Source organism: Pseudomonas sp. 10S5 (assembly GCF_035019745.1).
GTDB lineage: Bacteria > Pseudomonadota > Gammaproteobacteria > Pseudomonadales > Pseudomonadaceae > Aquipseudomonas.
The window spans coordinates 1-56,878 of record NZ_JASJVL010000024.1 but is presented as its reverse complement, the minus strand read 5'-3'; the positions used below and the strand labels follow the sequence as shown (position 1 = coordinate 56,878).

Here is a 56,878-nt window from a genome sequence, read left to right as displayed (position 1 = left end):
ACAAATGGACTCCAGAACTTGCTCATGCTTTTTCCCCTTGCTCAGTGCTGCCAGCAATGCGGTATTCGGCGCTGCGAGCGTGGGCGGTCAACGACTCGCCTCGCGCCAATACTGAGGCCGTTTTGCCCAATTCAGAGGCGCCCTGCTCCGAGCAGTAAATGATCGACGAACGCTTCTGGAAATCGTATACGCCCAGTGGCGACGAGAACCGTGCAGTACCTGAGGTCGGTAATACGTGATTCGGGCCGGCACAGTAATCGCCCAGCGCTTCGGAGGTGTGACGCCCCATGAAAATCGCGCCGGCGTGGCGAATCTGCGGTAGCCAAGCTTCAGGATCGGCCACTGAGAGTTCAAGGTGTTCCGGGGCAATTCGGTTGGCAACCTCAATGGCCTGCTGCATATCAACCACTTTAATCAGCGCCCCACGGCCATTGATCGAGGTGCGGATGATCTGCGCACGCTCCATGGTGGGCATCAGCTTGGTGATACTTGCGGCCACTTTGTCGAGAAACTCCGCGTCCGGGCTGATCAAAATCGCTTGGGCGTCTTCATCATGTTCCGCTTGGGAGAACAGATCCATCGCGATCCAATCCGGGTCGGTCAGACCGTCACACACCACCAGAATCTCTGACGGACCGGCAATCATGTCGATTCCCACCTGACCAAAAACATGGCGCTTGGCAGTGGCAACATAAATGTTACCGGGGCCAACGACCTTATCGACTTTAGGCACGCTCTCGGTGCCGTACGCCAAGGCTGCAACAGCCTGCGCGCCACCGATGGTGAATACGCGATCAACCCCCGCGATACAGGCTGCCGCGAGCACCAGTTCATTGATTTCGCCACGCGGCGTAGGGACAACCATGACCACTTCGGTCACGCCAGCGACTTTTGCTGGAATCGCGTTCATCAATACTGACGACGGATACGATGCTTTGCCGCCCGGCACATAGAGCCCGGCGCGGTCCAGAGGCGTGACCTTCTGGCCCAACACCGTGCCGTCGGCTTCGGTGTAACTCCAGGAATCCTGTTTCTGCTTTTCGTGGTAAACACGCACGCGTTCGGCGGCTTTTTCCAACGCAGTGCGCTGCTCTGGCGTAATACGGGTCAGGGCCAGCTCTAACCGCTCGCGTGGCAAAATCAACTCTGCCATCGACGCCACTTCAAGACCGTCGAAACGTTGGGTGAACTCCACCAGTGCCGAGTCGCCACGCTCGCGCACAGCTTTGATGATCTCAAGCACGCGCTCGTTGACCGACTCGTCGGACACACTTTCCCAGCTCAGCAGGTGGTCCAGATGGCGCGCAAAATCTGGATCAGCGGCGTCGAGTCGGCGAATTGCAGTGGTCGTGGTCATAGCGGAAGCCTCAATAATTGGCGAATGCTCAGGCGCCGATAGACTACCAAGCCATCCGCGTGGGCACCTGAGAAATTTGGCTATGACACGGATAGATGGGCGCGACTCAAGGTCGCGCAGGTGAGTCAGCGGCGGTGTCGCGACTCGACTGCTTTACGCAGCGTATCGATCAACGCCTGAATACGCGCATGTTGCATCTTCATTGACGCCTTGTTCACCACCAGACGCGAACTGATAGTTGCAATCAGTTCCTGAGGTTCAAGCCCGTTGGCCCGCAGCGTGTTGCCAGTGTCGACGACATCAATGATTTTGTCCGCCAGGCCGATCAAAGGCGCCAGCTCCATCGAGCCATACAGCTTGATGATGTCGACCTGACGACCTTGCTCGGCGTAATAACGCTTGGCAACGTTGACGAATTTGGTAGCAACACGCAGACGGCCTTTTGGCTCAATCGCGCCGACGGCGCCAGCGGTCATCAAGCGGCACTGAGCAATTTGCAGGTCCAACGGCTCGTAAAGGCCCTGGCCGCCGTATTCCATCAGCACATCTTTACCGGCCACGCCCAGGTCGGCGGCACCGTGTTCAACGTAAGTCGGGACATCTGTAGCGCGCACGATCAACAAGCGCACATCAGCTTGGGTCGTGGTGATGATCAGCTTGCGGCTTTTGTCCGGATCTTCGGTCGGCACGATGCCTGCTTCAGCGAGAAGCGGCAGGGTGTCGTCGAGAATACGGCCCTTGGACAGTGCGATGGTTAGCATGGGAAACGTAAGTCCTTGGCAATCGGGCGCTTCCATGCGCCCCACGTATCCTGACTCAACGAGTCAGGACCTTGTGCTAATGATCAAAGCCTAGCCCGGAACGCGACGGATCTTGGCGCCGAGCATCTGCAGTTTTTCTTCGATGCATTCATAACCACGATCGATATGATAAATGCGGTCGATCAAGGTATCGCCCTGAGCAACCAACGCCGAGATGACCAGGCTGGCCGAAGCACGCAGGTCGGTAGCCATTACAGGCGCGCCTTTGAGTTTCTCAACACCGGTAACAACAGCAGTATTACCTTCGACCAGAATCTGCGCGCCCATACGGTGCATTTCATATACGTGCATAAAGCGGTTTTCGAAGATGGTTTCGATAACAGCACCGGTGCCCTCGGCGATTGCGTTGAGCGAGATAAATTGTGCTTGCATATCGGTTGGGAAAGCTGGATACGGAGCGGTCCGCACATTAACGGCTTTTGGCCGCTTGCCGTGCATGTTCAGCTCAATCCAGTCCTTGCCGGTGGTGATTTCAGCACCCGCTTCTTGAAGCTTGAGCAATACAGCTTCGAGAATGGCTGGATCGGTGTCCTTGAGCTTGACGCGACCACCGGTGGCAGCAGCTGCCACCAAGTAAGTGCCCGTCTCGATACGGTCCGGCATCACTTTGTAGGTAGCGCTGTGCAAGCGCTTTACACCTTCAATGGTGATGGTGTCAGTACCGGCACCGGTGATGTTCGCACCCATGGCGATGAGGCAGTTAGCCAGGTCAACCACTTCCGGCTCGCGAGCGGCGTTTTGCAAGACACTGCGCCCGTTGGCCAGGCTTGCGGCCATCATGATGTTCTCTGTTCCGGTAACGCTGACGGTATCAAAGAAGAAATTCGCACCACGCAAGCCGCCTTCTGGCGCCTTGGCCTTGATATAGCCACCTTCAACGTCAATTGTTGCGCCCATGGCCTCAAGACCGCGGATGTGCAGATCGACAGGCCGCGAACCAATGGCGCAACCGCCTGGCAAGGCGACTTCAGCGTAACCGAAACGAGCAACCATCGGACCCAATACCAAAATCGAGGCGCGCATGGTTTTCACCAGTTCATAAGGCGCGATCAAGGTCTTGATGGTGCGGGCGTCGATTTCAACGCTGAGCTTCTCGTCGATTACAGGCTCAATGCCCATGCGACCGAACAGCTCGATCATAGTGGTGATGTCGTGCAGGTGCGGCAGATTGCACACCGTTACCGGCCCATCCGCCAGCAAGGTTGCAGCAAGAATTGGCAGGGCAGAGTTTTTCGCCCCGGAAATGCGGATCTCGCCATCAAGACGAAAACCGCCGGTAATAATCAGTTTATCCATAAGAGTCTCGACGCCAATTGGCTCAGGTGCGCTCGGACCAAGCAGCGCGGCTGAAAAATTTCATGGTGACCGCATGGATGCTGCCATCGGCGATCCAGGGGTTTAAATGGGCATAGATCTGCTGCTGACGCTTGACTGGGCTAAGGCCCGCCAGTTCATCACTGATCACGTTCAGCTGAAAATTGCAGCCTTCGCCTTCAACTTCTACCTGGGTTTCTGGCAGCTTTCCTTCAAGGAAGCTTTTAACTTCTACGGCCTGCATGCTTAACCTCAATCGGCGCCCTACGCGCGCGGGTCGGCCATCATACAAAAAAGCCTGCCTGCTGCGAACCCCGGATTAACAGACTCGGACGGAAAGCTTTTCGGCGGGTCACCTGGAAACGCTTCATTCGACCCGCTGACGGCTATTGATGTTGATCGAACAATTCGGTCAAGCCAGAGACCTGCGCAATGTCGCGCATGTCCTGCGGCAGTGACTGAACGCTGACAACCTTACCCTCGGCGTTGGCGTCGCGCATGAACGCAAGCAGCAAAGACAGACCGACACTGCTGGATTTCTCCACTTCGGAACAATCCAGGATCAAAGCCGTCGCGTCAGTGGCCTTGATCAGCGCTTGACCCTGCTTACGCAAGGCCGGACCGCTGCGGTAGTCAAGTGCGCCACTCAGGTGCAACTCACCTGATGCGCCCAGACGAACAGCTGACTCACTCATTGGGCAGGCTTCTCGGCAGCATCAACCTTGGTTTTGGCTTTCGCAACTTCACCCGCCCATTCGTTGATGGTTTTATCCAGGTTATTGCTGTTCTGCCGCATAGCATCAGCGAATTGATCGCGGAACAGTTTGCCAATGTTGATGCCATTGACGATAACGTTGCGAACTTTCCACTCGCCATTAAGCTTCTCAAGCGTGTAGCTCACAGGGTAAATCGCCCCACCATTGCCTTTAACAGACATGTCGACGCTAGTGCGGTCGCCGCTCTCGTCCTTGGCCGCAGAAACAGTAATACCCTGGTTGTTGTATTCAAGCAGGGCATTGCCATAGAACTGAAACAGGCTGCGCTTGAAGTTTTCCTGGAAACGCTGCATCTGCTCAGGCGAGGCTTTACCTGAGTATTTAACCGTCATGACGCTTTTCGAGATGCCTTCAGCATCAACTACCGGACCCACAATTGTGTTTAACGCGTCGTAAAAAGCGCTTGGGTTGGTTTTGTATTGATCTTTGTGGGCAGCCAAATCGGCCAGCAGTGCTTTAGTCGTGCCGTCGACCAGATCATGGGCTGACTGGCTTGGGGCCGCATTCGCGAACAATGGAAAAGCAGTCAGCAGGATTAGCAGACCGCAGCGCAAGCTTGAGAACAGGGAGGAATTCCTCATTTGGCGTCTTTACCCACAGTGTTGAGCATGAATTTTCCGATCAGGTCTTCGAGAACCAATGCAGACTGAGTGTCATGAATAATACTGCCATCTTTGAGCAGCGCTTGCTCTCCCCCTACGCTGATGCCGACGTACTTCTCACCGAGCAAGCCAGCAGTAAGGATTGATGCAGTAGAGTCTGAAGGCAAGTTATTCACCCGCTTTTCGACTTCCATGGTCACACGACCCATAAAGGTGTCACGGTCCAGATCAATAGCCGTGACCTTGCCGATGGTCACACCGGCCATGGTCACCTTTGCTCTGACAGTCAAACCGGCAATATTGTCGAAGTTTGCGTAAAGTTTATAGCTGTCATGGCTGGCGCTTGCGCTCAGACCACTGACACGCAAGGCCAACAAGATCAAAGCCAGGATCCCGGCCAGCAAAAAAAGGCCAACGCCGGTTTCCACGGTGCGGTTTTGCATCAGAAATCTCCAAACATCAGGGCAGTCAAAATAAAGTCGAGGCCTAATATGGCCAGTGAGGCGTACACCACAGTTTTAGTGGTCGCACGGCTGATCCCTTCCGACGTGGGCTCACAGTCATAACCCTGGAATACGGCAATCCAGGTCACCACAAAAGCAAAAATTATGCTTTTAATTACACCATTGAGCACGTCACTTTGAAAGTTCACGCTATTTTGCATGTTCGCCCAAAACGAGCCCTGGTAGACACCAAGCCAGTCAATCGCGACCCATGAGCCACACCAGATGCCGACCACGCTGAAAATCATCGCCAGTAACGGCAAAGAAATAAACCCCGCCCACAAGCGTGGCGCTACGATGTATTTAAGCGGATCAACACCAATCATTTCCAGGCTTGACAATTGCTCAGTGGACTTCATGTTGCCAATCTCGGCCGTCAACGCAGAACCTGCACGGCCGGCAAACAACAAACCTGCAACGACCGGCCCTAGCTCACGCAGCAGCGTTAAAGCCACCATCTGCCCCACCGCCTGCTCCGATCCATACTTCTGCAGAATGCTGAAGCCTTGAAGCGCCAATACCATGCCGATGAATCCGCCTGAAACGACAATTATCAGCAGCGACATCACACCGACCGAATGCAACTGGCGAACCAGCAGTTGAAAACTGCCGCCGACTCCGCCACGACCGAACAACGCATGAAATAAAAACAGCCCCGAGCGGCCTAGCACCGTCACCATGTCGATTGCAGATTGGCCGAACAAATTAATTCGGCCCATTAAAGACTGTTTGCGCATCAGCGCTTCCCCAAAAGATCTTCGCGGTAATCCGGTGCCGGATAGTGAAATGGAACAGGGCCATCCGGGTCGCCGGTCATGAATTGATGGATGCGCGGATTATCCGAACCCAGCAGCTCTTCTGGAGTTCCCTGACCTAACACCTGACCATCGCCGACTACATATAAGTAGTCAGCGATGCTCGCGGTTTCCGCAAGATCGTGAGAAACCACAATACTGGTGATTCCCAACGCATCATTCAGCAGACGAATCAACCGGACCAATACACCCATGGCGATGGGATCTTGACCAACAAAGGGCTCGTCATACATAAGAATTTGCGGATCGAGCGCAATAGCCCTGGCAAGTGCCACACGCCGCTTCATACCACCAGATAACTCGTCAGGCATCAAATCGACGGCGCCACGAAGGCCGACAGCCTGCAGTTTAAGCAGGACAATGTCGCGAATCATGTCGTCCGGCAAATGGGTGTGAATCCGTAGCGGGAATGCCACGTTTTCGAACACATCGAGATCAGTGAACAAGGCCCCGCTTTGGAACAACACACCCATATGCTTGCGAGCATCGAATAAATCGCTGCGCGACAACTTGGGTAAATTCTGACCGTTGACCCACACCTCTCCGCTGTTGGGACGCAATTGAGCACCCATCAAGCGCAGCAGCGTGGTCTTGCCGCTTCCGGAAGGCCCCATGATTCCGGTGACCTTGCCCCGGGGAACACGTATATCAATATTATTGAAGATGCTGCGCGTGCCGCGCTTGAAGGACACGCCCTTCAGCTCGACCGCGTAGGCGTTATCGGCGCTCATCTAAACTCCTCACGAGGCGGCCTCACTCTCATAAACCGATGTCCATGGCGCTGTGCATGCACCGACTAGGTGGGCCGAACTGGCCGCGAACTATACCACTGCGCGCGCATGTGTCCCACGGAAGAAGCCTCTTTAGTTCAGGCGCAAGACAGATACTTCGAACAATTGCGAACCACTCTCGAAGAGTACGGGTCAACCGCGATGCGAGAACCTTGCACTGACATAAGATCAAAGGTGAGGGAATTGACCATTACCGCTATAATCGGCGCCTTTTCATCAGGCTGACCGTTTCCGACATGAGCCAATCCAGCGACCTGATTCAAACAGCACAACGCACTATCCGCTTAGAAATAGAAGCAGTAGAAGGTTTACTGATGTATATCGACGCTGATTTCGTACGCGCTTGCGAAATGATTCTGGCCGGCAAGGGCCGCGTAGTCGTAGTCGGCATGGGCAAGTCGGGCCACATCGGCAAAAAGATCGCCGCCACGCTGGCAAGTACCGGCACCACAGCATTCTTTGTCCACCCAGCCGAAGCCAGCCATGGCGATATGGGCATGATCACCCGTGACGACATCATCTTGGCCATTTCAAACTCGGGCACTACGACCGAAATCGTTACACTTTTGCCCCTGATAAAACGTCTGGGCATCCAGATGATCAGCCTGACCGGCAACCCAGACTCAACCCTGGCCAGGGCTGCAGAAGTCAATCTGAATGTTCACGTCGAACATGAGGCCTGCCCTCTGAACCTGGCCCCGACATCATCGACCACGGCAGCACTGGTAATGGGTGATGCGCTGGCCGTCGCGCTATTGGAAGCACGAGACTTTACAGCCGAAGATTTTGCTTTTTCGCACCCCGGCGGCGCCTTGGGTCGGCGATTACTGCTCAAAGTCGAGCACGTCATGCACATCGGCGAAGATTTGCCGAAGGTCCGGCGCGGCACTCTGTTGCGGGACTCGCTGATGGAAATGACCCATAAAGGTCTCGGCATGACTGCCGTTTTGGAAGCCGATGGTCGTCTGGCCGGAATATTCACTGACGGTGATTTACGCCGCACCCTTGATCGAGACATCGACATCCGCACGGCGATCATCGACGACGTTATGACGCTCCACGGCAAAACTGCCCGCCCCGAGATGCTCGCGGCCGAGGCACTGAAAATCATGGAAGATCACAAAATTGGCGCACTGATCGTTGTTGACGAAAACGACCACCCAGTCGGCGCCTTTAACCTGCAAGATCTTCTACGCGCGGGAGTGATGTAGTGAGTGGCGCAATAAATAAAGATTTGCTGCATCGCGGCAAAAATATCAAATTAGCGATTTTTGACGTGGATGGCGTATTGACGGACGGCCGCCTGTACTTTCTCGAGGATGGAAGCGAGTTCAAGACATTCAATACTCTTGATGGGCAGGGTATCAAGATGCTGATCGCATCGGGCGTAATCACCGCTATCATCAGCGGACGCAAAACCCCCGTGGTCGAGCGCCGAGCAATGAATCTGGGCATACAGCATCTGTACCAGGGCCGCGAAGATAAGTTGGTCGTACTCGACGAGTTATTGTCCCAACTCAACCTGACCTACGAACAAGTCGCCTATTTAGGCGATGATCTGCCAGACTTGCCAGTCATTCGGCGCGTCGGCTTGGGAATGGCCGTTGCCAATGCCGCAAGCTTTGTAAAGCTGCATGCTCATGGCGTTACCCAGGCTCGCGGGGGCGAAGGCGCAGCACGTGAGTTTTGCGAACTGATCCTGAACGCTTCAGGCAGCCTTGAAGCGGCCCACGCCGCCTACTTATAGAAGTTATTTATGCTGAGAAAAAAAATTCGCAGGTTCTTGATTCTGGGTGTGCTGGCATTATTAGTCGCAGCGGCAGGCTATTGGAACATCAGCCCAGAAACTTTTCTTGAGCAAAAAGCGGCCGTTGTCGATCCAGGCGCTATCGATTTCTATGCCACCAAGGCACACAGCTTGCAATTTTTGCCAGACGGTAAACTTCAGTACGATATGACATCCGACAAAGTTGAGCATCTTCAGGCCTCGGACGTCACGCTGCTGACAAATCCCGACCTGCAGCTGTTTCGCGGTGCGCAGTTTCCATGGCACGTACAAAGCTTGAGAGGTGAAGTTTCGCCTGGCGGCACTCAAGTCGAGCTGATTGACTCAGTACGCGTCGCCCGAACAGACGAAAAGAACCGTACAACCATCATTACCAGCAGTCGAATGACGGTATTCCCACAGAAGCAATATGCGCAGACCGAGCAAGCCGTTAGAATCGACGGCTTCGGCGGTGTTACCACCGGAACGGGCATGAAAGCGTATTTGAACGACGGCAGGATGAACCTGCTATCTAACGTAAGAGGACTGTATGAGGCTCGTTAAAACCCTCCCTTTTTTGCTCGGCCTGGGCACAGTACTGGGAAGCGTGAGCGCTTGGGCTCTGCCGACGGACCGCGATCAGCCTATTCATATCCAGTCTGACGACGCGCAACTCGATGACAAGCAAGGCATTGCCACTTACAAAGGCAACGTCATCATCACCCAAGGCACCATGAAAATCACCGGCAATACTGTGACTATCACCCGTACACCAACAGGTGAAATCAACGTATTTACCTCCGTAGGCAACCTTGCTTACTACGAACAGAAACCTGACGTGAACAAACCGATAGTTCAGGCGTACGGTGTAACTATTCAGTACTTTGCCCTGGATAATAAAATTGTGCTGATCGACAAAGCCAAGGTTATTAACGACGGCAACACCTCTGAAGGTGAAAAAATCATCTACGACACGGTGAGGCAGATCGTTAACGCCGGTCGTGCAAACGGCACTAAATTGACCGCTCCGCGTCCGCGGATCGATATGGTCATTCAGCCAAAAAGCAAACCCGACGCGCAGAAGGCCCCTTAATGGCGACGCTGAAAGCCCAACACCTGGCTAAATCCTACAAGGGTCGGCAGGTCGTACGCGATGTCAGCTTGTCTATCGACAGCGGTCAGATCGTCGGACTGCTTGGCCCTAACGGCGCAGGAAAAACAACCTGCTTTTATATGATTGTAGGGCTGGTACAGGCTGATCAGGGTCGTGTATTGATTGACGATCTGGACGTCAGCCACCAGCCAATGCACGGTCGTGCGCGGGCCGGAATCGGCTACTTACCGCAGGAAGCCTCCATTTTTCGCAAGCTGTCTGTTGCTGATAACATTATGGCGATACTAGAGACCCGCAAAGAACTAGATCGCGCGGCACGTCGCAAAGAGCTTGAAAGCCTGCTGCAAGAATTCCATATCAGCCATATCCGCGACAACTTGGGCATGAGCCTGTCAGGCGGCGAACGCCGTCGTGTGGAAATTGCACGCGCCTTGGCGACTTCACCCAAGTTTATTTTGCTGGATGAGCCTTTTGCAGGCGTCGACCCGATTTCAGTAGGCGATATAAAGCAAATCATCTACCACTTGAAGGCCAAGGGAATTGGCGTTTTGATCACCGACCATAATGTTCGCGATACCTTGGATATTTGTGAGACTGCCTATATCGTCAACGATGGACAACTGATCGCTGAAGGTGATTCAGAAACCATTCTGGCCAACCAATTGGTTAAAGAGGTTTACCTCGGCCATGAATTCCGCCTGTAAGGTCTGCGGTATATCGCTCTTCATAGGCGACAGACGCTAGAATTTCGCGCTGGCAAGCATTTTAATTTCCAGCGGACTCTAGGCAAACACTTAAGTTTCAGGCATATAATTTGCTTAAGTTGGCGCTCCGGCGCCCTGTAGTGGATGGCGCATGAGCGCCGGCGAATAAGGTGTTAAGCCCCTGCCATGAAACCATCGCTAGTCCTGAGAATGGGCCAGCAGCTGACGATGACACCTCAGCTGCAACAGGCTATCCGTCTACTCCAACTGTCGACCCTGGACCTTCAACAAGAGATCCAGGAAGCGTTGGAGTCCAATCCTATGCTGGAACGTCAGGAAGAAGGCGACGACTTCGACAACGCCGATCCAGTGGCCGATAGTGTAGAAAAACCTAACCCCGACATTCAGGAACCGACCTATCAGGAATCTGCCCCCACGGTGGACAACCTGGAAGAAGGTGACTGGAGCGAGCGAACGCCCAACGAGTTGCCCGTTGATACCGCGTGGGACGACGTTTATCAGTCCAGCGCCAGCAGCCTGCCGAGCAACGATGATGACGAATGGGATTTCACCACGCGCACCTCAGTTGGCGAGAGCCTGCAAAGCCATCTGTTGTGGCAGCTCAACCTGGCACCGATGTCCGACACTGATCGACTGATCGCAGTAACGCTGATCGACTGTATTAACAATCAGGGTTATCTGGACGAATCACTTGAGGAAATTCTCGACGCTTTCGATCCTGAGATGGACGTCGAACTGGATGAGATAGAAGCGGTGCTGCACCGCATCCAACAGTTCGAGCCCGCCGGGATCGGGGCTCGCAATCTGAGTGAATGTTTGTCACTTCAGTTGCGCCAGTTAGCCCCGAAAACTCGCTGGCTAGCAGAAGCACAACGCTTGGTATGCGATTACATCGACCTACTGGGGAGCCGAGATTACAGCCAATTAATGCGCCGTATGAAGCTCAAGGAAGATGAGCTGCGCCAGGTGATCGAACTGGTGCAGAGCCTTAACCCACGACCAGGCTCGCAAATCGAATCTGCTGAAGCCGAATACGTCGTGCCCGATGTGATAGTGCGCAAAGATAACGAACGCTGGTTGGTGGAGCTCAATCAAGAGTCAGTTCCACGCCTTCGGGTCAACCCTCAGTACGCTGGCTTCGTGCGCCGGGCCGATACCAGCGCCGACAACACGTTCATGCGCAATCAGCTGCAAGAAGCCCGCTGGTTCATCAAGAGCCTACAAAGCCGTAATGAAACCCTGATGAAAGTTGCAACACAGATCGTCGAACATCAGCGTGGGTTCCTTGAATACGGCGACGAAGCAATGAAGCCATTGGTCCTGCATGACATAGCAGAAGCGGTCGGCATGCATGAGTCGACAATTTCACGGGTGACCACCCAAAAATTCATGCACACCCCCCGCGGCATTTACGAACTGAAATATTTCTTTTCAAGTCACGTAAGCACCTCGGAGGGCGGCGAGTGTTCGTCTACGGCCATTCGCGCGATCATCAAAAAACTAGTTGCGGCGGAAAATCAGAAAAAGCCGTTGAGTGACAGCAAGATCGCTGGTTTACTGGAAGCACAAGGCATTCAGGTAGCCCGTCGCACGGTCGCCAAATACCGTGAATCATTAGGGATCGCGCCTTCGAGCGAGCGCAAGCGATTGATGTGATAAGGACCTGAAGCCATAGCGTTCCAGTGGCAGGTATTTAGCCTGCCTCTTTATGCACTGGCAACGAAGGAGACGCTGTATGCAAGTCAACATCAGTGGACATCAGCTAGAAGTAACAAAGCCCCTGCGTGAATACATTGAGCTGAAACTCAAAAAACTAGAGGGGCATTTTGACAAGATTACAAATGTGCAGGTAACAATGGCGGTCGAGAAACTGAAACAGAAGATCGAAGCCACGCTGCACATCCACGGTGGGGAGGTAGTCGCTAACGCAGAACATGACGACATGTATGCGGCCATCGATCTACTTACTGACAAGCTCGATAGACAATTGCTCAAGCATAAGGAAAAGCAGCAGAACATCCTTAAAGGTGCGACAGCTCGCTAAACACTCCCAACTCATGATCCGACTTGAAAATATCCTGACCCCCGGCCGTTCCATTGTGAACGTGCCGGGCGGCAGCAAAGAAAAAGCGCTCAGGCAAGTTGCCAATCTGATCGGCCATGAACTGCCGGGACTGAATTCGCACGATATCTTCGAGAAGCTCACCGCTCGCGAAAAACTGGGGTCGACAGGTTTTGGCAACGGTATCGCTATCCCTCATTGCCGCTTAAACGGCTGCAGCGAACCTATCAGCGCCTTGATTCATCTGGACGCTCCGATTGATTACGACGCCATTGATGGCGCTCCAGTCGATCTGCTATTTGTTTTGCTTGTTCCCGAAGCTGCCACAGACGCCCACCTCGAACTACTGCGACAAATTGCCAGCATGCTAGACCGCAGGGACGTGCGTGACCGACTGCGTGGGGCGAAAAGCAGCGAGGCTCTCTACCAGGTGGTCCTGGACGTACAGAACGGACATTAATCATGCGAATGATCATCGTCAGTGGCCGATCCGGCTCCGGCAAGAGCACCGCACTCAATGTGCTAGAAGATAACGGCTTTTATTGCATCGACAATCTGCCCGCCGGCTTGCTTCCAGAATTGGCTGATCGTGCTCTTGTTCATACTGAACTGGCCGAACCACTCGTAGCCGTTTCAATTGACGCGCGCAACCTCCCTAGTCATCTATTCCGCTTTCCTCAGCTACTTGAGGAACTGCGCAATCGACATATTCAATGCGATGTGCTGTACCTGGACGCAGACGAAGAGACCCTGCTCAAGCGCTTCTCGGAAACGCGTCGCCGCCATCCGCTAAGCAGCGCCAATCGCTCGCTGGCTGAAGCAATACGCGATGAAAGCTCCCTGCTCGGGCCCATCATAGATTTGGCTGACCTGAAGATTAATACCACGCAGCTCAATCTTTATCAGCTACGCGATACGATCAAGCTGCGCTTATTAAACAAACCAGAGCCCGGTACCGCATTTTTGATAGAGTCGTTTGGTTTCAAGCGCGGCATGCCCGTAGATGCCGATCTGGTGTTCGACGTGCGCTGCCTGCCAAATCCCTATTGGAAAACAGAGCTGCGCGAGCAATCAGGCCTGGATCAACCCGTTGCTGAGTATTTGGCCGCCCAGCCTGATGTCGAAGAGATGTTCCAGGATATTTACACGTATTTGAACAAATGGTTGCCTCGCTTTGCCGCCAGCAGCCGAGCTTACGTCACAATTGCCATTGGCTGCACCGGCGGGCACCACCGTTCCGTCTATCTGACCGAACGTTTGGGTCGGGTGTTGCAGCAATCCCTCAAGAATGTTCAGGTTCGCCACCGCGACCTCAACTGATAGGACTTCTATCGCGATGCCCGTTCATCAAATTACCATTATCAACAAGCTTGGGCTGCATGCACGTGCTGCGGCGAAATTCGTCGGGGTTGCCGGACGTTTTCCCTGTCAGATCAGAGTCGGCCGCACAGCCGAAAGCATGGTCGACGGCAAAAGCATCATGGCCGTCATGATGCTAGCTGCGGGCAAAGGCACTGATATCCATCTGCACACTGAAGGTGACGACGAACAGGCAGCTTTAGACGGTTTGATTGAGCTGATCAATAACCGGTTTGATGAAGGCGAGTGAGCTGAGCCGATAATTCAACGGGATCTGCGTGAGACTGAGCGTGTTCGGGAAACGAGGTTGCGACGTTCAGATAATCATAATCGGACCTTCGCAAATAAGTTCGCACCGCACCGGCCTTTTTGTCTGTAGGAGCTAAAGGGCGGCTCCTACAGATATTCAGCGTCATTCGATGGTTTAGCTACCTGCAACCATCATCCGCTCGATCAATACCGAACCCGTACGAATATTACTGCGCAGTTCAAGATCGCTGCCAATAGCAACGATTTGCTTGAACATGTCTCGCAGGTTGCTGGCAATGGTGACCTCTTGGACAGGGAACTGAATCTCACCGTTCTCAACCCAAAAACCCGCCGCACCACGGGAGTAATCGCCCGTCACCATGTTCAAGCCGCTGCCCATCAACTCGGTGACCAACAAGCCGCGCCCCATGCGACGCAATAATGCAGCCTGATCTTCTACACCATGAGTAACAAACAGGTTGTGCACGCCACCTGAGTTTGCGGTACTCGGCAAGCCCAGCTTGCGCCCGGAATAGGTTCCCAGCACGTAGGACACCAGATCACCATTCTCCACGAACGGCTTTGCGTAAGTCGCAAGGCCATCCCCATCGAACGCAGAACTGCCCATGGCGCGCATTAGATGAGGCCGCTCGTCGAGGGTTAGCCATTCTGGAAATAGCCGTTGGCCCATCGCGCCTTCGAGAAATGACGACTTGCGGTACAAGTTGCCGCCTGAGATGGCCGCCAAAAAGTGTCCGAAAAGGCCACCAGCCAATTCTGCTGAAAACAATACAGGCACTTCGCACGTTGGGACCGGACGTGCGCCCAAACGGCTAGCGGCACGCTGCGCGGCACGTCGGCCAATGCTCTGGGCATCTGCCAACAATTCACCCTGGCGACTCACGTCATACCAATAATCACGCTGCATCTGGCCGTCACCTTCGGCAATCATGACGCAGCTCAGGCTATGACGGGTCGAAGCGGAACTACCGATAAAGCCATGACTGTTGCCATAAACACGGCAGCCTTGATGAGTGTTGAGCGTTGTACCGTCGGCGTTCTTGATGCGGCTGTCGGCGTCGAAGGCTGCGGCTTCACAGATCAAAGCACGCTCAATCGCCTGTTCCGGGGTTATGTCCCAAGCGTGGAACAGGTCGAAATCCTGCAGATCTTTAGCCATCAACGCGGCGTCGGCAAGGCCCGAGCTTTCGTCTTCGGACGTATGCTTGGCGATGGCTAGCGCCGCAGCCACTGTTTCGCGAATGGCATCAGCGCCGCTGGCCGAAGTGCTCGCAGAGCCTTTGCGTTGCCCTACGTACAAAGTAATACCAAACCCTTGGTCGCGATTAAATTCGACAGTTTCAACTTCACGTTGCCGAACCGACGTCGACAAACCTTGCTCCAGTGACACCGCCACTTCACAGGCGCTAGCGCCTTGACGCTTGGCTTCAGCAAGAATTTGCTCGACTTGGTCTTGCAGTGCCGGCAAGGCTTGTGGGCCGACGCTTTGAGATTCACTCATGACTTTCTCCATCAAATTCTGCTTTCGGTATAGACCGAATACCGAGCGGGCCGGACAAGCGGCCCCCGACTGGTTATCATGGCGGCGATTATTAGCGGACTGCCCCCATGGTTGATTCTTACGACGACTCCCTCGACGAGGGTAAAAGCAAAACTCAGGTCAAACGCGAGCTACATGCTCTGGTTGACATGGGCGAGCGCCTGACCACACTCAAGCCTGACCTGCTGGCTAAGCTGCCCCTGACCGACGCCCTGCGCCGGGCTCTGGCTGAAGCGCCCAAGCACACGGCAAACATTGCGCGCAAACGGCATATCCTGTTCATCGGCAAATTGATGCGCGATCAAGACCTTGACGCCATCCTGGTATTGCTCGATCAGCTGGATGCCTCCACTCGCCAATACAACGAACGCTTTCACGGCCTGGAACGCTGGCGTGATCGCTTGCTTGTTGGCACCGACGAGGTGATAGAAAAATTTGTCGGTGACTATCCGCAAGCAGATCGTCAGCAACTGCGCTCCTTCATTCGTCAGGCTCAACATGAGCTCGCGCAAAACAAGCCGCCGGCTGCCAGCCGCAAATTGTTCAAGTACATCCGTGAGCTCGACGAGACCCATCGCGGTCTGCGCTAGTCCCTGATCCGGGGTTGGGTGGTTCTCCACCCAACCCCGGATCGCGTTCAACCGCCTGTCCCCCCTACCGTGATCGCGTCGATCTTCAAGGTTGGCTGACCCACGCCCACCGGTAAGGACTGACCGTCTTTACCGCAGGTGCCTACACCGCTATCCAGCGACAAATCGTTACCGACCATCGACACTCGACTCATAGCTTCCGGCCCGTTCCCGATCAAGGTCGCGCCTTTGACCGGTGCTGTGATCTTGCCGTCTTCAATCAAATACGCTTCGCTGGTGGAAAAAACGAATTTACCGCTAGTGATATCCACCTGTCCGCCGCCCAAGTTGGCGCAGTAGATGCCGCGTTTTACCGAGGCGATGATTTCGGCAGGGTCACTCTGTCCGGCCAGCATGTAGGTATTGGTCATGCGCGGCATCGGCAAGTGCGCATAGGACTCACGACGACCATTGCCGGTCCGGGCCACGCCCATCAGCCGTGCATTGAGCTTGTCCTGCATGTAGCCCTTGAGCACACCGTTTTCAATCAGCGTTGTGCATTGCGTCGGTGTGCCTTCATCGTCCACCGACAGCGAACCTCGACGGCCGGCCAACGTACCATCATCGACGATCGTGCACAGATTGGACGCAACCATTTCACCCATACGCCCACTGTAAGCGGAGCTGCCCTTGCGGTTGAAATCGCCTTCCAGACCATGACCGACCGCTTCGTGTAGCAGTACGCCCGACCATCCTGGCCCTAACACTACTGGCAAGGTGCCCGCAGGTGCTGGAATTGCTTCCAGATTGACCAATGCCTGGCGCAGCGCTTCGCGGGCATAACCCATGGCACGGTCATCGCTCAGGAAATAACGGTAATCGGTACGCCCGCCACCGCCATGACCGCCGCGTTCACGTCGACCGTTCTGCTCGACAATAACGCTGACGTTAAACCGGACAAGCGGGCGTACATCCGCTGCCAGGCTGCCGTCGGTGGAAGCCACCAAAATGCGCTCCCAGACGCCGGCCATGCTGACTGTGACTTGCTGAATGCGTGAATCCAATGCGCGCGTAGCGACATCGACACGCTTGAGCAGTTCGACCTTCTCTGCCCTGCTCATGACTTCAAGCGGGTTATCCGGCGCGTAGAGCTGGGCTACGTCTTGCGTAGTAAACGCCTGAACCGTGCCTTCTTGCCCAGCCCGCGAAATCGAACGCGCGGCGCGCGCCGCCAGACTCAAGGCTTCATGGGTAATGGTGTTGCTGTAGGCGAAACCGGTTTTCTCGCCCGATTGCGCCCGCACACCGACGCCTTGATCGAGATTGAAACTGCCTTCCTTGACGATGCCGTCTTCCAATGCCCAGGATTCGGAAATCTGTCCCTGAAAATACAGGTCAGCCGCATCGATCCCAGGTCCGGCCAGCTCGCCAAGCACTGACTGCAAGCTGTCGAGGCTCAAACCGCCAGGCGCTAAAAGGTGTTCGCTGACAGAGGACAAATCGCTCATATTCACTCCGAGGTATACACAGGCCGCACGGCGTCCTGCGAAAAAAATCGCCGATGATTAGACACCGGCATCCGCGCCCGTATGGACGCCTGTTCATCGCTGTTGCGCTCGGCCAGCAGCACCGCTTCGCCTTGAGCCTGTTCGGCCAATACTCGCCCCCAGGGGTCGATGATTGCTGCATGCCCGTAAGTTTCTCGTGGCCCCGGATGGGTTCCACCTTGCGCTGCTGCCAGCACATAACACTGGGTTTCTATCGCACGCGCCCGGATCAGGATGTCCCAGTGTGCGGCACCGGTCACCGCGGTGAATGCCGACGGCGCGGTAATCAGTTCCGCCCCGGCCTCACGTAGCGCACTGTACAATTCCGGGAAGCGTAGGTCGTAACACACGCTCAATCCCACGCGCCCTACCGGTGTATCCGCCACCACCACATTGTTCCCGTGGGCATAGTCATCGGACTCGCGGTATCGACCTCGGCTGTCGGCAACGTCCACATCAAACAGGTGCAATTTGTCATACCGCGCAATTTGCTCGCCGCGCTCATCGATCAACAACGAGCACGCGGTCACTTTGCCTTGTTGCCGATCACTCGGCGGGAGCGGAATCGTGCCGGCAACTATCCATAACTTGAGGTCGCGGGCGGCCAGTTTCAACCATGGCATGATAGGGCCTTCGCCTAGCGCCTCGGCGCGACCAATATCGGCGACGTCTCGACGACCCATTGCAGCGAAGTTTTCCGGCAATACGACGAGACGTGCGCCGACCGCTGCCGCCTGTTCCAGAAGACGACGGGCTTGAGCGAGATTGGCCAGGACATCACTGTTGCTGACCATTTGAATCACGGCAAAAGACATCACGCGCTCCGGACAAGACATACAGCCACTGTACTCCACCGCGCGCTATTGAGGTTTTTCAAAAGGTTTGTAGAAAGTGATTTTGGGGTCTTTGACCGGTCCTTGGACGCTGTACTGCACACTGGCAAAACGAGCTACCCGGTCACCCAATAATTTATCGACCAGGAATAAAGCACCGCCAATCGCCGGTGCGCCTATGATCAACGCGGCAATTGGCAAGTTATTGGTGACCGGCAGCGTCACAAGTAGTTTCGCGTCGACCCGGTCCTTGACCATGTCCAACGTGCCATCGAGCTCTAGATTACTCGATGGACCCGCCAGGGTAATTGGGCTGCGCGTCACGTAAACACCGTCGCTGGCAACCAGCAGACCCTTGACTTGGTCGTAGCTTAAGCCTTTACCGAGCAAATCTGAAAAATCCAGGCGCAGTCGGCGACCAATTGAGTTGAAGTTCAGCAGTCCGAAAACCCTGAGCGCTTGAGCGCTGCCTTCCACTTCTACGAACTGGCCTCTGTGCAACATAGCATCAAGGCTGCCAGAGTAGCGCTTAAGCGCAATCCAAGCGGGCGAGCCCGGCCAGCGGCCATCGGCGTTGAGCTCAAAAGACTCACTGGTGACCGAGGGCGCAAAGCTCCATGCTTTCAACACATCCGCCAGATTTTTGCCGGTGATTTGCCCCTTGTACCAACTGCTGGTCGATCCTGGCGCCCCTTCCCAACCTCCTTCGCCCTGCAGCAACATGCCTTTGAGACCAAGGCTTAACTCCGACAGCCGAGTTCCGGTCGGGGTCGGTCGTGCTTTGAGCGACCAGCCGCCAATCAATTGATCGCCCTGATATAGCTGGGTAACTTTGATATCCATCGACGGAAGCGATCGCGGGTCAACGTCCGCCAGTGGGTCGGGTGCATTTTCCACCACGGCGGCACCGGGGTCGGCGGGTGGCAATTTCAAATACAACAGATCGATCGCAATCGGCGCCGTTTTCGCGTCGGGCAAGTTTGCAGTGCCTTTGAGTAATGCACTGTCCATCGTCACGGCCCATGCTGCGTCTTTACGATCCAGCTGCAAGCTGACGTTTTCTAGGGTTGAGCCCATAACACTAAGCTTGCCGATTTGCAGGTCTGCGTTGCTCAGCAATTGCTTGGCACTGCCGCCGGGATCGTTACCCGCGTAGTGCTCGACTACGCTTTTCCAGGGTGCAACATCCAACTCAGACAATTCACCACGCACTCTAAGCCCTTTAGCGTCTGGAACGACCGCACCGCCTTTACCGAGGAACAGCTCACCCCGTCCTTGCGCCATCTTGCCGCTGGGCGAAGCGTAAGCGAGGTTGGCAAGGTCACCGTAAGTCACCCATAATCGCCGCTCCGGGCCTTGTAGGGTCATTCGGAACTGACTGTCACGCACTTCGTCCGGCCCTTTGCCAAACGGTGCAGGCAAGTCGACAGCCAACCCCTTAAGGTTGGAATCAATCTGTAGTTGGCTGTCGGCACCACCAAGGGTCACTTGCAGTTGATAAGGCATTTCGCCGGAAACCGGCATCGGCTGAGTATCACCCAACCATTGGGCAAGCCTTTTCTGTCCAATCTGGCCGCTGGCTGCGATCCGTGTCGTGATTGCTCCCGGCTTGCCTTCAGCAAAAATTTGCGCAGTGACCGGGTGCTCAAACGCTTGAGCGCGAATGTTATTGCCACTCAAACCTTTGGTATTGTCAAAGCGAAATGAGCCTTTAAGCTGGGTCAAGTCCAGCGACGGATTAGCCAATCTCAGACGCGCAGAGTCGGTATCGAAATCCACTAGAACCTTAGGCTCTTCGCCTTTACCCAAGGAAATGTCCAGCTTAAGTTTGCCTCGCAATGGGCCGTCACCCTGCCAACCGGCGAACGTATCGGCTGTACCGATGGGCGCTTCCTGTAAAATTTTCACGCCATCAGCCAGATCGCCCGCGAAGTCACTGTCGATCAATAAATGACTATTTTTTCCCGCAGCTGCATGGGGAATATTGACCGTGACATTGCTGATCTGAGTGTTTAGCAAACTACCTTTACTGGCGTTGATCCTGACACCCGCTCCATCGACAAATACCTTGGCGCTCACACCCGTCAATGTTGGCCAACCTGGTTGAAACGCCAGCGAGGCGTCGTGAACCTTAAAAAACAAACTGATGTTGCGCGCCGCATCCACAGCATCGTGCTGTAGCGAGCCTTGATACTGGAAGTAACCCTGATCCACGGCCCCACCCAGAATCGAAGTACGTAGCCACTCATCCAGGGCAGGGCTGAGCACCGCCGGTAAATACTTACCGGTGTAACGGCCATCGCCATCGACCAGGCCAACCCGCAGATCCATATAATCTTCCAGCGGGGAATTGAAGTGCAGCCTAATGAGAAAATCGCTGGCAATTTTGCCTTCATCACCGAGCACCTTGATGTACGGCGCAATCAAGGTAAAACTTTCCTTATCCAGCTTCCAAGTCAGTCGGGCATTGGCTTTTTGATACTGCCACGGCTTGGCAAAGATCGGGGACAAGTAAAGCATGAAGTCGTCAGTATCCAGGCGCAGCTCACCTTGGCCTAGATCGCCACTTATGCTGCCGCTGACATTTCCGGCTGCCGGTGCACCGTGATAAGCGTTGAAGCCGACCTTATCGAGATTGGCAGCGAAGCTGAAACGCTTGTCATCAATGGCTTGAGGCCGGTAGTCAAGCAGGACGTTGCGCAATCCGCCGGTCACTTTCAAGTGGTTTAGCACGACCATGAGTTGATCTGGCAGCGGCACCAGCGAATCGAGGATCGGCGTAATCGGCGTCAGGTCCAAACGATCGGCCTGCAGGTGCCAGAGTTCGTCATTGTCGCCAGTAGCAACCTGTTGTTTGAGCTGAATACGGCTTTCCCAGCGTTTGTCGCCAATGTTCATGGCTAACGATTCGAGCGACAGCGTGAAACCTGTTTCGATGCGCTGAAACCATGCACTTACGGCCAAATTGCTAATCTTGGTCGGCTTACGATCAGCATAAGCTCCAATAAATTGTGGGGCATTCACCCGAGCCACCGCACTTTGGAGCATGCCCTTGCTCCACGTTAGCCAAAATTCTCCACCCGCTTTAAGCGAGGATAGCTTCCACTGTTGTGTAAGGCTGGCCGGCAGCCAATGCGCCCAATCACTTTGAGGCAGGCTCAGGTAAACCTCAGCTTCGCCATCGCGCCATTTTTGCGGCTGAACTCGTGAACGCAAGTTAAGCGCTATGGGCTGGCCGTCGGGCAAGGTCAAGCGAGCGTCAAGTTGCTGATCATCCCCGGCAGTTTCAAGGGTAAAACCGAGGTAAGTAAAGGTCAGTGGTGACTGCCCGTAGGGTTGCAACGTAACTTGACTATCAAGCAATGACAGCCGGGTCACAGCTTTAATCTGGATCAACATTTGTTCGGGGTCGAACGGTTTATCGTCTTTAACCGGCAGTCCCTGAAGCGCCCAATGTCCGTCCTGATCCTCCCTAAGGCTCAGTTGTAAACCGTCGAGTTCAAGGTGAGCGATGCGTACTTCGTGGGCCATCAAGCTGGCCCAGAGATCGGGCACTGCTCTGACATGGTCGAGGCGCAAGGCGTTGGCACCCTCCCCCACGATCACATCATTGGCTATCAGCACGGGCACAAAGCCACTCCAGCGGCCTTCCAAGCTGCCGATGCTGAGGGGCATGGCAAGCGCGGCACGGGCTTTGGTTTGGATTTCGAACCGATACTCGGCAACCAACGGAACCAGTTGTCGGCCGACGCTGACATAGAGCGCCGTCAACACCAAAAACAGCGCGCAAGCGCCCAGGCCCAAACGAATCAAGACGCCAAGAACCCGTGTTAGCCGGCCCATATCAGCGGGCCATCCGGGCTAAAGTCTGAACATGCGATCGGCATTGCCGCGCAGTCATTGGGAAGATCCGGGATTGCTCATTCGCCACGCATAATTCTCATTAGATTTGAATCCGACGGATCACTGATCAGAGCAGCACTACGTCATATTGTTCCTGGGAATACATTGTCTCGACTTGAAAACGAATGGTGCGGCCGATAAAACCTTCCAATTCAGCGACATTACCCGACTCTTCATCCAGTAGGCGATCCACAACTTTCTGATTAGCCAGTACACGATAGCCTTCTGCTTGATAAGCCCGGGCTTCGCGGAGAATTTCGCGAAAAATTTCATAACAGACTGTTTCTGGAGTCTTTAATTTACCCCGACCCTGACAACTACTGCAGGGCTCGCACAGCACTTGCTCTATACTTTCACGAGTGCGCTTGCGGGTCATTTGCACCAGTCCCAACTCGGTAATGCCGATGATGTTGGTCTTGGCGTGGTCGCGTTCCAGCTGTTTTTCCAGCGTACGCAGTACTTGGCGCTGGTGTTCACCATCCTCCATGTCGATGAAGTCAATGATGATGATTCCGCCCAAATTACGCAGGCGCAATTGGCGTGCAATCGCCGTTGCCGCTTCAAGATTGGTTTTGAAAATGGTTTCTTCCAGGTTGCGATGCCCGACAAACGCACCAGTGTTGACGTCGATGGTGCTCATCGCTTCAGCCGGATCAATCACCAGATAACCACCGGACTTGAGAGGAACCTTACGTTCAAGGGCTTTTTGGATTTCGTCTTCAACCCCATAAAGGTCAAAGATCGGCCGCTCGCCTGGGTAATGCTCGAGGCGATCGGCGATTTCCGGCATCAGTTCGGAAACGAATTGAGTGGTCCGCTGAAACGTTTCCCGTGAATCGATACGGATTTTTTCGATCCGTGGGCTGACTAGATCACGCAGCGTGCGCAGGGCTAGACCAAGGTCTTCGTAAATCACACTGGGAGCGCTGACCGTCTGGATTTGCACGCCAATCTGATCCCATAAACGGCGCAGGTAGCGGATGTCCATTAGGATTTCATCGGCGCCAGCGCCTTCCGCTGCAGTCCGTAGAATAAAACCGCCAGCTTCAGTTATGCCTTCTTGCGCAACGCAGTCAGTCACTACTTTTTTCAGTCGCTCACGCTCAGCTTCATCTTCGATTCTGAGCGAAATTCCCACGTGCGCAGTCCGGGGCATATACACCAAGTAGCGGGACGGGATCGATAACTGAGTGGTCAGGCGCGCGCCTTTGCTGCCAATAGGGTCTTTGGTGACCTGCACTACCAAGCCCTGGCCCTCGTGAACCAGTGCGCTGATACTTTCAACCGACGGGCCTTCGCGCATGGAAATTTCCGAAGCGTGAATGAACGCTGCGCGGTCCAGGCCGATGTCGATAAATGCCGCCTGCATACCGGGCAAAACCCGCACGACTTTGCCTTTGTAAATATTGCCAACGATACCGCGCCGCTGGGTACGCTCAACGTGAACTTCCTGAAGTACGCCGTTCTCAACTACGGCCACGCGCGATTCCATCGGCGTGATGTTGATTAGAATCTCTTCACTCATGGCTTTTTACCTTCAAGGCGTTGCCAACAGGGTATGCCGAAACGGCTAAGCATTTCTGCGGTTTCGCACAATGGCAAACCGACGACTGCAGAATAACTACCCTGCAGGCTTTCGACGAAAATAGCTGCCAGGCCTTGAATTGCATAACCACCCGCCTTGTCTTGTGGTTCGCCGCTGTGCCAATAGGCCTGAGCTTCTGCGCTGTGGATTGGCCTAAATCGTACAAGAGTACGGACGATGAGGACTTCACACTTTTCGTGATCGAGGAGCGCGACCGCAGTCAGTACTTCATGCTCTCGGCCAGACAGCGCACTGAGCATGGCCAAGGCATCCGCTCGATCCACCGGTTTGCCAAGGATTCGGCCGTCTAGAACGACAGCGGTGTCGGCACCCAACACGCATGTTGGCGACCCCTTCGCGTCGAGCACAAGCAACGTCATACCCGCCTGGGCCTTCGCGCGCGCCAGCCGCTCTACGTAGGCAACAGGAGACTCTTCGGGGAAGGGGGTTTCGTCAATGTCAGCGCTGAGCGCCGCAAAGGACACGCCTATTTGCGTTAACAACTCACGACGACGCGGTGAACCAGAAGCCAGGTATAACAGGGGCATACGGACATCTCCTTGTCGGTGATCAGGCCATCGCCACCGTGTTCGTGACTATGCAAAAAATGCCACCGCGGAAAACGTAAGCCGTGACCGGTACAATAACTCTATCGATTAATAGATCGCCAAGCGTTTGCTCAAGCCTCTCAATCCATAACTGACCCATGGCCAGAGCAACGCACTGACTAGCGCTGGCAATACCAGCGCCAGCGTCGGCTGACGATTACCAGTCAACGCACTCAACCAGAGTTGCGCCAACTGGGCCAAACCAAAAATAACCAAAATGACCATACTTTGCTGCCACATCGGGAAGGTGCGCAGACGTTGCTGCAAAGACATCACCAAGAATGTGATCAGGGTCAAAATCATCGCGTTCTGCCCAAGCAATGTACCGTACAACACGTCTTCGGCCAGCCCGAGCATCCACGCAGTGGCCATGCCAATTCTATGCGGCAGCGCTAACGCCCAAAACGCCAACAGGAGCGCGAGCCAAAGCGGGCGAAATATTTCCATGAACTGCGGCAACGGGGAAACACTCAGCAGTAAACCAACAGCAAAGCTGAACCACACTACCCAACCATTTTTTGCGTGCGCGAGACGGACCATTATTCTTCCCTCGTCCCAGGTGCTACAGGTGCGGCAACCGGCGGTTTGATCGCAACTGGCTTGACCGGCGGTTTGCCGGCAGGGATTGTTTGCGTATGGGATGGCGTTGGCGAACCATGTGCCGGGGCCGGGTTGGGGACGGCGGATGTCGCCGGAGCATGAACTGCACCAGGGCCAGGTTTAGCGTGTGCCCCGGCAGGTATAGCAACGCCAGGTGCAGAAGGAGTGGCAGGCGTAGCAGCCTCCGCGCCAGGATGATCAATCACTTCCTGAGCTTGCGCAGCATCGGCCGCCCGCTGCTCGGCCGACCGGCCATCGCTGAAGACCAGCAACAGGTAACGGCTGCGATTCAATGCGGCAGTAGGAACGGCGCGCACGATGGCGAACGGTTGGCCGGGGTCGTGAATCACTTCCCTGACGGTCGCCACCGGGTAACCCGCCGGAAAGCGCTGACCGAGTCCAGAGCTCACCAACAGGTCGCCTTCTTTGATGTCCGCCGTGTCTGGCACATGCCGAAGTTCCAAGCGTTCCGGGTTACCAGTGCCACTGGCAATGGCACGCAAGCCATTGCGATTGACCTGAACCGGGATGCTGTGGGTGATATCGGTTAGCAGCAGAACTCTTGAGGTGTACGGCATTAACTCGACCACCTGGCCCATCAAGCCACGGGCATCGAGGACAGGCTGACCCAGCACCACGCCGTCGCGCTCACCCTTATTGATAATGATGCGATGCGTAAAGGGATTGGGGTCCATGCCAATCAACTCGGCCACTTCGACCTTTTCGTTGACCAGCGCGGAAGAGTTGAGCAACTCGCGCAGACGCACGTTCTGCTCAGTCAAAGCCGCCAGTTTTTGCAGGCGCCCTTGCAGCAGCAAAGCTTCAGTCTTGAGTTTTTCGTTCTCGGCGATCAGCTCGGTACGGCTGCCAAACTGGCTGGCGACACCTTGATAAAGGCGTTGCGGCAAATCGGCAATCCAGTACGACTGCATCAATACCAGCGACATCTGGCTGCGCAGAGGCTTTAGCACCGTAAAACGGGCATCCACTACCATCAGCGCAACGGATAAGACGACCAGCACCAGCAGGCGCACGCCCAGTGAGGGGCCTTTTGCGAAGAGCGGTTTAATAGGCCGCTCCTTGCGGGCATGCGTTCGATGGATTGAGCTTCAACTGGTTGTACTTATTCTTCATACGGCATGCAACCGGCCTAGACACAGATGGACAGAAGATAACGCCTTATTTTGGCGCCAGCCTAACGAATACAGGCAGCATCGCTGCTACCTGTAGACCACGACTGCTGGACTTTGCGCTCAACGAACTCACTCGGTAGAGAGCAGGTCCATGGTGTGCTTGTCCATCATTTCCAGCGCACGACCACCGCCGCGAGCCACGCAGGTCAGTGGGTCTTCGGCGACGATTACCGGCAAACCCGTTTCTTGGGCCAGCAACTTGTCCAGGTCACGCAACAACGCGCCACCACCGGTCAGCACCAGACCGCGCTCGGCGATGTCCGAAGCCAGCTCCGGAGGCGACTGCTCCAGCGCGCTTTTAACCGCCTGAACGATAGTCGCCAGCGACTCCTGCAGCGCTTCTAGGACTTCGTTGGAGTTGAGTGTGAAAGCACGTGGAACGCCTTCAGCAAGGTTACGACCACGTACGTCAACTTCACGCACTTCTCCGCCAGGGTAAGCGGTGCCGATTTCCTGCTTGATGCGCTCTGCGGTTGATTCACCAATCAGGCTGCCATAGTTACGACGTACGTAGGTGATGATCGCTTCGTCGAAACGATCGCCACCCACTCGCACGGATTCGGCATACACAACACCATTGAGCGAGATCAGAGCGATTTCAGTGGTACCACCACCGATATCGACAACCATTGAGCCGCGCGCCTCTTCCACTGGCAGGCCAGCGCCGATCGCGGCAGCCATTGGCTCCTCGATCAGGAACACTTCACGAGCACCGGCACCAAGGGCCGACTCTCGAATGGCTCGACGTTCCACCTGAGTGGATTTACACGGCACACAGATCAACACCCGAGGGCTTGGCTGCAGAAAGCTATTCTCATGAACCTTGTTGATAAAGTACTGCAGCATCTTTTCGCACACGCTGAAGTCGGCAATAACACCGTCTTTCATCGGGCGAATGGCCGCAATATTGCCCGGAGTACGGCCAAGCATACGCTTGGCTTCCATTCCGACGGCAACAACGCTTTTCTGATTCCCGTGGGTGCGAATGGCCACCACCGAAGGTTCATTCAGTACAATACCGCGCTCACGCACGTAAATAAGGGTGTTGGCAGTGCCCAGATCGATCGAAAGATCGCTTGAGAACATGCCACGCAGTTTCTTGAACATGGGAAAAGGACCCTAGGCAACGCGTGGGTAAAAAAGTGCGGCAAACTCTAACAACGACAGGGATTTTGGGCAAGGAGCCAATATGTTAAATTGGCTGTTTTTCCAAGCACGAGCCAAGACGTTCGCGGCCATACGACCGCAGAAATGCGGTAGTGTTCGCACAATCTAACACACGGAACCCATCCGTCTGCTTTCCACTGGAGATTCCCATGGCGCTTGATCGCTCCGACGTGGAAAAAATCGCTCATTTGGCCCGACTAGGCCTGAATGACGCCGATATTCCGCGTACTACCGATGCACTTAATAATATTCTCGGGCTGGTAGATCAGATGCAAGCCGTTGATACCGGCGGTATCGAACCACTGGCGCACCCGCTCGAAGCCTCTCAACGCCTGCGTGCTGACGTCGTGACCGAGCGAAATCAGCGCGATACTTACCAAGCCATCGCACCAGCGGTCGAAAACGGCCTTTATCTGGTTCCGAAAGTCATCGAGTAAGGGAAAGAGCCTTCAATGCACCATTTGACCCTAGCCGAGATCGCCCGCGGACTCGCCGAAAAAAAGTTTTCTTCTGAAGAATTGACCCGGGTTCTACTGGCGCGTATCGCCCAGCTTGACCCGAAAATCAACAGCTTCATCACGCTCACCGAGGACTTGGCAATTGGCCAGGCACGCTCGGCCGATGCCCGCCGCGCGGGGGGTGAGAGTGGCGACTTGCTGGGCGTCCCACTGGCCCACAAAGATCTGTTTTGTACCTTGGGCATTCGCACCAGTTGCGGTTCGAAGATGCTCGACAACTTCAAAGCACCGTACAACGCAACGATTGTCGCTAAATTGGCCGCCGCCGGTACGGTAACGCTAGGCAAGACCAACATGGACGAATTCGCCATGGGTTCTGCCAATGAGTCCAGCTATTACGGTCCTGTGAAAAACCCGTGGAACCTTGAACACGTTCCCGGCGGCTCGTCGGGTGGTTCGGCGGCGGCCGTTGCCGCTCGCCTGTTGCCTGCCGCTACCGGCACCGACACTGGCGGCTCTATTCGCCAGCCGGCGGCGTTGACCAACCTCACGGGTCTAAAGCCGACATACGGTCGTGTGTCACGCTGGGGGATGATTGCTTACGCTTCAAGCCTTGATCAAGCCGGCCCGATGGCGCGCACGGCTGAAGACTGCGCTCTGCTGCTGCAAGGCATGGCCGGCTTCGATCCGCAGGACTCCACCAGCATCGATGAGCCCGTGCCGGATTATTCCGCCAGCCTCAACGGCTCGTTGCAAGGACTGCGAGTCGGTATTCCAAAAGAATACTTCGGCGCCGGTCTCGACCCACGTATTGCTGAATTAGTTCTTGAAAGCGTCAAGGAGCTGGAAAAACTCGGTGCCGTCGTCAAGGAAGTCAGCCTGCCGAACCTGCAACATGCCATCCCGGCTTACTACGTCATTGCACCCGCTGAAGCCTCCTCGAACCTGTCGCGTTTTGATGGCGTGCGTTTTGGCCATCGTTGCGAGGACCCGAAAAACCTTGAAGACCTGTACAAGCGTTCTCGCGCAGAAGGCTTCGGCCCAGAAGTGCAGCGGCGAATCCTGGTCGGGGCCTATGCGCTATCTGCCGGTTATTACGACGCCTACTACCTTCAAGCACAGAAAATCCGGCGCCTGATCAAGAATGACTTCATGAGTGCCTTCGCTGAAGTCGACGTAATTCTGGGGCCAACCACGCCGAACCCAGCCTGGAAAATCGGCGCCAAGAACGACGACCCGATTTCTGCCTATCTGGAAGATTTCTACACCATCACCGCCAACCTTGCGGGCCTGCCAGGCTTGTCGATGCCGGCCGGTTTCGTCGCCGGCCTGCCGGTCGGCGTGCAACTGCTTGCGCCCTACTTCCAAGAAGGCCGCTTGCTCAATGTCGCTCACCAGTATCAACAAGTGACCGACTGGCATACGCGCAGCCCATCAGGCTTCTAAGGAGAAAACACATGCAATGGGAAGTTGTGATCGGGCTGGAGATTCATACCCAGCTGTCGACCCAATCGAAGATTTTCTCCGGCAGCAGTACTACGTTCGGCTCTGAGCCAAACACGCAAGCAAGTCTTGTGGACCTCGGCATGCCTGGCGTATTGCCGGTGCTGAACCAGGAAGCGGTGCGGATGGCGGTCAAACTGGGCTTGGCGATTGACGCCGAGATCGGCCAGCACAATGTGTTCGCACGGAAAAACTATTTTTACCCGGACCTGCCGAAGGGTTATCAGATCAGCCAAATGGAATTGCCGATTGTTGGCAAAGGCCATCTGGACATTACGCTCGAGGACGGCACGGTCAAGCGTATCGGCGTCACCCGTGCGCACTTGGAAGAAGATGCAGGCAAGAGTTTGCATGAAGATTTCAACGGGATGACCGGGATTGACCTGAACCGCGCTGGCACGCCGCTGCTGGAAATCGTTTCAGAACCAGACATGCGGTCCGCCAAAGAAGCCGTAGCCTACGTCAAAGCCATGCACGCACTGGTTCGTTACCTGGGCATTTGCGACGGCAACATGGCCGAGGGCTCTTTGCGTTGCGACTGTAACGTATCGATCCGTCCGTTTGGGCAAGTCGAATTCGGCACCCGTTGCGAGATCAAGAACGTCAACTCGTTCCGCTTCATTGAGAAAGCCATCAACACCGAAGTTCGACGCCAGATCGAGCTGATCGAAGACGGTGGCCGGGTGATCCAGCAAACCCGTCTGTACGACCCAGGCAAAGACGAAACCCGCGCCATGCGCAGCAAAGAGGAAGCCAACGACTATCGTTACTTTCCGGACCCCGACCTGCTGCCGGTGGTGATCGAGAGTTCGTTTCTTGATGAAGTCCGCGCCACGCTGCCGGAATTGCCACCGCAAAAACGCGAACGCTTTCAGGCACAGTTCGGCTTGTCGGCCTATGACGCTAGTGTCCTGGCTTCAAGCCGCGAACAAGCGGATTACTTTGAAAAAGTTGTTGGTATCAGTGGCGACGCCAAATTGGCCGCCAACTGGGTCATGGTCGAGCTGGGCAGCTTGCTGAACAAACTGGCCGTGGAAATTGATCAGTCACCGGTCAGCGCCGAGCAATTGGGCGGAATGTTGCTGCGCATTACCGACAACACTATCTCAGGCAAAATCGCGAAGATGGTGTTCGAAGGCATGGCCAATGGCGAAGGTAGCGCTGACGAAGTAATCGAGCAACGTGGCCTGAAACAGGTAACCGACAGCGGCGCTATAGAATCGATGCTTGACGAAATGCTTGCGGCCAACGCTCACCAAGTGGAGGACTATCGCGCAGCAGACGAAGCCAAGCGCGGCAAGATGTTCGGTTTCTTCGTCGGTCAGGCCATGAAAGCGTCAAAAGGCAAAGCCAACCCGCAACAAGTGAATGAATTGCTGAAAAGCAAACTTGAGGGGTAAACATAACCCCCCCTGTAGGAACCAAGCTTTTTAAGTTCTGAGGGGCTGTGGGGCGAATTCATTCGCGATTGGGATGACGCGGTGACCATATTTACCGCGGTCCCGAAAGAGTTCGGTCCCATAGCGTTGTGCGAATCCAAGCCGAAAACCATTGAAGGACCAGACCATGTGGCGGCTCTTCAGCACGTGCGCTTTACTTACTTTGCTTACTTTACTGGCCGGTTGTGCCGGCCAGAACATAGATCCTCGGGGTTACAACGAAACCGGCAGCGCTTCTTTTTACGGCGCCAAACATCAAGGCAAACGCACCGCCAGCGGTGAGCGCTTTGACCAAAACTTACTAACTGCCGCACACCGCGACTTACCCTTCGGCACGCGGCTGTTGATCACAAATCTGGGTAACGACAAAACCGTCGAAGTTCGGGTTAACGATCGCGGTCCTCACTCCCATGGACGCCTGATCGATTTGTCACGCAAAGCCGCGGAGCAACTCGGTATGCTGAGCGCCGGTGTAGCGCGGGTACGCGTGCAAACGTTAGGCGACTGATAGGTGACTTGAATTCTAGGGCTATCCACGCTTGCTCTGCCGAACCTGCTTCAGCTGTTTGGCGGCTTATTTCTTTTGGTGGTGGGCGCTGAGTTATCAGTACGCGCAGCCGTGCGCTTGGCCGCCAGCCTAAAAGTCAGGCCATTGATTCTCGGGCTGACGGTGGTCGCCATGAGTAGCAGCGCTCCGCAAATGGCGGTTAGCCTGCAAGCTGCTTTTTCTTCCAGTCCTGACATCTCGGTGGCCAGCGTGGTGGGCAGTAACATTTTCAATGTGCTGATCACCTTGGGCCTGTGCGCACTCATCATCCCATTGCGAGTCGCACGGCAATTGGTTCGCGTCGACACGCCATTGATGATCGGTGCCAGTGCGCTGGTATTTGCTTTGTCTTATAAAGGCGAACTCGGCGCGGTAGACGGCGCTATCCTGTTATTTGCATTGCTGGCATATCTACTGACGTTGGCACGACGTTCGCGCCGGTACGTGCCGAAAAGTACGCCGAAACACACACATACGTCCCTAGCACGGCAAGTCGTCAGTGTTGTAACAATAGCTTTTGGTCTGATGTTGCTGGTGATGGGGGCGCACTTGTTGGTAGAAGCCGCTGTGGCGATTGCCCAAGATCTGGGGTTATCGGAACGGGTGATCGGCCTGACTGTGATCGCGGGCAGTACTTCGTTACCGGCGCTAACCACCTCGTTAATCGCCGCTATGCGGGGCGAGCGGGACATTGCGGTTGGCAATGTGATCGGTAGCAATCTGTTTAACCTGCTTGGCGTGCTGGGTATGACCGCGATGGTCGCACCGAGCCCGTTATCCATATCACCGAACGCGCTGGGCTTCGATTTGCCGGTGATGCTGGCGGTTTCTGCCGTATGTTTGCCGGTGTTCTATTCAGGCTATCGCGTCACGCGCACCGAAGGTTTGCTTCTGCTCGGGCTGTACTTGGCCTATGGACTGCACATTATCTCGTTTACCACGGGGATGCCGCTGGCCCATACGCTGGAAAAACTGATGAGCTACTTGATTCTGCCCCTGCTGGCTGTGCTCATCCTGTTTACTTCCGTGAAGGCATGGCGACGGCAGCATCAGAGAAGCAGCTAAATCCAACCGCCCCACTGCAGGATAAAAATTCCGATGTTGGTGGTGATCGCCGCTGCCAGCGTGGTGATCACAATAATCGCCGCGGCTAATTCATGATTGCCATTGGCCGCCCGCGCCATGACGAAGCTAACGGAAGCGGTTGGGCTGCCAAAATACAGAAACAAAATTCCCAATTCCGCCCCGCGAAAACCCCATAACCATGCACCCAATGTACTGAGCACCGGCAGCCAGATCATTTTTACCGTACTGGCACTGATCGCCAGATCGCCACTTTTGCGCAACGCCACCAGCGACAAGGTGCCCCCAATGCAGATCAACGCCAGCGGCAAGGTCATCTGTGCCAAGTATTCGCCGGAAGTTTGCAGCCAGCTCGGCAGACCAATCTTGAAGTAAGCGAACGGTGCAGCCACCAACACGCTGATAATCAGCGGATTGCATAAAACACTTTTTAATACGCTCCACGGATCAGACTTAATTACCGGGCTGTAGACCGCCAACACAATGGTCGACAACGTGTTGTAGAGCAAAATGACTAGCGCCGCGAGGATCGCGCCTAACGAAATCCCGTAGTCGCCATACAAACTGCCCGCCAGCGCGAGGCCAATAACACCATTGTTTCCGCGAAACGCGCCTTGAGTGAAAATCCCTCGGTCTTCGTAAGGGCAACGCCAAATCGCCCATCCCCATGCAAAGCCAAAGCTGACCAGTGTTGCAATGAAAAAATACCCCAGCAACGCCGGTTTCAACGCTGCGCTCAGGTCCGCATGAATAATGCCGAGGAATAACAACGCGGGCATGGTGACGTTGAACACCAAGGCTGATGCTGTATGGATAAAGCTGTCGTTGATCCAGCCCACCCGCTTGAGCGCCACACCGAGAAACAACATGGCGAAAACCGGCGCGGTGATGTTCAGGGTCTCTAAAAATATACCCAGCATGTGTTCAAAACCCTGGCCCGTCGTTAGGCGGGTAATGATATGTCAGCGGGCGTACAGATTCACTGTGCAGATCACCATGATTGGGGTCCACGGTCATTTGTTACACCACTGTAACCCCTTCCATCTCAACCACTTCCGGGCGCTTCAGCAGCGCATACGACACGCCGGTTAGCACACTGCCAGCCACAATGGCGAGCAGGTACAGCAAGGCATGATTGATCGCATTGGGGATCAACATTACGAACAATCCGCCGTGGGGTGCCATCAGCTTGCAGCCGAAGAGCATCGACAATGCTCCCGTCAGTGCGCCACCCGCGACGCTGGCCGGGATTACACGCAACGGGTCTTTCGCTGCAAATGGAATCGCCCCTTCAGAAATAAAACATAGGCCCAGCACCAGTGCAGCCTTGCCCGCCTCGCGCTCGCTCTGCGCAAATTTGTGACTCGCAATGACGCTGGCGATGGCCATGCCGATGGGCGGCACCATACCCGCAGCCATGGCAGCGGCCATGGGTGCATAGCTCTGCGACGCCAGCAGCCCGACTGAAAATGCGTAAGACGCTTTGTTGATCGGGCCGCCCAAGTCGACACACATCATCGCGCCGAGCAACACGCCCAACAGCACCGCATTGGTGGTACCCATGCTGTCGAGGAAATGCGTCAAGCCTTGCAGCATCGCCGCCACGGGGGTGCCGACCACATAGATCATTACCAAACCAGTGAACAAACTCGCCAACAACGGAATGATCAAAATCGGCTTAAGCGCTTCCAGGCTAGCTGGCAAGCGCGCATATCGGTTAACCGCCCAGGCGCTGTAACCCGCCAGAAAACCGGCAATGATCCCGCCAATAAACCCCGCACCCAAGGTGCTGGCTAGCAAACCCCCGATCATTCCCGGGGCGAGGCCCGGACGGTCCGCAATTGAATAAGCGATGTAACCCGCCAGCAAGGGCACCATTAACTTGAACGCTGTATCGCCGCCGATTTTCATCAACGCTGCGGCTAACGTGCCTTGATCTTCATACGCGTGGATCCCGAATACGAACGACAATGCGATCAACAGACCGCCCGCCACCACCATCGGCAACATGAACGACACACCCGTCAGCAGGTGTTTATAGACGCCGGTTCTCTCTTTTTTACGCGGCGCCGCGTGTGCACCCACCGCAGACTCCACCGCGCCTTCAGCCAAGGCAGCTTTTAACGTAGCCTCCGCTTGCTTAAGGGCAATGCCGGTGCCGCAGCGATAAATTCGCTTCCCGACAAACCGCTCGGTATTGACCTCGATATCCGCAGCCAGCAACACCACATCCGCTTCAGAAATGGCTTGAACGCCCAGCGGGTTGCGCGCACCCACCGAGCCCTGTGTTTCTACCTGCAGTTCATAACCCAGCCGCTTGGCCGCCTGCTGAATAGCTTCTGCCGCCATAAATGTGTGAGCAACCCCAGTGGGGCAGGCGGTGACTGCGACCAAACGTGGAGGTCTGACGCTGGCGGTTATTGAAGGCGAAGCATCAACGGCCTGGTGGACGTGCACGATGGCGCGCTCAGCGGCCGTACGCAGGAAGCCTTCAGCGTCCGCTAATGCGTGAGCCGGCGTGGTTTGAAAAAGACGTTTACCCACAAACCGACTCAAATCCAAAGCACCGGTACTGACCACCAACACCCAATCAGCAGCGACGATCACTTCGGGCGAGAGTTGATTATCAGGCAGATCAGGCTTGTGGATTTCGACGCTGGTTTGCCAACCCAGGCGCTGCGCGGCAGCCTCCATTAACCGGGCGCTGAGGACGCTGCTGATTTTGCCATTGGGACAGGCCGTAATAATCGCTAACTTCATGGGTCACAATCCTTCTTATTGTTCTGTCAAAGCGCACACGTTGACGCCTTTTTCTAGCAACTTCAGTTGCGCCAAATCACCAATGCCAAAACCGATCTGAGTTACCGCCATTGCCGCAATTGCCGTGGCTGTACGCAAAGTCTGCTGGGGCGAATGGCCGCTTAGCAGCCCATGAACCATGCCCGCCAGCAATGAATCCCCTGCCCCGACAGTGCTGGCAACCACCACCTTGGGTGGCAATGCTTGCAGCGCCACGCCAGAACTGAACCAGTGCACCCCTTCCGAGCCTTGGGAAATCACCACATGCTTGATGCCTTGCGTATGCAAACGGGCAGCAACCTCGGCTTGGGCCTCAATTGAGATAATCGGAGAATCCAGAGCTTCAGCGAGCTCTTCGGTATTGGGTTTGATCAGCCAAGGGCTCGCCGACAATGCAGCGCGCAACGCCAACCCGCTGGTATCGACGGCAACCTTCAGGCCCAGACCGTTAAGACGCAGCAGTAGCGCTCGCAGCCATTCTGGGCTGACACCGCGCGGCAAGCTGCCGGCTAGGACGACGGCGTCAAAACCCCCAGCAATTTGCTCCAGACGCGTCATCAACTCATGTTGCGCATCTTCACCAACCTGTGGCCCCGGCCCGTTCAAATCAGTAATGCGCCCGCTGGTCTCTGCCAATTTGATGTTGCTGCGGGTTTCACCAGGCACCCGCACGAATTCATCGACAAACCGCCGCTTGGCAAACAACGTCTCAAACGGCTGCTGATTGTCGATGCCGAGAAATCCACCCACCGTCAACTGGTGTCCTAAATCGGCTAGCACTTGCGCGACGTTGAGACCTTTGCCCGCAGCATGACTGAACATGGCGTGGCTACGATTGACCTGCCCCGCCTGCAACGGCCCCATTTGCACAGTGAGGTCCAGCGCAGGATTTAGTGTCAGGGTTAGAATTTTCGCCATTATAAAGTCTCCAAAAGCCGAGCATCCGCCGACAGCGTTTCAACGAGCGCGCGCACTTCGCTGGCTGTCCCGAGGGTCAACGCACGGCGCGCCAGGTGCTGCACGTCGCCCAGGCTCAACTCACGAACGCAGGCTTTGACTTCGCCAATGCTGCGCGCCGCAACACTTAACTCATCGACGCCCAATCCCACTAGCAGTACCACTGCCCTGGGATCAGCGGCCAACTCACCGCAGACGCCGACCCATTTACCATGGGCATGCGCAGCGCGCACGGTGATGTCGATCAGTTGCAGCACCGCAGGGTGCAAGCCATCCGCTTGCCCCGACAATGTCGGATGGCCGCGGTCGATGGCGAGGGTGTACTGAGTCAGGTCGTTGGTGCCAACACTGAAAAAATCCACTTCACGGGCTAGCACTGGCGCCAATAATGCGGCCGACGGCACTTCGATCATGATCCCTAGTTGCAGGTCCGCCACGGGGATTTCTTCACGCAAACGCAGGGCCATATCTCGGGCCTGGCGCCACTCTTCAACAGTGCCCACCATGGGAAACATGATCCGCAACGGGCGATTGTCGGCAGCACGTAATAGGGCGCGGAGCTGGCTTTCCATGATTTCCGGCCGCTGCAAGGTCAGACGAATACCTCTTACGCCCAAGAATGGATTCTCTTCCTTGTCCATCGGCCAGTACGGCAAGGGTTTATCGCCACCCACGTCTAGCGTTCGCACCACCAGCGGCCTGCCTTGGAGTGCATCAAATACGCGTCGATATTCAATTTCTTGGGTGGCTTCGTTTGGCGCCTGAGTATGGGCCATGAAAATAAGCTCGGTGCGCAAAAGGCCAATGCCCTCCGCGCCTTGCTCAACAGCCACTGCGGTACTGGCGCTATCGCCGATATTGGCGAACACCTCCACGGCGTGTCCGTCACGGGTGAGTGCAGGCTCAAGGCGTAATGCTGCCGCAGCGTTTAAGCGTTTGATACGGGTATCACGCTCAAGGATGGCGCGCTGCAAACTAGCGGTGTCTGGCGCGACGCTGAGTCGCCCGCGTAACCCGTCGAGCAGCAGCGGGGTGCCGGGCTTGATCAGTAACACTGCATTGCCCGCACCCACCACCGCCGGAATGCCTAGGGCTCGGGCAACAATGGCGCTGTGCGCGGTAGCGCCGCCACGGGCTGTCAGAATGCCTGCCACCCGTGCGGGATTGAGGCGTGCGACATCGGACGGACCGACTTCATCCATGACCAGGATGTAAGGTTGCTCGGGCTCGACGACAGTTTCGACGCCGCATAACTGTGCCAGCAACCGGCGCCCGATGTCTCGCAGGTCTGCGGCACGTTCCGCCAGCAGTGCATCATGCAATTGCTCCTGCCGCAGGGCGGCTGCTTCCACGACGCCGACCCAGGCCGCAGGTGCACTTTCGCCTTGCTCTAAGCGTGCGCAGACTTCATCGGTAAGGCCGGGATCGTCGAGCATTTCTTGGTGAGTGATAAAAATCTCACGAATCGCCTTGGCATTAGCGCGCTGGATTAGCCCCTCAAGGTCCTGACGAACCGCAAACAATGCCAATTGCAGGCGTTGATGCTCAGCCGCGCTAGATTCACCCCTCAAGGGATAGTCAAACTGATGCGCCACTGGAACGTGCGCCGGTCCCACCGCAATACCAGGAGCCGCAGCAATGGCCTGGATTACGCTGCCATCAGCGGGGGCAATCACGCTTGGCGCGATCGTCTTTGGCTCCGTCTCCACGGGTGACTCGACGGCAGCCATGTCGGTCTTCGAGAGCGGGCGGGAAAGCGCCTCACTTTCCTCGCCCAATCCCTCTTGAACCGCTGCAATCAAGGCCGGCAAAGCATCGGCGGCGACCATGGGGTCAACCGTGAACTCCAGCGTTTGCCCATGGCGTGCGCCTAGACTGAGCAACCTGGTCAGGCTTTTGACCGACACAGCACTTTCACCACTTTCCACAACGCGTACGCGAATCTCGCCTTCGAAGCTTTTTGCCAGTTGCGCCAGAGTCTTCGCCGGTCGAGCATGAAGGCCGTGAGCATTGGCAAGTGTCACCCGCTGGCTGGGCCAATCTTCTGGTAATTGGCAGCCCAACACCGCCAAGACCGCGTGACTGCTGGTGGCCAGCCCTAGTTCGCGGCCTCGGCCTTCGACCAGCACCGAACACAAGCGCTCAAGGAGTGCTTGATGAGCCTCACCCATGCTGGCGAGGCAAAATAAACCGGTGAGCGGCTTACCCAAAAAACGAATCGGTTTGTCTGGGGTGACAAAGGCCAAGCCGGGACGCTTGACGGTTTGCTCGCTGTGCAGCCACCAAAGGCCGTCACCCAGTGGCAACGCTTCAACCTGTTGCAGTACGGCCGCGAAGCCGTTGCTCACACAGTCGGCTTTGCGCAAAAGACGCGCACCACGCCACACCAGCTCTTCGAAGTCATCTGCCGAGACACCGAGGCCGATCAACTGCGCATCAAGTGCCAACGCTTGCGGAGCGCCCTGCAATAACTCAATCAACGCTTCGGGGGATGCTGCCTGACGCAACGCTTCACCCAAGTCCGCGTCTCCTAGCGCCCGAGTGAGCAGTTGCAACAAGCGTAAGTGTTCATCGGTTTTAGCCGCGATACCGATGGCCAGATACACGATCTGCCCCTCACCCCAGTCCACGCCGTTGGGGAACTGCAACAGGCGCACGCCAGTGGCATAGACTTGATCGCGTGTTTGCGGAGTGCCGTGGGGAATGGCGATGCCTTGGCCTAGAAACGTTGATCCCTGAGCTTCTCGGCTTTGCAGTCCTAGAAGATAACCCTCTGCCACCAAGCCATCGGCGACCAGCTTGCTGGCCAACAATTGCAATGCAGCAGACTTGTCCATAGCCGTTTGGCCCATGGATATCTGCTCTACGGTGAGTTCGAGCATACTTTTCTCCTTTTTGTTTAGGGACTGCATTCACACATCTGCGCATCCACGACTACTAGCAGGCGCGGAATAACTATCTGACCGCCTCGAAGCGAGTAGTGCAGAAGAATTATTTCTATAGCTGAATCGATTAATCTATCAAGTCCGGCACGTTACTCGATAATCTGCGGCCGTTGAAGCCCAACCGTCATATGGGCAGGACGGTTTTCAAAGGGATGCGCGAAATAACTGAGAGATTTGTGTTTTGCCAAGGTCTCTTCTGAATAAGTGCCTGAGAGTAGGCGTCAGCAGGGGTGACCCGCAGCAGCGGTATTTCAGACACCAGGCAATCCAACAACAAAAAGGATATTTGGGTTGAAACTCAGTGATATAGCTCGTCTGGCCGGTGTTTCCGTTACCACCGCCAGCTACGTCATCAACGGCAAAGCCGAACAACAACGCATCAGCAGCGCGACGGTCGAACGCGTGCGCAAGGTGGTTGATCAGCACGACTTTCGCCCCAACCCACAAGCCGCCGGTTTGCGCAGCCGTCATACCCGCACACTAGGATTTATCCTGCCGGACCTGGAAAATCCCAGCTACGCACGGATCGCCAAACTGCTAGAACAAGGCGCCCGCGCTCAAGGTTATCAACTGCTGATTGCTAGTTCCGACGACTCGCCAGCCAGTGAATTGCAGCTGTTGCAGCTCTTCCGCGCTCGGCGTTGCGACGCGCTCTTTGTCGCCAGTTGCCTGCCGTACGATGACGACAGCTACCGTGAGCTGCAAAAAGCAGGCCTTCCGATTATCGCGCTGGACCGCCAGATGGACCCTGCGCACTTCTGTTCAGTGGTCAGCGACGACCGAGCGGCCAGCCTGCAATTGACCCAAAGCCTGCTAAAACTAGCGCCACGGAACATAGCGCTGATTAGCGCACACCCGGAACTGATCGTCAGTCAGATCCGTACTGCCGGTTTCGAGCAAGCGCTTGAAGGCTTTAGTGGCGAAATCATTGTTCAACAAGGCGAGGTCTTCAGCCGTAAGTGCGGTCAGCGTCTGGCGAGCGAACTGTTAGCGCGCCGAGGCCAGTTACCCGACGCGCTTATCACGACGTCCTACGTACTGTTGCAAGGCATTTTTGATGTTCTGCACAGCCAGTCGCTGAACCCGGAGCATCTGCATTTGGCCACCTTCGGCGATACTCAGTTACTGGATTTCCTGCCGCTGCCGGTCAATGCCATGGCGCAACAACACCAACTGATCGCTGACAAAGCATTGTCGTTGGCCTTGGCAGCGGTGGAAAAGGACGACTATCAACCCGGCGTGCATGCCATTGCGCGGACTTTCAAACAACGAATCCACGAGGCATGAGCGTGACGATGATCGACACTCACACTCATCTGGACTTTCCGGATTTCGACGCTGACCGCCCGACACTGCTGGAAAACTGTCGAGCGCTGGGTGTCGAACGGATGGTGGTGCTGGGTGTATGTCAGCGTAATTGGCAGCGAGTTTGGGATTTGACGCAAAATGACGCCGCCTTGTTCGCAGCATTCGGTCTGCATCCGCTTTACATTGATCAGCACCTGCCCGCGCACGTGGTGGAGTTGGGCGATTGGCTGACTCGCTTAAAGGGTCATCCACAGGTGTGCGCGGTGGGTGAAATCGGACTGGATTACTTTGTTGAAACATTAGACCGGCATCAGCAGCAAAGACTATTCGAGGCGCAACTGCAACTGGCCGTCGACTTCAAGTTACCGGCTCTTATACATGTGCGCCGCAGCCACGCCAGCGTGATAGACACGCTTAAACGCTTTAAGCTCAAGCGCGGCGGAATCATTCATGCTTTTGCGGGAAGTCGGGAAGAGGCGCGTGAATACATCAAGCTGGGTTTCAAACTCGGCTTGGGCGGCGCAGCGACCTGGCCACAAGCGCTGCGCATGCACCGGGTTATCGCCGAACTGCCGCTGGAGAGCGTCGTACTGGAAACCGACGCCCCAGACATGGCGCCCGCCATGTACCCCAACCAGCGCAACAGCCCTGAGCATCTGCCAGATATCTGCCTGGCGCTGGCCCGATTGATGGGCCTGCCCGCCGAGGATTTGGCCAACGCCAGCACTCGCAACGCTTACGAGCTGTTCAACTGGAAATAGGCAGCGTCATACCCGAAACGCACTGATCAGCTGTTTCAGCTCCACAACTTGCGCCGATAACTGGCGGCTGGCGTGTTCCGTTTGATTCGCACCTTCTGCGGTGCGTTCACCTGCTCGATTAATCTCGACAATGTTTCGATCAATGTCATGGGCAACAGCCGTTTGTTGTTCTACGGCCGCTGCAATCTGCTGATTTTGATTGACGATCATACTCACGGCGCCAAGTATGTTTTCCAGCGCTTGTTGGACCTTCTCCGATTGGCCTACGGTGCCGTTAGCCATTTCATGGCTGACACCCATGGCTTTGACCGCCGCCCCTACGCCGTTCTGCAATTTGGCGATCATCTGCTCGATTTCCTCGGTAGATTGCTGCGTACGCTTTGCCAGGGTGCGAACCTCATCCGCCACCACCGCAAAACCCCGGCCTTGCTCCCCCGCTCGCGCGGCTTCGATCGCGGCGTTAAGCGCCAGCAAATTGGTTTGCTCGGCAATACTTTTGATCACATCCAGAACCCGGCTGATAGACGAGCTGTCGGTAGCCAATTGATTGATCACTAGCACCGATTGATCAATCTCGCTAGCGAGCCGGGAAATGCTGCTCTGCTGGGACTCAACCAAGCCACGACCGCTGACTGTTTCCTGATTGACGCTGTGCGCACTGTTGACTGCTGCAGTCGCACTGCGCGCTACCTCTTGCGCCGTGGCCGACATCTGATTCATCGCCGTCGCCACTAATTCGATCTGGCTGCGCTGCCCCGCCACTGCCTGATTACTCACCGCGGACACGGATTCGACCTGACCGGCTTGCCGTTCAACCTCGCTGACGGTCCTGCTTACTAACTCGATCAGGTCATGGATTTTTTTCACCGTACCGTTGAACACTCGACCGAGTTCACCCAACTCATCATGGCTGCGCGCAGTGAAGCTGGCGGTCATATCACCCGCAGCGACCTTTTCCATAACATCGCCCAGCTGCTTTAGCGTGGTGCGGGTAGAGGCATAGAACCCGCTATACAGATAAACAATCAGTAAGAACGCCCCCGCCAGCGCCAGCACCAAATAAATCGTGTGTTGGCGATTTTCCACTAGCCGACCTTGCAGTTCCTGGCTCAGGAAGGTCAGGGTCGCATCGTCCAATTGGTACGTTTTGGCGATCAGCCCGCTAGCCTGCTCATAAAACTTCTCCCACGGCGCATTCAAGCTCTCAGCCGACACCACCTGCTGCTCGAATAACTCACTGCTTTGTTTAAGTGTCGCCAAGCTGGCCTGCGCTTGGGCCTGTAGTGCGTTGCGTGCAGCGACGCTATTGCCGATGGCGTCTTGCAGCTTTAACGCGTAATCACCCTGGATGCGTTCAAGTTGCTGCAATAGCTCATCGAAGCGGTTACTGGCCGATGAGTTGATCATGCCCTGCCCCAATGAATACGAACCCATCGTCCGACCGTCGCCGATGGCCTGAGTGATCAAGGGGGTAACGCTGGTGATCAAATCGACCAGTTGCCGCACGTCGCTGCTGCTGTCCTGACTAAGACCCGCTTGGCTAACGACTACTTTGCTGAAGGTCTGCGCCTTGCTTAGCAATCGCGACACCATGCCGCTTTTGCTTTGCAGCGAAGACTCGGCCTGTTGCGCCTTGAAGTCGGACAGCAGTTCATCACGCTTGGTGTTAAAGGCAACGACCTGGGCCGCATCTTCCGTGGGCGCTTTCAGGCTCTTTAGCGTGCTCATCACAGTAATTTCCAAAGCGGAAATTCGCAAATTCAAGGCTTCGAATTGACTGGCCTGGCCAAGCACTACATTCATCCCGACCAGCCCGTCGAGGGTTTCCAAATCCCGCCTCAGGTTTAGACTAGCGCCTACCCGTTCGATACTTTGCAGCTCGGTCCGAGTGCCCACGAACTCCCGATAGGAATCCCTGACCAAATAGAAGTTAGTCACTAACATAGGCAGGAAAAACAGAATACTGATGAGAGTGAACTTCATTGCGAAGCTCAGGCGGTTCATCAACGCAATCGCCGGGTACAAAAGACTCTTCACAAGAACGCTCCCTTTTTCTTATTTTTTAGGGGTGCAGCGATTCGTCGAAATAGCGCAAAGCCACTATTCGCGATGTTATCTGTATACCTGATATCCAGCGCAAGTTTTGTAAGTAAAGGTAAACGAACGAGATGCATCAGGTAAAACGCTGCCCGAATGAAATCGGTCCCGCAGGCAATCAGAAATCCCCTGCGGGAGCCTATTCATTCACTAGTGGCCTGATGCGGCCGGACCAAAAAACCGCTTAAATCAACAATGTCCACAACGCAAACCCTGCGTACCAAACCACCGCCGAGCGCAACAGCAATTCCCATAGCGCATCAAGGTTAGCCACACCCTCTGCCCCTACAACAGGGGTCGAAATCTCACTGGCTACTTGGCCGGTTTTTGTCACCAGTTCTGCGGCGCTGATATTCCAGTTGAGCAACTCATGCAGCATTAACCGACTGACCGCGACGAAGTTTCCGACCAAGGCAAAACTGGCGGCCAACAGTCGAACTGGAATCCAATCAAACGCGTGGTGCAGTTGAGCCGCACGCTCGACCAACGCGGGATTTTTACCGTGAGTAACGGCAAGGGCAAGCAACCGGTAACTCAGGGCAGCAACTGGCCCCAACAGGAAATACCAGAAAATCACGGCAAAAAAGCTCTGATAAGCCTGCCACATCAAATAACGCTGAACACCGTCGAGCAACTGTTCGCCATCTTCAGCAATGACACCCATGTCACGTTCGGCAACAAGGCTGGCAGCTTGCTCGTCGCCTCTGCGCCAGGCATCTCGAAACGGTCCCAAAGCGGCCAATAAATCGCCGCGACCCAAACTGTAAATCAAGACCAGTAAGTGCACAGGCAAACCCAGCCAGCCATATGCCACTGACTGCAACACCACCAACAGCAAGGCTAATAGTATGACTGGCAGCAAAATCAGCAGCGCCAAGACCAACCACGGCCGGGTATTCAGACGCGGGCTGATTTCAAGTTTCTCCAGCTCTCGCAGCCATGGGCCATCCCGCTGAACACGTCGGCGCAAGGCTGAGAACTTCTCTATCCAGACTGCCAACAGCAACACCAAAAAACTCATTCTTCGTCCCTCAGTTCAATCCTGCAATGCAGCTCGAAAACGCGCCCAATCAAAGCATGGACCCGGATCTGTCTTACGTCCCGGAGCGATATCGCTGTGGCCGCAAATTCGCTGCGTGGTAATGGCTGAAAACGTCGATTGCAACTGGCGGGTCAATTCAATCAAGGCATCGTATTGAGCGTCAGTGAAGGCCAGTTCATCGGTACCTTCCAGTTCTATCCCAATGGAATAGTCGTTACAGGTCTCACGCCCTTCGAAACAGGAAATTCCCGCGTGCCAGGCACGATCCAGACAAGACACGAACTGCGTGAGCATACCGTCACGCTCAATCAAAAAATGCGCCGACACACGCAAATCAGCGATGCTTTCAAAATAAGGGTGTTGTGTGACATCCAATTGGTTCTGAAAGAACGCTTGCACATAGCCGGTCTTGAACTGAGCGGGGGGCAAACTGATGTTATGGATCACCAACAGCGAAATCTCTGCCTCCGGCCGCGCATTGAAGTTGGGCGACGGGCAGGACTTCGCGCCATGGCACCACCCGCTGACAGGGTCCAGTTGCATGAGGGGTTCCTTGAACGGCGGATCAATAACGCAAGTATGCCCGCGACGGAGAAATACGGGGCAGCACTATTTTCCGTTAACGACCAAACAGGTGTTTTCGCAGTGTCGAGCGCTTGGTCGAATAGCGGCGATCAGGCCCCGCCTTTGAGTCGCCGCAGGTTGCCGATCACTGCTTCCAGCGCACGATCAAACAGCAGGGCATCGTCAAGCAGGCGGACCGCGCCGCGCCGAAACTCAACCGCCAGGCCCATGCGGGTTTTTTCCAATACCTTCATGCCCGTGCGGTTAACGAATACGTAACGACCGGCCGGCTCGATGATGGCCGCCAGTTTACAGCGCAGTTTGTGCTCCTCGTCCTCCTGTATTTCGACCCAGCAGCCGATACGCAGTTTGTCGACCTCAAGCACCGCGTCGTCATCGTCTTCCAAACGCACGCCTTGGTCGCTGTGCGGCTTTTCGCCCGGCGCGATCAGAATAATCTCTTCGACAACTGCAACCATTTCCGAGATTGACGCTGACTTTATCTGACTCTCGCCAAGGTCGTCCTGCTGGTGGGCGAAATACTGGAACGCCTGGACATGCAGGCTTTCTAGCTGACTAAAAAAGTCTCCGGTGGCGAACGGATCAAACGCCGCGCTGGTCAGGCCATCGCGCAACGATTTGAGCAAGCCGGGCACCAGGTCGAGCAATCGCTGCCGGGCTTCAGGTTCCGCATGTGGCTCGACGCTCCAGATCAGATCGTCCATAGCGCCCAAACCCGCACGCCACTCTGGCGACTGATCACCGTGTTTCAAACACGTCAGCAGCAGCACCTTGCTCCATGCTTCTTGAAGCAGTCGTACTACAACTTCAGGCAAGATTTTGCCCAACAAGCGGTGGTTCAACTCATGTTGCACAAGCTCCCGTGCTAACTCAGCTCGGGCTCGGCCCTCTTCCGCATCGCGGGTACGCTGCTCAAGTAGCTCACTGCGACGACGCTCGTCGGCCGTAAAAGCGAGAAAGTCCACCAGCAGCTCGGAAAAAATCGCTGGGTCGTCGACAAAATCGTTGAGCAACCGTTGCACAATCTGTTCGATTCGTAAGTAAAGCGTGTCGCGCTGATAGTCGTCGCGGCTACCCCATCCTAAAGCGGCGGAGGCGATTTCGTTAAGCAGGCGTCGCGCTGGATGGCTTCCACGACTGAAAAAGCTCTTGTCGATCACTGCCACCTTCAGCATCGGTATTTGCAGACGCCCGATCAACGCTTTAAGCGAATCTGGCAAGTTGCGGTCGTCGAGGATGAACTCGAACAGCATGGCAATAAGGTTGATTACGTCCTCGTCAACGACACCCACAACACGAAACTTCCCACTCTTCATGCTGACGCGGGCAAGCAATTCTTCGAGTTGATTACGCAGGTTGAACTCATCGTGCGCTTCAGGCTCAGGTACATATTGTTGCAGGTGCGACAAAAGACGTAGCAAGTCGTGGCTGGAAATCGGTTTAGCTTCGGCGTTGGGTTCAGGCAATGGTGCGACGCTGCGTACGTATAAAAGCAACTCCTGAAGCGCGGCGAACACCTCGTGGACATCTTGGTCGAGTTGCCGACTAACGCTAGCTGCGCCTGCTGTATCGCCCGTTTCGGCAGTTTGCGGTGCACGCGCGCTGGCACTTGCGCGGTCAGAGACCCGTCGAGCCGGCGCTGCCTTCAAGTCTGGAAGGATACCGCTGGCAATCAATAGCTGATTGGCTTCGTCGTATAGCTGGTCAGCATCGGTCAGCACGTACTTTTCAAACAACTTGAAAATAATCAGTTTTACCTTGATTTCAACTATGAGGGTCCGACAGGCCTGCAAGAAAAAATCGCACAGCGCTGTCGGACCCATTGGGTTCGTGAGGTCTGTCAGGTGCTGGGGAATCAGGGTATTCAAGCGGGTAGTCAGCTGAGTAAGTGCGAAACCGTCGCGGCTCAAGACTTTAGAGACCATCGCATCGACAGCAACGGTTTTTTCAAGATCGTCGTTGTGTACCAACGCCAGCTTGTCAAAGGTCATCGGAGAAGCGATTTCAGGCTCACTGACTTCGTATTGCCCAAGACGCAAAAAGGCCTCATAAAACTTATCGAGGACCCCTCGCTCAATGCTTTTACGCTTGAGGCGAAGGTCGCGCATCGCCTCAAAAAAGCTGTTTTGCTCAACGTTATTGTGGGCACGATCAGCCATTTCAAACAGCGTGTCATCGGCGTTATCGAACAGCGTCTGCAATGCATCTTTGACCTGCTGTGCAGCCTTGTCTCGAACTTGTAGCAAAACGACGGGAATCCGAACCAGCGAAGAGGCCGGTACCTGCTCTGGGGCACTCTTGTTGAGCGGAACCACTTTGCCGTCGTTTTGCATCAACGTCTCCCATTGAGAACAATCGCGAACTCTCTACAGCCAAGACGTACAAGGCTCATCTGTAAAGTCAGCTTCTTTGAACATTTTTGCGCCAAAGACATGACGTCAAATGCTCGACACAGTATCTTGCAAAAGATGTCAGTTAAGCCAGCTGTGTTTTCTACTATTTTTGGCCGCTGACAGGGCATAGACCGCCAATCTCACTGTCTATCTCGTCGGCCCCAGCAAAACCGACGAACCGCAGGCTTGGCCGCTGGCTGGCCTCTATTCGCGGGGTGGGTTGCTGCCATGGGGTGCCTTATACTTCACTCACTTAGAAGTGGAGTCTTAAATGCCGAACCTACGCCTCGCCCCCCTAACGACTGAAATCGAAGCCAACGTGCGCCGCGCGCTACTAGAGGATGTAGGCAGTGGCGACATTACTGCCCAGCTGATACCGGCAGAACGTATGGCCAAGGCCGCCATCATTACCCGTGACGCTGCCGTGATCAGCGGCACCGCCTGGGTGGATACGGTTTTTCGGCAGCTGGACCCACGTGTTGCTGTGCACTGGCAAGTCGTCGATGGTGAGCGGGTCAAACCCAACCAACCGCTGTTTCACCTCGAAGGCCCGGCACGCTCGCTGTTGACCGGCGAACGCAGTGCGCTGAACTTCCTGCAACTGCTCTCGGGCGTTGCCACACGTGCACAGCACTACGCCGACAAAGTGGCCAGCACCCAAGTCAAACTGCTCGACACGCGCAAAACCCTGCCCGGCCTGCGCATGGCCCAGAAATATGCCGTCACCTGCGGCGGCTGCCATAACCACCGCATCGGCCTGTTCGACGCGTTCCTGATCAAGGAAAACCACATCGCTGCCTGCGGTGGCATCGCCCAGGCAATCGCCACCGCTCGCAAAATCGCCCCTGGAAAACCTGTGGAGATCGAAGTTGAGAGCCTTGATGAACTCAACCAAGCGCTGCTGGCGGGCGCCGACATTGTCATGCTTGACGAACTGAGCCTGGATGACATGCGTGAAGCGGTGCGCATAACCGCCGGGCGAGCGAAACTGGAAGCCAGTGGCGGGATCAATGACACGACGCTGGTGCCGATTGCCGAGACCGGGGTGGATTACATTTCGATTGGTGCGCTGACCAAGGATATAAAGGCAGTGGATTTGTCGATGCGCTTGAGTTTGTGAGGACCAGCATTCGCCAGATGTGAAAAAGCCCCGATTCGTGAGAATCGGGGCTTTTTTTGGTGCCGAAAATAGGAATCGAACCTACGACCTTCGCGTTACGAGTGCGCTGCTCTACCGGACTGAGCTATTTCGGCGGTTGAAAGAGGCTATCACCCAAGCAGTGAGTGGCCAAATTACTCTGGCAAAGACAACGCCCGATGTGATGCATCGGGATTTGGCTTAAAAAATGTAACCCCAACAACATCGCGTAATATTAGTTAGACAACTTACACAAAATCGGTGCTGAGGATAAGCAAGCACCTGACTGAGTCCATGTCATGGCAGCTGAACCTGCAACCAATGTAGGTATCAATATAAAAGTAGCTGTAGCGACGGTTGTATTTGTCGGCGTAATGGTAATCTTCCCATTAGTAACCGAAACGCTGGCAACGTTTGGGGTAACCTGTGTAGCAGGAATGTTATTCGTAGCGTCGTTGCAGCCAGCCAATGTATTCGTTTCCTGAGCGCACAAAGCCACGGCAGTTTGATACGCAGCTGCCATTGAAACCACCTCAGCGTATCGAGCTTTAATCGTGTAGTTCTGGTAAGCAGGAAGTGCAACTGCGGCCAAAATGCCAATGATCGCAACAACGATCATCAATTCGATAAGTGTAAAACCTTTTTGCAAAGTCATCGGTGTCTCTCCAGTTCAATTTGCTGTCGCTTACGTCGAATAAAGCACGCAGCGTGCCAACCACAAGATCGATGAAAAACCGGGCCATTTCTGACCCAGTTAATTTTTCTGAGTTCTCAACAGAGCACAAAGTGACGAATTTTGTCAGATTTCCATCCGCTATTTGGCAGCACCCTCCGACTGCGATATAAAGCTTCCACTGTCTGTGTCCGGTGGTTTTATGACTGATGTCGCTCTTACAGGTTTGGCCAAGCAATTAGTGAGCGCCGAACTGCTCAATGAAAAAGTCGCGCAAGACGCTTACCAAAAAGCTCAGCGCAGCAAAATATCGCTGGTTAGCTACCTGGTGCAGAATAAACTGGTTAAAAGCATTGCTTTGGCGGAGATCGCTTCAGAACAATTTGGGGTGCCTTTCCTAGACTTGAGCACTCTGGAAAAAGAGACACAGCCTAAAGGGTTGGTCAGCGAAAAATTGATTCGCCAACACCATGTATTGCCGTTGTGGAGACGGGGCAATAAGCTCTTTGTCGGGATTTCCGACCCAACCAACCACCAAGCGGTTACCGATATTCAGTTCAGCACTGGGCTTAATACTGAAGCAATCCTGGTGGAAGATGACAAGTTAACTGATGCAATCGAAAAGTTTTTCGAGGGTTCCAACGCCGGCCTGGGCGACATGGCGGATGTTGACCTCGAAAATCTCGATATCGAATCATTGGATGATAAAAAACAGGACATCATCGCCGGGCAAGATGCTGAAGATGCACCTGTTGTTCGTTTCGTTAATAAGATGCTATTGGACGCCATTAAGCTGGGCTCATCCGACCTGCATTTTGAACCTTATGAAAAAACCTACCGGGTGCGCTTACGAACAGACGGCATTCTTCACGAGGTCGCCAAGCCGCCCGTTCAGTTGGCCAGCAGAATCGCTGCACGATTAAAGGTTATGGCCAGTCTTGATATTTCCGAACGCCGCCGCCCACAAGATGGCCGCATTAAACTTCGGATCTCGAAAACCAAGGCCATCGACTTTCGAGTCAACACCTTGCCCACGCTGTGGGGCGAAAAGATCGTGATGCGGATTCTCGACCCGTCCAGTGCGCAGATGGGGATTGATGCGCTCGGCTATGAGCCCGATCAAAAAGAACTGTATTTGAATGCGCTTAAGCAGCCGCAGGGCATGATTCTGGTTACCGGGCCTACCGGTTCAGGCAAAACCGTTTCGCTTTACACCGGCCTGAATATTCTCAACACCGTGGACATCAACATTTCCACCGCCGAAGACCCGGTGGAGATCAACCTGGAAGGTATCAATCAGGTTAACGTTAACCCGCGCCAAGGCATGGATTTTTCACAGGCACTGCGCGCGTTCCTGCGCCAAGACCCGGACGTGATAATGGTCGGGGAGATTCGTGATTTGGAAACGGCAGAAATTGCCATTAAAGCCTCGCAAACCGGACATATGGTGCTGTCCACGTTGCACACCAACAGCGCAGCGGAAACCTTGACTCGCCTCCAGCACATGGGCGTAGCCGCATTCAACATCGCAACGGCTATCAACCTGATCATTGCTCAACGTCTGGCACGAAAATTGTGTCCACTGTGCAAGAAAGAAGCGGATATCCCCCGTGAAACGCTGATTAAAGAAGGCTTCCCCGAAGACAAAATCGGCACGTTCAAGATTTACTCGCCGGTCGGCTGTGACCATTGCAACAACGGCTACAAAGGCCGTGTCGGGATTTATGAGGTGGTGAAGAGTACCCCCGAGTTGCAACGGCTCATCATGGAAGAGGGCAACTCAATGGATATTGCTGTTCAGATGCGTAAAGACGGCTTTAACGACCTGCGTACGTCGGGACTAATGAAGGCTATGCAGGGCGTCACAAGCCTTGAAGAAATCAACCGTGTGACCAAGGATTAAGCATGGCGACCAAAGCAGTTAAAGTCAGTGTTTATACTTGGGAAGGCACGGATAAAAAAGGTGCAAAGCTGACGGGCGAACTGAACGGGCACAACCCTGCCCTGATCAAAGCCCAACTGCGCAAGCAAGGCATAACACCTGTCAAAGTGCGCAAGAAAACCGTCTCGATTTTTGGTGAAGGCAAAAAGATAAAGCCGATCGATATTGCGTTTTTCACGCGACAGATGTCGACAATGATGAAAGCCGGAGTCCCGCTGCTGCAATCTTTCGACATTATTGGAGAGAGCTCTGACAATCCTAAAATGCGCGCGCTAGTGAATGAGCTTAAGCAAGAAGTGGCCGCCGGCAACAGCTTCGCTTCGGCGCTCAAGAAAAAACCGGAATATTTCGACGATTTATACTGCAATCTGGTGGACGCTGGCGAACAAGCCGGTGCACTTGAAACATTGCTGGAACGAGTTGCAACTTATAAAGAAAAAACAGAGGCTCTTAAAGCCAAAATAAAAAAGGCGATGACGTATCCTATCGCGGTGGTGATAGTAGCGTTGGTGGTTTCAGCGATTTTGTTAATAAAAGTTGTGCCTCAATTTCAAGCAGTTTTTTCCAGTTTCGGCGCGAAATTACCCGCTTTCACCTTGATGGTCATTGGTCTTTCGGAGATTCTGCAGCAGTGGTGGTACATAGTCCTCGCGGGGATTGTAATTACAATATTTGGATTTAAACGAGCCTACAAAACCTCTCAGAAGTTCCGTGACGCTTTAGACCGCGCATTACTCAAAGTCCCCATTGTGGGCCCCCTGATTTATAAGTCGTCAGTCGCCCGCTACGCCCGCACCTTGTCCACCACATTTGCGGCAGGTGTGCCGCTGGTCGAAGCACTGGAATCTGTCGCGGGCGCCACAGGCAATGTGGTGTTCAAAAATGCCGTCAACCGAATCAAACTCGACGTTTCCACCGGCATGCAGCTGAATTTTTCGATGCGCACCACGGGGGTATTTCCCACGCTGGCAATTCAAATGACCGCCATCGGTGAAGAGTCAGGCGCTTTAGACTCAATGCTCGATAAAGTCGCGACCTTTTATGAAGATGAAGTAGACGGTATGGTCGACAACATGACGGCACTGATGGAGCCGTTCATCATGGCCGTCCTCGGCGTCGTAGTCGGCGGTCTCGTCATCGCTATGTACCTTCCCATCTTCCAGCTCGGAAACGTCGTTTAACATGCCGCTCATTAATCTGCTGGCCAGTTCTGCGCTGGCCTTTGTTATTTGCGCTCTAGTCTTAGGCCTGCTGGTCGGCAGCTTCCTGAATGTGGTCATCTATCGCCTGCCCATCATGCTGGACCGTGACTGGAAGTCCCAAGCCAGGGAGATGCTTGCCCTCCCTGCTGAGCCGGAACCTGACACCTTTAATCTGATGCTCCCCCACTCCCGCTGCCCGCATTGCGCACACAAGATTCGTGCGTGGGAGAACTTGCCGGTGATCAGTTATTTGTTCCTCGGCGGTAAGTGCTCTGGCTGTAAAGCGCCGATCAGTAAACGTTACCCAATCGTTGAACTTGCCTGCGGGTTGCTTTCGGCGTTTATTGCCTGGCATTTCGGGTTCGGTTGGCAGGCGATAGCAATGTTGGTACTGGCCTGGGGCCTGTTGGCGATGAGTTTGATTGATGCGGACCATCAACTGCTGCCCGACGCATTGGTGCTGCCCTTGTTGTGGCTGGGGTTGATTGTGAACACTTTTGGTCTGTTCACTAACTTGCACGATGCCTTGTGGGGGGCGGTGGCCGGTTACATGAGCCTGTGGCTGGTGTTTTGGATATTTAAGTTGGTGACCGGCAAGGAAGGCATGGGCTATGGCGACTTTAAGTTGCTGGCGATGCTCGGCGCATGGGGCGGTTGGCAGATTCTGCCGCTGACGATTCTGCTGGCGTCGCTGGTGGGCGCGGTGTTGGGCTTGATCATGTTGCGTTTGCGCAACGCCAGTACCAGCACACCAATTCCCTTCGGTCCTTATTTGGCGATTGCAGGCTGGATCGCGCTGCTCTGGGGTGGTCAAATAACCGCCTCTTACATGCAGTTTGCCGGTTTCAGATGACCAAAAACCCTTTCAAACCCTGGATTCTCGGCCTCACTGGCGGCATCGGTAGCGGCAAAAGCGCAGCGGCACAGTGCTTTACAGACCTAGGCGTGCACTTGGTGGATGCGGACCACGCCGCACGCTGGGTGGTCGAACCCGGTCGGCCGGCACTGGCGCAAATCGTCGAGCACTTCGGGGCTGGTGTGTTGCAGCCGGATGGGCAACTGGACCGCTCCGCATTGCGCGGTCTGGTCTTTCAGAACCCTGAACAGCGGCGCTGGCTTGAGGCTTTGCTGCATCCGCTGATCGGCCAAGAGATTATGAGTGACCTGGCTCGGGCAGAATCGCCTTATGCGATTCTGGTTTCGCCGCTTCTCGTGGAGTCAGGCCAATACAAACTGACCCAGCGCGTGTTGGTGATTGATGCTCCTGAGGATCTTCAAATCCAGCGCACCATGCTTCGCGATAGCACCAGCGAGGAGCAGGTCAAAGCCATTCTCAACGCCCAGGCCAACCGCGAATTACGCCTGAGTCATGCCGATGATGTGCTGGTCAACGACCGCGATCCTGCCTGGCTTAAAAGCGAAGTTGAGCGCTTGCATCATTTTTATTTAACTTTACATGGAGGCCAGCCATGAGCCAGCCCTTGACCGTCGAATGCCCTACCTGTGGCGCCCCTGTGGAATGGAGCGCCGCCAGCCTGTTTCGACCGTTCTGCTCTGATCGCTGCAAACTGATAGATTTGGGCGCATGGGCTTCCGAAGAGCATGCGATCCCGGTGGGCCCGGACGCAGAAGACGAGTCGTTCTCGGGCGATTTTCCGTCCCGCGACCATTGATCAAGCCTGACCGCTGATTGCAATGATCAGCGGTCGCTGTTTGAAGGCTTTTCCTCGTTCCAAGGCGCAGACAGGTATCGGGTACGATTGAATGTCTCAAGCCACTCAGGACAAAACACCACGAACGCACTGACCACCATGCCGTTGATGAACGCCTCGGGAAAGATGATCAACCACAGGTAGCCCACGAAGTCTTCTAGCCACTCTGGCATCGCAAACAACCCGTCGAACCACAGCAGGACCAATCCCAGCAACAGGCACAACAAGGCGGATATCGCTGCAGCTAGAAAGCCTGAACAATAGATGTATACAAAGGGATTTTTGGGTCGTGCGCGCTCTACCAGCAGGGCGCAAGCCTCTGTCACCATCACCGGCAAGGCGATCAACAACAGGCCGTTCACGCCCAATGCAGCAAAGTCCTGTCGACCCAGTAGTAGCAACCCCAATTGCGCCAATAGCCCACCCATAATCGCCAACGGCCAATCGAGCAGCAGGGTCACGGCGGTCATGCCAATAAAGTGATAAGAAACACCCGTATCGAAATCCCGCCGCACCAGCCATAGCAGGAACAGCGCAAACACCGTGCCGTAAAACAAATGCTGGCGACGGTTGTCAGTAAACAACTCGACCCAAGGTGAACGCCATAGCGCCCACAGCACTAAAGGTACATACAGCAACCAACCAACGACCATGGTTTCCGGGGAGAGCACATGGGCGCTGATCATAGTGCGGCGCCGAGCAGGAAAACGATGTCAATGTTCAATTAAATCTCCTTATCGTCGCTTTCGTTATACAGAGGAGAAATTCGTCACCACCCGCGAACATCAAAATCGCGGCTTGCCGGTTTGGGCTAAATAATGCTCCAAAGTCTACACCTCCTCATTCTTGCTTTCAGTTATCACACGTTGGACGCTAAGCTTGGCCTATGGATGACTCTGACTACTTACGCCTGCTCACGATTCAGGCCGAACAAGCCAACGCATTTCTTTCCAATGCGCGTAAGTGGGAGCGCGAGCGCTGGGTTTGTCAGCGGTTATTACAAGGGTTGAACATTGCACATCGCAACGAAGACTTCACCCCGGCCGGACAGGAGCCGCCCGACGTGCTGTTTCGCGAGGCCAGCTTTGAGGTGTTTTTTGTGCTGGATGAAGGTCGGCGCTTAAACGACGAATGGCGTGAAGAGTTGCAACGGCGGCGCAGTGCTTTTTCGTTGAGCCAATTGGTACGCCGTGAAGCCAAGCCAAAACGGATCTCTGCGCCAGAACTGCTTCAGCGCTTGGCGCCGACCCTACGTAAAAAAGCGCACAACTACCGCGAACGCGGACTAGACCTCGGGGAGTTGGACATCATTGCGTTTGCCAGCCTCAAGCGGGAAGTCCTCGACCTGAACAGCCATTTTCCACCGCCGACTGAATATTTGCGCCAAGGCTGGCGCTCATTGTCATTGGTCGGTCCAACCTTTGCCCGGGTATTGTTTGCGCACCCCGATGCACCGGATTTTTTACGCACTAACCTTGGCCGTAGCGTGGTTTTTGACGTAGGTATCAGCCTATGAGTCCGTTGCAGGAACTCCTCGCCGACGTACCTCAGCGGGGTCGTGTGCGCTGGATTGGCGTGCGGCCAGAGTCGCGCATCGACATGATCGAGCTGGACGCCGTGGAGGCGCGCCGCGAAGCTGGGCTGACCGGTGATCATTCACGGCCCGGCCCGCGTAACGCCAGGCAAGTGACGTTGATCCAATGGGAACATCTAGCCGTAGTCAGCTCGTTGTTAAGTCGCGCCGACGATAACCCCATCGTGCCGCAAGACCTGCGGCGAAACCTGGTGATCAGCGGCATCAATTTATTCAGTCTAAAGGGCCGACGCTTCAAGATCGGCCAGGCGATTCTGGAAACCACAGGATGGTGCCAGCCTTGTGCCCGCCTTGAACATCGACTTGGCCACGGGACGTTTCAAGCCTTACGCGGCCATGGCGGAATTACGGCACGGGTGCTACAAAGCGGAATCATCCGACTGGATGACGCCCTCTGCGTCGAACTACTGGAATTCATCCAGACCTGACTTTTATCCGCGTGTTTCATTATCCAATGAGGCTCACATGACTAGCCGCCTAAACCCCGATGACCAGCAACGTGTCGAAGAGTATCTGCACACATCTCAGCATCAGATCGAGCGCAAGCCTTTTCGGCCGTGGCTGCTTCTCGTGGTGGTGGTGGCCGTTACAATAGGCTTGGGCTTGCTAAGCCGCTTGTTGAGTTACATGGCGCTCTAAAGGCTGGCACGGCTTAGCTAATTTTCGTCCAATTTTTTGGGGTCAGATCAGACGCGTTTATTTCAGGCATAAAAAAAGCGCCCCGAAGGGCGCCTTTTTCATTTGGCTTCGATGCGCGAAGCATCTGGCCTGTATCTTCAAACCCATAACAACATGAGTAGAAAATGGTCGGGGTAAGGGGATTCGAACTCCTGACATCCTGCTCCCAAAGCAGGCGCGCTACCGGACTGCGCTATACCCCG

The 56,878-nt window shown here is 55.1% G+C and carries 56 protein-coding genes, 2 tRNA genes and 1 pseudogene (1 of these 59 cut by a window edge); 27 read left to right on the top strand and 32 right to left on the bottom strand.

The window, feature by feature from the left end; translation table 11 throughout:
- From hisC to QN378_RS21180, 10 genes are all read right to left on the bottom strand, one after another.
- Positions 1-26, bottom strand: the start of a protein-coding gene (hisC, locus tag QN378_RS21225) for a histidinol-phosphate transaminase (protein ID WP_323546720.1). It extends 1,027 nt beyond the left edge of the window; only the first 26 of its 1,053 coding nucleotides appear in the window; it begins with the start codon at positions 24-26; its stop codon lies off the left edge, out of view.
- Positions 23-1,357: a histidinol dehydrogenase gene (gene hisD / locus QN378_RS21220; protein WP_322205369.1), complete on the bottom strand. Its 1,335-nt coding sequence runs from the start codon at positions 1,355-1,357 to the stop codon at positions 23-25. The genes hisC and hisD overlap by 4 nt, the downstream gene beginning before the upstream one ends.
- A gap of 125 nt (positions 1,358-1,482) precedes the next feature.
- Positions 1,483-2,118: an ATP phosphoribosyltransferase gene (gene hisG / locus QN378_RS21215; RefSeq protein ID WP_322206935.1), complete on the bottom strand. Its 636-nt coding sequence runs from the start codon at positions 2,116-2,118 to the stop codon at positions 1,483-1,485.
- Positions 2,119-2,208: 90 nt separating this feature from the next.
- A complete protein-coding gene (gene murA / locus QN378_RS21210) occupies positions 2,209-3,474 on the bottom strand; it encodes a UDP-N-acetylglucosamine 1-carboxyvinyltransferase (protein ID WP_322205370.1) in 1,266 nt (421 codons plus the stop codon).
- 22 nt (positions 3,475-3,496) lie between these two features.
- On the bottom strand, positions 3,497-3,736 hold the full coding sequence (locus tag QN378_RS21205) for a BolA family protein (RefSeq protein ID WP_322205371.1): 240 nt from the start codon (positions 3,734-3,736) through the stop codon (positions 3,497-3,499).
- Positions 3,737-3,878: 142 nt separating this feature from the next.
- The gene (locus QN378_RS21200; protein ID WP_322205372.1) at positions 3,879-4,187 is read right to left on the bottom strand and encodes an STAS domain-containing protein; all 309 of its coding nucleotides are present in this window, start codon (positions 4,185-4,187) and stop codon (positions 3,879-3,881) included.
- The gene (locus QN378_RS21195; RefSeq protein WP_322206936.1) at positions 4,184-4,834 is read right to left on the bottom strand and encodes an ABC transporter substrate-binding protein; all 651 of its coding nucleotides are present in this window, start codon (positions 4,832-4,834) and stop codon (positions 4,184-4,186) included. The genes QN378_RS21200 and QN378_RS21195 overlap by 4 nt, the downstream gene beginning before the upstream one ends.
- A gap of 11 nt (positions 4,835-4,845) precedes the next feature.
- Complete coding sequence (gene mlaD, locus QN378_RS21190) at positions 4,846-5,313, bottom strand: outer membrane lipid asymmetry maintenance protein MlaD (protein WP_322205373.1); 468 nt, start codon at positions 5,311-5,313, stop codon at positions 4,846-4,848.
- The gene (gene mlaE, locus QN378_RS21185; protein WP_322205374.1) at positions 5,313-6,110 is read right to left on the bottom strand and encodes a lipid asymmetry maintenance ABC transporter permease subunit MlaE; all 798 of its coding nucleotides are present in this window, start codon (positions 6,108-6,110) and stop codon (positions 5,313-5,315) included. Before mlaE ends, mlaD begins: the two co-directional genes overlap by 1 nt.
- Positions 6,110-6,919, bottom strand: coding sequence for an ATP-binding cassette domain-containing protein (locus tag QN378_RS21180; protein WP_322205375.1), 810 nt, complete (start codon positions 6,917-6,919; stop codon positions 6,110-6,112). The genes mlaE and QN378_RS21180 overlap by 1 nt, the downstream gene beginning before the upstream one ends.
- Before the next feature lie 296 nt (positions 6,920-7,215).
- Between QN378_RS21180 and QN378_RS21175 the strand changes: the two genes are divergently transcribed.
- From QN378_RS21175 to QN378_RS21130, 10 genes are all read left to right on the top strand, one after another.
- Positions 7,216-8,190: a KpsF/GutQ family sugar-phosphate isomerase gene (locus QN378_RS21175; RefSeq protein WP_322205376.1), complete on the top strand. Its 975-nt coding sequence runs from the start codon at positions 7,216-7,218 to the stop codon at positions 8,188-8,190.
- A complete protein-coding gene (locus QN378_RS21170; RefSeq protein ID WP_407074066.1) occupies positions 8,190-8,726 on the top strand; it encodes a KdsC family phosphatase in 537 nt (178 codons plus the stop codon). Before QN378_RS21175 ends, QN378_RS21170 begins: the two co-directional genes overlap by 1 nt.
- 9 nt (positions 8,727-8,735) lie before the next feature.
- Complete coding sequence (lptC, locus tag QN378_RS21165) at positions 8,736-9,308, top strand: LPS export ABC transporter periplasmic protein LptC (RefSeq protein ID WP_322205377.1); 573 nt, start codon at positions 8,736-8,738, stop codon at positions 9,306-9,308.
- On the top strand, positions 9,295-9,837 hold the full coding sequence (gene lptA / locus QN378_RS21160; protein ID WP_322205378.1) for a lipopolysaccharide transport periplasmic protein LptA: 543 nt from the start codon (positions 9,295-9,297) through the stop codon (positions 9,835-9,837). Before lptC ends, lptA begins: the two co-directional genes overlap by 14 nt.
- Positions 9,837-10,562: an LPS export ABC transporter ATP-binding protein gene (gene lptB / locus QN378_RS21155; protein ID WP_322205379.1), complete on the top strand. Its 726-nt coding sequence runs from the start codon at positions 9,837-9,839 to the stop codon at positions 10,560-10,562. The genes lptA and lptB overlap by 1 nt, the downstream gene beginning before the upstream one ends.
- Positions 10,563-10,748: 186 nt before the next feature.
- Positions 10,749-12,239, top strand: a complete 1,491-nt coding sequence (locus tag QN378_RS21150) for an RNA polymerase factor sigma-54 (RefSeq protein ID WP_322205380.1) — start codon at positions 10,749-10,751, stop codon at positions 12,237-12,239.
- Positions 12,240-12,318: 79 nt separating this feature from the next.
- Positions 12,319-12,627 (top strand): ribosome hibernation-promoting factor, HPF/YfiA family, encoded by a 309-nt coding sequence (hpf, locus tag QN378_RS21145; RefSeq protein WP_065832888.1) that lies wholly within the window; start codon positions 12,319-12,321, stop codon positions 12,625-12,627.
- Between the two features lie 13 nt (positions 12,628-12,640).
- The gene (gene ptsN, locus QN378_RS21140) at positions 12,641-13,105 is read left to right on the top strand and encodes a PTS IIA-like nitrogen regulatory protein PtsN (protein WP_322205381.1); all 465 of its coding nucleotides are present in this window, start codon (positions 12,641-12,643) and stop codon (positions 13,103-13,105) included.
- Positions 13,106-13,107: 2 nt separating this feature from the next.
- The gene (rapZ, locus tag QN378_RS21135; RefSeq protein WP_322205382.1) at positions 13,108-13,965 is read left to right on the top strand and encodes an RNase adapter RapZ; all 858 of its coding nucleotides are present in this window, start codon (positions 13,108-13,110) and stop codon (positions 13,963-13,965) included.
- Positions 13,966-13,981: 16 nt separating this feature from the next.
- Positions 13,982-14,254, top strand: a complete 273-nt coding sequence (locus QN378_RS21130) for an HPr family phosphocarrier protein (protein WP_322205383.1) — start codon at positions 13,982-13,984, stop codon at positions 14,252-14,254.
- A 174-nt stretch (positions 14,255-14,428) separates the two neighbouring features.
- Here the strand turns inward: QN378_RS21130 and pmbA are convergent, their stop codons facing one another.
- Positions 14,429-15,775 (bottom strand): metalloprotease PmbA, encoded by a 1,347-nt coding sequence (pmbA, locus tag QN378_RS21125; protein ID WP_322205384.1) that lies wholly within the window; start codon positions 15,773-15,775, stop codon positions 14,429-14,431.
- Between the two features lie 107 nt (positions 15,776-15,882).
- Between pmbA and yjgA the strand changes: the two genes are divergently transcribed.
- Positions 15,883-16,404 (top strand): ribosome biogenesis factor YjgA, encoded by a 522-nt coding sequence (gene yjgA, locus QN378_RS21120; protein WP_322205385.1) that lies wholly within the window; start codon positions 15,883-15,885, stop codon positions 16,402-16,404.
- A 47-nt stretch (positions 16,405-16,451) separates the two neighbouring features.
- Here yjgA and tldD read toward each other — a convergent pair whose 3' ends face one another.
- The 8 genes from tldD to mreB form a co-directional block, all read right to left on the bottom strand.
- Positions 16,452-17,891 (bottom strand): metalloprotease TldD, encoded by a 1,440-nt coding sequence (gene tldD / locus QN378_RS21115; protein WP_322205386.1) that lies wholly within the window; start codon positions 17,889-17,891, stop codon positions 16,452-16,454.
- A 2-nt stretch (positions 17,892-17,893) separates the two neighbouring features.
- Positions 17,894-18,745, bottom strand: a complete 852-nt coding sequence (locus QN378_RS21110; RefSeq protein ID WP_322205387.1) for a carbon-nitrogen hydrolase family protein — start codon at positions 18,743-18,745, stop codon at positions 17,894-17,896.
- A 45-nt stretch (positions 18,746-18,790) separates the two neighbouring features.
- Positions 18,791-22,606 carry a YhdP family protein gene (locus QN378_RS21105; RefSeq protein ID WP_322205388.1) on the bottom strand — a complete coding sequence of 1,272 codons (3,816 nt, stop codon included), beginning with the start codon at positions 22,604-22,606 and terminating at the stop codon, positions 18,791-18,793.
- 127 nt (positions 22,607-22,733) lie between these two features.
- Positions 22,734-24,191, bottom strand: a complete 1,458-nt coding sequence (gene rng, locus QN378_RS21100; RefSeq protein ID WP_322205389.1) for a ribonuclease G — start codon at positions 24,189-24,191, stop codon at positions 22,734-22,736.
- Complete coding sequence (locus QN378_RS21095) at positions 24,188-24,799, bottom strand: Maf family protein (RefSeq protein WP_322205390.1); 612 nt, start codon at positions 24,797-24,799, stop codon at positions 24,188-24,190. The genes rng and QN378_RS21095 overlap by 4 nt, the downstream gene beginning before the upstream one ends.
- A gap of 108 nt (positions 24,800-24,907) precedes the next feature.
- Positions 24,908-25,399 (bottom strand): rod shape-determining protein MreD, encoded by a 492-nt coding sequence (gene mreD, locus QN378_RS21090; protein WP_322205391.1) that lies wholly within the window; start codon positions 25,397-25,399, stop codon positions 24,908-24,910.
- On the bottom strand, positions 25,399-26,493 hold the full coding sequence (mreC, locus tag QN378_RS21085) for a rod shape-determining protein MreC (protein WP_407074067.1): 1,095 nt from the start codon (positions 26,491-26,493) through the stop codon (positions 25,399-25,401). The genes mreD and mreC overlap by 1 nt, the downstream gene beginning before the upstream one ends.
- Before the next feature lie 228 nt (positions 26,494-26,721).
- Positions 26,722-27,759 (bottom strand): rod shape-determining protein MreB, encoded by a 1,038-nt coding sequence (mreB, locus tag QN378_RS21080; protein WP_322166077.1) that lies wholly within the window; start codon positions 27,757-27,759, stop codon positions 26,722-26,724.
- A 209-nt stretch (positions 27,760-27,968) separates the two neighbouring features.
- Here mreB and gatC point away from each other — a divergent pair, with 209 nt between their 5' ends.
- From gatC to QN378_RS21055, 5 genes are all read left to right on the top strand, one after another.
- Positions 27,969-28,256 (top strand): Asp-tRNA(Asn)/Glu-tRNA(Gln) amidotransferase subunit GatC, encoded by a 288-nt coding sequence (gene gatC, locus QN378_RS21075; protein ID WP_322205392.1) that lies wholly within the window; start codon positions 27,969-27,971, stop codon positions 28,254-28,256.
- A gap of 15 nt (positions 28,257-28,271) precedes the next feature.
- Positions 28,272-29,723 (top strand): Asp-tRNA(Asn)/Glu-tRNA(Gln) amidotransferase subunit GatA, encoded by a 1,452-nt coding sequence (gatA, locus tag QN378_RS21070; protein WP_322205393.1) that lies wholly within the window; start codon positions 28,272-28,274, stop codon positions 29,721-29,723.
- Positions 29,724-29,734: 11 nt separating this feature from the next.
- Positions 29,735-31,180 (top strand): Asp-tRNA(Asn)/Glu-tRNA(Gln) amidotransferase subunit GatB, encoded by a 1,446-nt coding sequence (gatB, locus tag QN378_RS21065; protein ID WP_322205394.1) that lies wholly within the window; start codon positions 29,735-29,737, stop codon positions 31,178-31,180.
- Positions 31,181-31,346: 166 nt separating this feature from the next.
- Positions 31,347-31,727 (top strand): septal ring lytic transglycosylase RlpA family protein, encoded by a 381-nt coding sequence (locus QN378_RS21060; protein ID WP_322205395.1) that lies wholly within the window; start codon positions 31,347-31,349, stop codon positions 31,725-31,727.
- Positions 31,728-31,772: 45 nt separating this feature from the next.
- Positions 31,773-32,831: a calcium/sodium antiporter gene (locus QN378_RS21055; protein ID WP_322206939.1), complete on the top strand. Its 1,059-nt coding sequence runs from the start codon at positions 31,773-31,775 to the stop codon at positions 32,829-32,831.
- Here the strand turns inward: QN378_RS21055 and QN378_RS21050 are convergent.
- From QN378_RS21050 to ptsP, 4 genes are all read right to left on the bottom strand, one after another.
- Positions 32,828-33,769, bottom strand: coding sequence for an AEC family transporter (locus tag QN378_RS21050; RefSeq protein ID WP_322205396.1), 942 nt, complete (start codon positions 33,767-33,769; stop codon positions 32,828-32,830). The genes QN378_RS21055 and QN378_RS21050 overlap by 4 nt on opposite strands.
- A gap of 100 nt (positions 33,770-33,869) precedes the next feature.
- On the bottom strand, positions 33,870-35,609 hold the full coding sequence (locus tag QN378_RS21045; protein ID WP_323546711.1) for a PTS fructose-like transporter subunit IIB: 1,740 nt from the start codon (positions 35,607-35,609) through the stop codon (positions 33,870-33,872).
- 15 nt (positions 35,610-35,624) lie between these two features.
- Complete coding sequence (gene pfkB / locus QN378_RS21040) at positions 35,625-36,566, bottom strand: 1-phosphofructokinase (RefSeq protein WP_323546709.1); 942 nt, start codon at positions 36,564-36,566, stop codon at positions 35,625-35,627.
- Positions 36,566-39,487, bottom strand: coding sequence for a phosphoenolpyruvate--protein phosphotransferase (ptsP, locus tag QN378_RS21035; protein WP_323546707.1), 2,922 nt, complete (start codon positions 39,485-39,487; stop codon positions 36,566-36,568). The genes pfkB and ptsP overlap by 1 nt, the downstream gene beginning before the upstream one ends.
- Before the next feature lie 354 nt (positions 39,488-39,841).
- Here ptsP and cra point away from each other — a divergent pair, with 354 nt between their 5' ends.
- Together cra and QN378_RS21025 are read left to right on the top strand one after the other, a co-directional pair.
- A complete protein-coding gene (gene cra / locus QN378_RS21030; RefSeq protein ID WP_323546706.1) occupies positions 39,842-40,837 on the top strand; it encodes a catabolite repressor/activator in 996 nt (331 codons plus the stop codon).
- Positions 40,834-41,619, top strand: coding sequence for a TatD family hydrolase (locus QN378_RS21025; RefSeq protein WP_323546704.1), 786 nt, complete (start codon positions 40,834-40,836; stop codon positions 41,617-41,619). The genes cra and QN378_RS21025 overlap by 4 nt, the downstream gene beginning before the upstream one ends.
- 6 nt (positions 41,620-41,625) lie before the next feature.
- Here QN378_RS21025 and QN378_RS23685 read toward each other — a convergent pair whose 3' ends face one another.
- From QN378_RS23685 to QN378_RS21005, 5 genes and pseudogenes are all read right to left on the bottom strand, one after another.
- Entirely contained in the window at positions 41,626-42,330 is a 705-nt protein-coding gene (locus tag QN378_RS23685) for a methyl-accepting chemotaxis protein (RefSeq protein WP_416350617.1), read from the bottom strand.
- A 153-nt stretch (positions 42,331-42,483) separates the two neighbouring features.
- A pseudogene (locus QN378_RS23680) lies at positions 42,484-43,026 on the bottom strand (HAMP domain-containing protein); the annotation flags it as partial.
- An 874-nt stretch (positions 43,027-43,900) separates the two neighbouring features.
- The gene (gene ampE, locus QN378_RS21015; RefSeq protein WP_323546701.1) at positions 43,901-44,737 is read right to left on the bottom strand and encodes a regulatory signaling modulator protein AmpE; all 837 of its coding nucleotides are present in this window, start codon (positions 44,735-44,737) and stop codon (positions 43,901-43,903) included.
- A gap of 15 nt (positions 44,738-44,752) precedes the next feature.
- Positions 44,753-45,301 (bottom strand): 1,6-anhydro-N-acetylmuramyl-L-alanine amidase AmpD, encoded by a 549-nt coding sequence (gene ampD / locus QN378_RS21010; RefSeq protein WP_322205406.1) that lies wholly within the window; start codon positions 45,299-45,301, stop codon positions 44,753-44,755.
- A gap of 131 nt (positions 45,302-45,432) precedes the next feature.
- Complete coding sequence (locus tag QN378_RS21005; RefSeq protein ID WP_323546699.1) at positions 45,433-47,676, bottom strand: DUF1631 domain-containing protein; 2,244 nt, start codon at positions 47,674-47,676, stop codon at positions 45,433-45,435.
- A gap of 331 nt (positions 47,677-48,007) precedes the next feature.
- On the opposite strand from QN378_RS21005, the gene nadC reads away from it, so the two are divergent.
- Positions 48,008-48,856, top strand: a complete 849-nt coding sequence (gene nadC / locus QN378_RS21000) for a carboxylating nicotinate-nucleotide diphosphorylase (RefSeq protein WP_323546698.1) — start codon at positions 48,008-48,010, stop codon at positions 48,854-48,856.
- Positions 48,857-48,913: 57 nt separating this feature from the next.
- Here nadC and QN378_RS20995 read toward each other — a convergent pair.
- Together QN378_RS20995 and QN378_RS20990 are read right to left on the bottom strand one after the other, a co-directional pair.
- Positions 48,914-48,990: transfer RNA gene (locus QN378_RS20995), tRNA-Thr, on the bottom strand.
- Positions 48,991-49,109: 119 nt separating this feature from the next.
- Entirely contained in the window at positions 49,110-49,529 is a 420-nt protein-coding gene (locus tag QN378_RS20990; RefSeq protein ID WP_323546696.1) for a prepilin-type N-terminal cleavage/methylation domain-containing protein, read from the bottom strand.
- A gap of 220 nt (positions 49,530-49,749) precedes the next feature.
- On the opposite strand from QN378_RS20990, the gene pilB reads away from it, so the two are divergent.
- The 5 genes from pilB to yacG are packed head-to-tail and all read left to right on the top strand — an operon-like array spanning position 49,750 to position 54,364.
- Complete coding sequence (gene pilB, locus QN378_RS20985; RefSeq protein ID WP_323546694.1) at positions 49,750-51,450, top strand: type IV-A pilus assembly ATPase PilB; 1,701 nt, start codon at positions 49,750-49,752, stop codon at positions 51,448-51,450.
- 2 nt (positions 51,451-51,452) lie between these two features.
- On the top strand, positions 51,453-52,670 hold the full coding sequence (locus QN378_RS20980; RefSeq protein WP_323546692.1) for a type II secretion system F family protein: 1,218 nt from the start codon (positions 51,453-51,455) through the stop codon (positions 52,668-52,670).
- Position 52,671: 1 nt separating this feature from the next.
- On the top strand, positions 52,672-53,544 hold the full coding sequence (locus tag QN378_RS20975) for an A24 family peptidase (protein ID WP_323546690.1): 873 nt from the start codon (positions 52,672-52,674) through the stop codon (positions 53,542-53,544).
- The gene (gene coaE / locus QN378_RS20970; protein WP_322205413.1) at positions 53,541-54,164 is read left to right on the top strand and encodes a dephospho-CoA kinase; all 624 of its coding nucleotides are present in this window, start codon (positions 53,541-53,543) and stop codon (positions 54,162-54,164) included. Before QN378_RS20975 ends, coaE begins: the two co-directional genes overlap by 4 nt.
- Entirely contained in the window at positions 54,161-54,364 is a 204-nt protein-coding gene (yacG, locus tag QN378_RS20965) for a DNA gyrase inhibitor YacG (protein ID WP_322205414.1), read from the top strand. The genes coaE and yacG overlap by 4 nt, the downstream gene beginning before the upstream one ends.
- Positions 54,365-54,390: 26 nt before the next feature.
- On the opposite strand, the gene QN378_RS20960 is transcribed toward yacG, so the two are convergent.
- Complete coding sequence (locus tag QN378_RS20960; RefSeq protein WP_322205415.1) at positions 54,391-55,089, bottom strand: energy-coupling factor ABC transporter permease; 699 nt, start codon at positions 55,087-55,089, stop codon at positions 54,391-54,393.
- A 200-nt stretch (positions 55,090-55,289) separates the two neighbouring features.
- Here QN378_RS20960 and QN378_RS20955 point away from each other — a divergent pair, with 200 nt between their 5' ends.
- Genes QN378_RS20955 through QN378_RS20945 form a run of 3 tightly spaced genes read left to right on the top strand, consistent with a single transcriptional unit; the run spans position 55,290 to position 56,636 of the window.
- A complete protein-coding gene (locus QN378_RS20955) occupies positions 55,290-55,919 on the top strand; it encodes a DUF1780 domain-containing protein (protein WP_323546687.1) in 630 nt (209 codons plus the stop codon).
- On the top strand, positions 55,916-56,425 hold the full coding sequence (locus QN378_RS20950) for an MOSC domain-containing protein (RefSeq protein WP_322205417.1): 510 nt from the start codon (positions 55,916-55,918) through the stop codon (positions 56,423-56,425). The genes QN378_RS20955 and QN378_RS20950 overlap by 4 nt, the downstream gene beginning before the upstream one ends.
- A gap of 37 nt (positions 56,426-56,462) precedes the next feature.
- Positions 56,463-56,636, top strand: coding sequence for a DUF3094 family protein (locus QN378_RS20945; protein ID WP_323546685.1), 174 nt, complete (start codon positions 56,463-56,465; stop codon positions 56,634-56,636).
- Positions 56,637-56,801: 165 nt separating this feature from the next.
- On the opposite strand, the gene QN378_RS20940 is transcribed toward QN378_RS20945, so the two are convergent.
- Positions 56,802-56,878 (bottom strand) — tRNA-Pro (locus QN378_RS20940).

What these genes read in the sequence shown, in the direction of transcription:
- QN378_RS21060 (WP_322205395.1), top strand. Translation starts at nt 31,347, where the DNA reads ATGTGGCGGCTCTTCAGCACGTGCGCTTTACTTACTTTGCTTACTTTA.
- pmbA (WP_322205384.1), bottom strand. Translation starts at nt 15,775, where the DNA reads ATGAGTGAATCTCAAAGCGTCGGCCCACAAGCCTTGCCGGCACTGCAA.
- QN378_RS20980 (WP_323546692.1), top strand. Translation starts at nt 51,453, where the DNA reads ATGGCGACCAAAGCAGTTAAAGTCAGTGTTTATACTTGGGAAGGCACG.
- lptC (WP_322205377.1), top strand. Translation starts at nt 8,736, where the DNA reads ATGCTGAGAAAAAAAATTCGCAGGTTCTTGATTCTGGGTGTGCTGGCA.
- QN378_RS20975 (WP_323546690.1), top strand. Translation starts at nt 52,672, where the DNA reads ATGCCGCTCATTAATCTGCTGGCCAGTTCTGCGCTGGCCTTTGTTATT.
- QN378_RS20945 (WP_323546685.1), top strand. Translation starts at nt 56,463, where the DNA reads ATGACTAGCCGCCTAAACCCCGATGACCAGCAACGTGTCGAAGAGTAT.
- QN378_RS21110 (WP_322205387.1), bottom strand. Translation starts at nt 18,745, where the DNA reads ATGTCTTTTGCCGTGATTCAAATGGTCAGCAACAGTGATGTCCTGGCC.
- murA (WP_322205370.1), bottom strand. Translation starts at nt 3,474, where the DNA reads ATGGATAAACTGATTATTACCGGCGGTTTTCGTCTTGATGGCGAGATC.
- coaE (WP_322205413.1), top strand. Translation starts at nt 53,541, where the DNA reads ATGACCAAAAACCCTTTCAAACCCTGGATTCTCGGCCTCACTGGCGGC.
- rapZ (WP_322205382.1), top strand. Translation starts at nt 13,108, where the DNA reads ATGCGAATGATCATCGTCAGTGGCCGATCCGGCTCCGGCAAGAGCACC.
- nadC (WP_323546698.1), top strand. Translation starts at nt 48,008, where the DNA reads ATGCCGAACCTACGCCTCGCCCCCCTAACGACTGAAATCGAAGCCAAC.
- QN378_RS21150 (WP_322205380.1), top strand. Translation starts at nt 10,749, where the DNA reads ATGAAACCATCGCTAGTCCTGAGAATGGGCCAGCAGCTGACGATGACA.
- lptA (WP_322205378.1), top strand. Translation starts at nt 9,295, where the DNA reads ATGAGGCTCGTTAAAACCCTCCCTTTTTTGCTCGGCCTGGGCACAGTA.
- QN378_RS21045 (WP_323546711.1), bottom strand. Translation starts at nt 35,609, where the DNA reads ATGAAGTTAGCGATTATTACGGCCTGTCCCAATGGCAAAATCAGCAGC.
- tldD (WP_322205386.1), bottom strand. Translation starts at nt 17,891, where the DNA reads ATGAGCGATTTGTCCTCTGTCAGCGAACACCTTTTAGCGCCTGGCGGT.
- mreB (WP_322166077.1), bottom strand. Translation starts at nt 27,759, where the DNA reads ATGTTCAAGAAACTGCGTGGCATGTTCTCAAGCGATCTTTCGATCGAT.
- hisD (WP_322205369.1), bottom strand. Translation starts at nt 1,357, where the DNA reads ATGACCACGACCACTGCAATTCGCCGACTCGACGCCGCTGATCCAGAT.
- QN378_RS21200 (WP_322205372.1), bottom strand. Translation starts at nt 4,187, where the DNA reads ATGAGTGAGTCAGCTGTTCGTCTGGGCGCATCAGGTGAGTTGCACCTG.
- mlaD (WP_322205373.1), bottom strand. Translation starts at nt 5,313, where the DNA reads ATGCAAAACCGCACCGTGGAAACCGGCGTTGGCCTTTTTTTGCTGGCC.
- QN378_RS21050 (WP_322205396.1), bottom strand. Translation starts at nt 33,769, where the DNA reads ATGCTGGGTATATTTTTAGAGACCCTGAACATCACCGCGCCGGTTTTC.
- pfkB (WP_323546709.1), bottom strand. Translation starts at nt 36,566, where the DNA reads ATGGCGAAAATTCTAACCCTGACACTAAATCCTGCGCTGGACCTCACT.
- QN378_RS21130 (WP_322205383.1), top strand. Translation starts at nt 13,982, where the DNA reads ATGCCCGTTCATCAAATTACCATTATCAACAAGCTTGGGCTGCATGCA.
- gatC (WP_322205392.1), top strand. Translation starts at nt 27,969, where the DNA reads ATGGCGCTTGATCGCTCCGACGTGGAAAAAATCGCTCATTTGGCCCGA.
- QN378_RS21095 (WP_322205390.1), bottom strand. Translation starts at nt 24,799, where the DNA reads ATGCCCCTGTTATACCTGGCTTCTGGTTCACCGCGTCGTCGTGAGTTG.
- QN378_RS21105 (WP_322205388.1), bottom strand. Translation starts at nt 22,606, where the DNA reads ATGGGCCGGCTAACACGGGTTCTTGGCGTCTTGATTCGTTTGGGCCTG.
- QN378_RS21180 (WP_322205375.1), bottom strand. Translation starts at nt 6,919, where the DNA reads ATGAGCGCCGATAACGCCTACGCGGTCGAGCTGAAGGGCGTGTCCTTC.
- ptsP (WP_323546707.1), bottom strand. Translation starts at nt 39,487, where the DNA reads ATGCTCGAACTCACCGTAGAGCAGATATCCATGGGCCAAACGGCTATG.
- QN378_RS20990 (WP_323546696.1), bottom strand. Translation starts at nt 49,529, where the DNA reads ATGACTTTGCAAAAAGGTTTTACACTTATCGAATTGATGATCGTTGTT.
- mreD (WP_322205391.1), bottom strand. Translation starts at nt 25,399, where the DNA reads ATGGTCCGTCTCGCGCACGCAAAAAATGGTTGGGTAGTGTGGTTCAGC.
- QN378_RS21005 (WP_323546699.1), bottom strand. Translation starts at nt 47,676, where the DNA reads ATGCAAAACGACGGCAAAGTGGTTCCGCTCAACAAGAGTGCCCCAGAG.
- QN378_RS21205 (WP_322205371.1), bottom strand. Translation starts at nt 3,736, where the DNA reads ATGCAGGCCGTAGAAGTTAAAAGCTTCCTTGAAGGAAAGCTGCCAGAA.
- QN378_RS20960 (WP_322205415.1), bottom strand. Translation starts at nt 55,089, where the DNA reads ATGATCAGCGCCCATGTGCTCTCCCCGGAAACCATGGTCGTTGGTTGG.
- gatB (WP_322205394.1), top strand. Translation starts at nt 29,735, where the DNA reads ATGCAATGGGAAGTTGTGATCGGGCTGGAGATTCATACCCAGCTGTCG.
- QN378_RS23685 (WP_416350617.1), bottom strand. Translation starts at nt 42,330, where the DNA reads ATGTCGGCCACGGCGCAAGAGGTAGCGCGCAGTGCGACTGCAGCAGTC.
- pilB (WP_323546694.1), top strand. Translation starts at nt 49,750, where the DNA reads ATGACTGATGTCGCTCTTACAGGTTTGGCCAAGCAATTAGTGAGCGCC.
- ampD (WP_322205406.1), bottom strand. Translation starts at nt 45,301, where the DNA reads ATGCAACTGGACCCTGTCAGCGGGTGGTGCCATGGCGCGAAGTCCTGC.
- yjgA (WP_322205385.1), top strand. Translation starts at nt 15,883, where the DNA reads ATGGTTGATTCTTACGACGACTCCCTCGACGAGGGTAAAAGCAAAACT.
- QN378_RS20955 (WP_323546687.1), top strand. Translation starts at nt 55,290, where the DNA reads ATGGATGACTCTGACTACTTACGCCTGCTCACGATTCAGGCCGAACAA.
- QN378_RS21175 (WP_322205376.1), top strand. Translation starts at nt 7,216, where the DNA reads ATGAGCCAATCCAGCGACCTGATTCAAACAGCACAACGCACTATCCGC.
- lptB (WP_322205379.1), top strand. Translation starts at nt 9,837, where the DNA reads ATGGCGACGCTGAAAGCCCAACACCTGGCTAAATCCTACAAGGGTCGG.
- mlaE (WP_322205374.1), bottom strand. Translation starts at nt 6,110, where the DNA reads ATGCGCAAACAGTCTTTAATGGGCCGAATTAATTTGTTCGGCCAATCT.
- hpf (WP_065832888.1), top strand. Translation starts at nt 12,319, where the DNA reads ATGCAAGTCAACATCAGTGGACATCAGCTAGAAGTAACAAAGCCCCTG.
- QN378_RS20950 (WP_322205417.1), top strand. Translation starts at nt 55,916, where the DNA reads ATGAGTCCGTTGCAGGAACTCCTCGCCGACGTACCTCAGCGGGGTCGT.
- hisG (WP_322206935.1), bottom strand. Translation starts at nt 2,118, where the DNA reads ATGCTAACCATCGCACTGTCCAAGGGCCGTATTCTCGACGACACCCTG.
- yacG (WP_322205414.1), top strand. Translation starts at nt 54,161, where the DNA reads ATGAGCCAGCCCTTGACCGTCGAATGCCCTACCTGTGGCGCCCCTGTG.
- gatA (WP_322205393.1), top strand. Translation starts at nt 28,272, where the DNA reads ATGCACCATTTGACCCTAGCCGAGATCGCCCGCGGACTCGCCGAAAAA.
- ptsN (WP_322205381.1), top strand. Translation starts at nt 12,641, where the DNA reads ATGATCCGACTTGAAAATATCCTGACCCCCGGCCGTTCCATTGTGAAC.
- QN378_RS21025 (WP_323546704.1), top strand. Translation starts at nt 40,834, where the DNA reads ATGAGCGTGACGATGATCGACACTCACACTCATCTGGACTTTCCGGAT.
- ampE (WP_323546701.1), bottom strand. Translation starts at nt 44,737, where the DNA reads ATGAGTTTTTTGGTGTTGCTGTTGGCAGTCTGGATAGAGAAGTTCTCA.
- rng (WP_322205389.1), bottom strand. Translation starts at nt 24,191, where the DNA reads ATGAGTGAAGAGATTCTAATCAACATCACGCCGATGGAATCGCGCGTG.